The organism is Methylobacterium carpenticola, assembly GCF_042748905.1.
Classification (GTDB): Bacteria; Pseudomonadota; Alphaproteobacteria; order Rhizobiales; family Beijerinckiaceae; genus Methylobacterium; species Methylobacterium carpenticola.
The window spans coordinates 2,927,501-2,983,069 of sequence record NZ_JBHZEO010000001.1; the positions used below are offsets into that span (position 1 = coordinate 2,927,501).

At 71.6% G+C, this 55,569-nt stretch carries 52 protein-coding genes and 4 pseudogenes (2 of these 56 only partly in view); 39 read left to right on the forward strand and 17 right to left on the reverse strand.

The window, feature by feature from the left end; genetic code table 11:
* From ACE101_RS13835 to ACE101_RS13860, 6 genes are all read right to left on the reverse strand, one after another.
* On the reverse strand, positions 1–1,212 hold the 5' portion of the coding sequence (locus tag ACE101_RS13835; protein WP_379130284.1) for a rhodanese-like domain-containing protein. Its footprint begins 402 nt before the window's first position; the window shows 1,212 of its 1,614 coding nt (coding positions 1–1,212); the start codon lies at positions 1,210–1,212; its stop codon lies off the left edge, out of view.
* An 83-nt stretch (positions 1,213–1,295) separates the two neighbouring features.
* Entirely contained in the window at positions 1,296–2,546 is a 1,251-nt protein-coding gene (locus tag ACE101_RS13840) for an acyl-CoA dehydrogenase family protein (protein WP_379130287.1), read from the reverse strand.
* 14 nt (positions 2,547–2,560) lie between these two features.
* Positions 2,561–3,937, reverse strand: a complete 1,377-nt coding sequence (locus ACE101_RS13845) for an NtaA/DmoA family FMN-dependent monooxygenase (RefSeq protein WP_379130289.1) — start codon at positions 3,935–3,937, stop codon at positions 2,561–2,563.
* 42 nt (positions 3,938–3,979) lie between these two features.
* Positions 3,980–5,008 (reverse strand): NrtA/SsuA/CpmA family ABC transporter substrate-binding protein, encoded by a 1,029-nt coding sequence (locus ACE101_RS13850; protein WP_379130292.1) that lies wholly within the window; start codon positions 5,006–5,008, stop codon positions 3,980–3,982.
* 60 nt (positions 5,009–5,068) lie between these two features.
* Entirely contained in the window at positions 5,069–5,761 is a 693-nt protein-coding gene (locus ACE101_RS13855; RefSeq protein ID WP_379130294.1) for an ABC transporter ATP-binding protein, read from the reverse strand.
* Complete coding sequence (locus tag ACE101_RS13860) at positions 5,758–6,615, reverse strand: ABC transporter permease subunit (RefSeq protein WP_379130296.1); 858 nt, start codon at positions 6,613–6,615, stop codon at positions 5,758–5,760. Before ACE101_RS13860 ends, ACE101_RS13855 begins: the two co-directional genes overlap by 4 nt.
* A gap of 1,019 nt (positions 6,616–7,634) precedes the next feature.
* Between ACE101_RS13860 and ACE101_RS13865 the strand changes: the two genes are divergently transcribed.
* Positions 7,635–7,796, forward strand: a complete 162-nt coding sequence (locus ACE101_RS13865) for a hypothetical protein (RefSeq protein ID WP_379130298.1) — start codon at positions 7,635–7,637, stop codon at positions 7,794–7,796.
* A gap of 397 nt (positions 7,797–8,193) precedes the next feature.
* The gene (locus ACE101_RS13870) at positions 8,194–9,642 is read left to right on the forward strand and encodes a carbohydrate porin (protein ID WP_379130300.1); all 1,449 of its coding nucleotides are present in this window, start codon (positions 8,194–8,196) and stop codon (positions 9,640–9,642) included.
* Here the strand turns inward: ACE101_RS13870 and ACE101_RS13875 are convergent.
* Positions 9,596–11,190: pseudogene (locus ACE101_RS13875) on the reverse strand (chloride channel protein). The gene ACE101_RS13870 and the pseudogene ACE101_RS13875 sit on opposite strands and share 47 nt — an antisense overlap.
* Positions 11,191–11,193: 3 nt before the next feature.
* Positions 11,194–11,352 carry a hypothetical protein gene (locus tag ACE101_RS13880; protein WP_379130303.1) on the reverse strand — a complete coding sequence of 53 codons (159 nt, stop codon included), beginning with the start codon at positions 11,350–11,352 and terminating at the stop codon, positions 11,194–11,196.
* Positions 11,353–11,367: 15 nt separating this feature from the next.
* Between ACE101_RS13880 and ACE101_RS13885 the strand changes: the two genes are divergently transcribed.
* A complete protein-coding gene (locus ACE101_RS13885; protein WP_379130306.1) occupies positions 11,368–11,874 on the forward strand; it encodes a MarR family winged helix-turn-helix transcriptional regulator in 507 nt (168 codons plus the stop codon).
* Positions 11,875–12,019: 145 nt separating this feature from the next.
* Entirely contained in the window at positions 12,020–12,703 is a 684-nt protein-coding gene (gph, locus tag ACE101_RS13890) for a phosphoglycolate phosphatase (protein WP_379130308.1), read from the forward strand.
* A 28-nt stretch (positions 12,704–12,731) separates the two neighbouring features.
* Here gph and ycaC read toward each other — a convergent pair whose 3' ends face one another.
* Positions 12,732–13,379, reverse strand: coding sequence for an isochorismate family cysteine hydrolase YcaC (gene ycaC / locus ACE101_RS13895; protein ID WP_379130310.1), 648 nt, complete (start codon positions 13,377–13,379; stop codon positions 12,732–12,734).
* Between the two features lie 511 nt (positions 13,380–13,890).
* Here ycaC and ACE101_RS13900 point away from each other — a divergent pair.
* The 17 genes and pseudogenes from ACE101_RS13900 to ACE101_RS13980 all read left to right on the forward strand — a co-directional run.
* On the forward strand, positions 13,891–14,166 hold the full coding sequence (locus tag ACE101_RS13900; protein ID WP_379130313.1) for a hypothetical protein: 276 nt from the start codon (positions 13,891–13,893) through the stop codon (positions 14,164–14,166).
* A gap of 1,111 nt (positions 14,167–15,277) precedes the next feature.
* Positions 15,278–17,167 (forward strand): methanol/ethanol family PQQ-dependent dehydrogenase, encoded by a 1,890-nt coding sequence (locus tag ACE101_RS13905; RefSeq protein ID WP_379130315.1) that lies wholly within the window; start codon positions 15,278–15,280, stop codon positions 17,165–17,167.
* 64 nt (positions 17,168–17,231) lie between these two features.
* Positions 17,232–18,074 (forward strand): methanol oxidation system protein MoxJ, encoded by an 843-nt coding sequence (gene moxJ / locus ACE101_RS13910; protein ID WP_379130318.1) that lies wholly within the window; start codon positions 17,232–17,234, stop codon positions 18,072–18,074.
* A gap of 73 nt (positions 18,075–18,147) precedes the next feature.
* On the forward strand, positions 18,148–18,756 hold the full coding sequence (gene moxG / locus ACE101_RS13915) for a cytochrome c(L), periplasmic (protein WP_379130321.1): 609 nt from the start codon (positions 18,148–18,150) through the stop codon (positions 18,754–18,756).
* 132 nt (positions 18,757–18,888) lie between these two features.
* A complete protein-coding gene (locus tag ACE101_RS13920; protein WP_379130323.1) occupies positions 18,889–19,170 on the forward strand; it encodes a methanol dehydrogenase [cytochrome c] subunit in 282 nt (93 codons plus the stop codon).
* A 154-nt stretch (positions 19,171–19,324) separates the two neighbouring features.
* Positions 19,325–20,356 carry an AAA family ATPase gene (locus ACE101_RS13925; RefSeq protein ID WP_379130326.1) on the forward strand — a complete coding sequence of 344 codons (1,032 nt, stop codon included), beginning with the start codon at positions 19,325–19,327 and terminating at the stop codon, positions 20,354–20,356.
* The gene (locus tag ACE101_RS13930) at positions 20,353–21,207 is read left to right on the forward strand and encodes a DUF58 domain-containing protein (RefSeq protein WP_379130329.1); all 855 of its coding nucleotides are present in this window, start codon (positions 20,353–20,355) and stop codon (positions 21,205–21,207) included. Before ACE101_RS13925 ends, ACE101_RS13930 begins: the two co-directional genes overlap by 4 nt.
* On the forward strand, positions 21,204–22,136 hold the full coding sequence (locus ACE101_RS13935; protein WP_379130331.1) for a nonribosomal peptide synthetase MxaA: 933 nt from the start codon (positions 21,204–21,206) through the stop codon (positions 22,134–22,136). Before ACE101_RS13930 ends, ACE101_RS13935 begins: the two co-directional genes overlap by 4 nt.
* Positions 22,133–23,188: a vWA domain-containing protein gene (locus ACE101_RS13940; protein ID WP_379130333.1), complete on the forward strand. Its 1,056-nt coding sequence runs from the start codon at positions 22,133–22,135 to the stop codon at positions 23,186–23,188. The genes ACE101_RS13935 and ACE101_RS13940 overlap by 4 nt, the downstream gene beginning before the upstream one ends.
* Positions 23,185–23,790, forward strand: a complete 606-nt coding sequence (locus ACE101_RS13945; RefSeq protein WP_379130336.1) for an MxaK protein — start codon at positions 23,185–23,187, stop codon at positions 23,788–23,790. The genes ACE101_RS13940 and ACE101_RS13945 overlap by 4 nt, the downstream gene beginning before the upstream one ends.
* A gap of 98 nt (positions 23,791–23,888) precedes the next feature.
* Positions 23,889–24,893 (forward strand): vWA domain-containing protein, encoded by a 1,005-nt coding sequence (locus ACE101_RS13950; RefSeq protein ID WP_379138672.1) that lies wholly within the window; start codon positions 23,889–23,891, stop codon positions 24,891–24,893.
* Between the two features lie 2 nt (positions 24,894–24,895).
* Entirely contained in the window at positions 24,896–25,423 is a 528-nt protein-coding gene (locus ACE101_RS13955) for an SRPBCC family protein (protein WP_379138675.1), read from the forward strand.
* Positions 25,420–26,355, forward strand: coding sequence for a YncE family protein (locus ACE101_RS13960; RefSeq protein ID WP_379130337.1), 936 nt, complete (start codon positions 25,420–25,422; stop codon positions 26,353–26,355). Before ACE101_RS13955 ends, ACE101_RS13960 begins: the two co-directional genes overlap by 4 nt.
* On the forward strand, positions 26,352–26,858 hold the full coding sequence (locus ACE101_RS13965; RefSeq protein WP_379130340.1) for a hypothetical protein: 507 nt from the start codon (positions 26,352–26,354) through the stop codon (positions 26,856–26,858). The genes ACE101_RS13960 and ACE101_RS13965 overlap by 4 nt, the downstream gene beginning before the upstream one ends.
* Before the next feature lie 62 nt (positions 26,859–26,920).
* Positions 26,921–27,556, forward strand: a complete 636-nt coding sequence (locus ACE101_RS13970; RefSeq protein WP_379130342.1) for a response regulator transcription factor — start codon at positions 26,921–26,923, stop codon at positions 27,554–27,556.
* A 106-nt stretch (positions 27,557–27,662) separates the two neighbouring features.
* Positions 27,663–28,040, forward strand: a pseudogene (locus ACE101_RS13975) (transposase); the annotation flags it as partial.
* 203 nt (positions 28,041–28,243) lie between these two features.
* Positions 28,244–28,432 (forward strand): annotated as a pseudogene (locus tag ACE101_RS13980) (isoaspartyl peptidase/L-asparaginase); the annotation flags it as partial.
* 67 nt (positions 28,433–28,499) lie between these two features.
* Here ACE101_RS13980 and ACE101_RS13985 read toward each other — a convergent pair.
* From ACE101_RS13985 to ACE101_RS13995, 3 genes are read right to left on the reverse strand one after another with little or no spacing between them, the layout of a single operon-like run.
* Complete coding sequence (locus ACE101_RS13985; protein WP_379130344.1) at positions 28,500–29,918, reverse strand: FAD-dependent oxidoreductase; 1,419 nt, start codon at positions 29,916–29,918, stop codon at positions 28,500–28,502.
* Positions 29,915–30,211 carry a (2Fe-2S)-binding protein gene (locus tag ACE101_RS13990; RefSeq protein ID WP_379130346.1) on the reverse strand — a complete coding sequence of 99 codons (297 nt, stop codon included), beginning with the start codon at positions 30,209–30,211 and terminating at the stop codon, positions 29,915–29,917. Before ACE101_RS13990 ends, ACE101_RS13985 begins: the two co-directional genes overlap by 4 nt.
* 35 nt (positions 30,212–30,246) lie before the next feature.
* Positions 30,247–31,386: an NAD(P)/FAD-dependent oxidoreductase gene (locus ACE101_RS13995; protein ID WP_379130349.1), complete on the reverse strand. Its 1,140-nt coding sequence runs from the start codon at positions 31,384–31,386 to the stop codon at positions 30,247–30,249.
* A 193-nt stretch (positions 31,387–31,579) separates the two neighbouring features.
* Between ACE101_RS13995 and ACE101_RS14000 the strand changes: the two are divergent.
* The 4 genes and pseudogenes from ACE101_RS14000 (at position 31,580) to ACE101_RS14015 (ending at position 35,372) form a co-directional block, all read left to right on the forward strand.
* Positions 31,580–32,694: pseudogene (locus ACE101_RS14000) on the forward strand (IS3 family transposase).
* A gap of 95 nt (positions 32,695–32,789) precedes the next feature.
* Positions 32,790–33,851: a phage tail tape measure family protein gene (locus ACE101_RS14005; protein ID WP_379130352.1), complete on the forward strand. Its 1,062-nt coding sequence runs from the start codon at positions 32,790–32,792 to the stop codon at positions 33,849–33,851.
* 1 nt (position 33,852) lies between these two features.
* The gene (locus ACE101_RS14010) at positions 33,853–34,488 is read left to right on the forward strand and encodes a phage distal tail protein, Rcc01695 family (RefSeq protein ID WP_379130354.1); all 636 of its coding nucleotides are present in this window, start codon (positions 33,853–33,855) and stop codon (positions 34,486–34,488) included.
* Positions 34,485–35,372 carry a phage/gene transfer agent baseplate hub protein gene (locus ACE101_RS14015; protein WP_379130357.1) on the forward strand — a complete coding sequence of 296 codons (888 nt, stop codon included), beginning with the start codon at positions 34,485–34,487 and terminating at the stop codon, positions 35,370–35,372. The genes ACE101_RS14010 and ACE101_RS14015 overlap by 4 nt, the downstream gene beginning before the upstream one ends.
* Before the next feature lie 81 nt (positions 35,373–35,453).
* On the opposite strand, the gene ACE101_RS14020 is transcribed toward ACE101_RS14015, so the two are convergent.
* Together ACE101_RS14020 and ACE101_RS14025 are read right to left on the reverse strand one after the other, a co-directional pair.
* Positions 35,454–37,508: an ATP-binding protein gene (locus tag ACE101_RS14020; RefSeq protein ID WP_379138678.1), complete on the reverse strand. Its 2,055-nt coding sequence runs from the start codon at positions 37,506–37,508 to the stop codon at positions 35,454–35,456.
* Between the two features lie 4 nt (positions 37,509–37,512).
* Positions 37,513–37,722: a type II toxin-antitoxin system ParD family antitoxin gene (locus ACE101_RS14025; protein WP_379130360.1), complete on the reverse strand. Its 210-nt coding sequence runs from the start codon at positions 37,720–37,722 to the stop codon at positions 37,513–37,515.
* A gap of 144 nt (positions 37,723–37,866) precedes the next feature.
* On the opposite strand from ACE101_RS14025, the gene ACE101_RS14030 reads away from it, so the two are divergent.
* From ACE101_RS14030 to ACE101_RS14075, 10 genes are all read left to right on the forward strand, one after another.
* The gene (locus ACE101_RS14030; protein ID WP_379130362.1) at positions 37,867–38,355 is read left to right on the forward strand and encodes an NlpC/P60 family protein; all 489 of its coding nucleotides are present in this window, start codon (positions 37,867–37,869) and stop codon (positions 38,353–38,355) included.
* A complete protein-coding gene (locus ACE101_RS14035) occupies positions 38,352–42,266 on the forward strand; it encodes a baseplate multidomain protein megatron (protein WP_379130365.1) in 3,915 nt (1,304 codons plus the stop codon). The genes ACE101_RS14030 and ACE101_RS14035 overlap by 4 nt, the downstream gene beginning before the upstream one ends.
* A complete protein-coding gene (locus tag ACE101_RS14040; protein ID WP_379130368.1) occupies positions 42,259–43,767 on the forward strand; it encodes a DUF2793 domain-containing protein in 1,509 nt (502 codons plus the stop codon). The genes ACE101_RS14035 and ACE101_RS14040 overlap by 8 nt, the downstream gene beginning before the upstream one ends.
* 11 nt (positions 43,768–43,778) lie before the next feature.
* Complete coding sequence (locus ACE101_RS14045) at positions 43,779–44,129, forward strand: hypothetical protein (RefSeq protein ID WP_379130370.1); 351 nt, start codon at positions 43,779–43,781, stop codon at positions 44,127–44,129.
* A gap of 123 nt (positions 44,130–44,252) precedes the next feature.
* Entirely contained in the window at positions 44,253–44,819 is a 567-nt protein-coding gene (locus ACE101_RS14050; RefSeq protein WP_379130372.1) for a glycoside hydrolase family 108 protein, read from the forward strand.
* Between the two features lie 50 nt (positions 44,820–44,869).
* Positions 44,870–45,061, forward strand: coding sequence for a hypothetical protein (locus tag ACE101_RS14055; protein WP_379130373.1), 192 nt, complete (start codon positions 44,870–44,872; stop codon positions 45,059–45,061).
* Positions 45,062–45,138: 77 nt separating this feature from the next.
* Complete coding sequence (locus ACE101_RS14060) at positions 45,139–45,474, forward strand: hypothetical protein (RefSeq protein WP_379130375.1); 336 nt, start codon at positions 45,139–45,141, stop codon at positions 45,472–45,474.
* A gap of 682 nt (positions 45,475–46,156) precedes the next feature.
* A complete protein-coding gene (locus ACE101_RS14065) occupies positions 46,157–46,366 on the forward strand; it encodes a hypothetical protein (RefSeq protein WP_379130377.1) in 210 nt (69 codons plus the stop codon).
* Between the two features lie 164 nt (positions 46,367–46,530).
* On the forward strand, positions 46,531–47,907 hold the full coding sequence (locus ACE101_RS14070) for an adenylate/guanylate cyclase domain-containing protein (protein ID WP_379130380.1): 1,377 nt from the start codon (positions 46,531–46,533) through the stop codon (positions 47,905–47,907).
* Between the two features lie 193 nt (positions 47,908–48,100).
* Positions 48,101–48,583 carry a hypothetical protein gene (locus ACE101_RS14075; RefSeq protein ID WP_379130381.1) on the forward strand — a complete coding sequence of 161 codons (483 nt, stop codon included), beginning with the start codon at positions 48,101–48,103 and terminating at the stop codon, positions 48,581–48,583.
* Positions 48,584–48,613: 30 nt separating this feature from the next.
* On the opposite strand, the gene ACE101_RS14080 is transcribed toward ACE101_RS14075, so the two are convergent.
* Positions 48,614–49,177, reverse strand: a complete 564-nt coding sequence (locus ACE101_RS14080) for an urease accessory protein UreE (RefSeq protein ID WP_379130383.1) — start codon at positions 49,175–49,177, stop codon at positions 48,614–48,616.
* A gap of 250 nt (positions 49,178–49,427) precedes the next feature.
* Here ACE101_RS14080 and ACE101_RS14085 point away from each other — a divergent pair, with 250 nt between their 5' ends.
* From ACE101_RS14085 to ACE101_RS14095, 3 genes are all read left to right on the forward strand, one after another.
* Entirely contained in the window at positions 49,428–49,697 is a 270-nt protein-coding gene (locus tag ACE101_RS14085; RefSeq protein WP_379130386.1) for a YMGG-like glycine zipper-containing protein, read from the forward strand.
* 197 nt (positions 49,698–49,894) lie between these two features.
* Positions 49,895–50,620 carry a TerB family tellurite resistance protein gene (locus tag ACE101_RS14090; RefSeq protein WP_379130389.1) on the forward strand — a complete coding sequence of 242 codons (726 nt, stop codon included), beginning with the start codon at positions 49,895–49,897 and terminating at the stop codon, positions 50,618–50,620.
* 7 nt (positions 50,621–50,627) lie between these two features.
* Positions 50,628–51,377 carry an N-acetylmuramoyl-L-alanine amidase gene (locus ACE101_RS14095; RefSeq protein ID WP_379130392.1) on the forward strand — a complete coding sequence of 250 codons (750 nt, stop codon included), beginning with the start codon at positions 50,628–50,630 and terminating at the stop codon, positions 51,375–51,377.
* 3 nt (positions 51,378–51,380) lie between these two features.
* Here the strand turns inward: ACE101_RS14095 and ACE101_RS14100 are convergent, their stop codons facing one another.
* Positions 51,381–53,735: a TonB-dependent receptor family protein gene (locus tag ACE101_RS14100; RefSeq protein WP_379130394.1), complete on the reverse strand. Its 2,355-nt coding sequence runs from the start codon at positions 53,733–53,735 to the stop codon at positions 51,381–51,383.
* A gap of 65 nt (positions 53,736–53,800) precedes the next feature.
* Entirely contained in the window at positions 53,801–54,175 is a 375-nt protein-coding gene (locus ACE101_RS14105; RefSeq protein ID WP_379130397.1) for a hypothetical protein, read from the reverse strand.
* Between the two features lie 354 nt (positions 54,176–54,529).
* Between ACE101_RS14105 and ACE101_RS14110 the strand changes: the two genes are divergently transcribed.
* A protein-coding gene (locus ACE101_RS14110; RefSeq protein WP_379130400.1) for a pyridoxal-phosphate-dependent aminotransferase family protein crosses the window boundary here: on the forward strand, positions 54,530–55,569 show its 5' portion. 154 nt of this gene lie beyond the right edge of the window; only the first 1,040 of its 1,194 coding nucleotides appear in the window; it begins with the start codon at positions 54,530–54,532; the stop codon falls past the right edge of the window.

A 55,569-nucleotide genomic window follows, 5' to 3' on the forward strand; every position in this document is an offset into this window, starting at 1 on the left:
AGCTCCCGGGACATGCCCCCGGCGATAGGCGGGAGATCGGGCGAGATCGACCAGAGCGGCGCCCGCGAGCCTCTCCAGTTCCTCCGGCGCGATCGCCGGCCCCGCCGCGGGGCGGGACCGGACCGGCTCCGGCTGCGGGAAGGCGTCCGGAAGCGCCGCTCCCTCGGCGAGGACGAACACGTCCCACCCCATCTGGTACAGCCACGAGGCCGTCATGCGGGCCCGCACGCCGTCGTCGTCGTAGAGCACGACCCGGGCGCCGCGGACGCCGAGCCACTCGTCGGTCGCCTGGACCAGTTGCCCGCCCGGGGCGGAGACGAACCCCGCCGGATGGCCGAGGGCGTGCTCGGACGGGTCGCGCACGTCGAGGGTGTAGAGCGTGCGGGTCTCCGCCTCCGCGCGGAACCGGGCCAGCTCCTCCGCCCCGATCACCGGCACGCCCACATGCGCGGCCCAGCGGCCCGCGCGGTCGCGCGCCCAGGCGCGCGCCTCCGCGGACGGCGCGGCGACCCGCTCGGTGCGGCGCGTTGCCAGGGCGAGCCCCTCCAGCGTCCAGCCGATCGTGCCGTTGCGCAAAGCGACGACCCGGTTCGCCACGCCCGCGTTCACGAGGCTCTGCGTGCCGATGATGCTGCGCGTCCGGCCGGCGCAGTTGACCACGACGAGGGTCTCCGGCGAGGGAGCGATCTCCCGGATGCGATAGACGAGTTCGCCGCCCGGCAGGCTGCGGCCACCGGGGATGCTCATCGTGGTGAATTCCTCGAAGCGGCGGGCATCCACCACGACGACGTCCTCCTGCGCGTCGAGGATGCGCTTCACCTCGCGGGCCGGCAGGGACGGCGTGTGGCGGATGGCCTCGACCAGCTCGCCGAAGGCCTTGGAGGGCACGTTGACGTCGCGATAGACCTCGCCGACGCGGGCATAGGCCTGGAGCCCGCCCGCGAGGATCGCGACGTCGCGGTAGCCGAGCGCGGCGATGCGCGCAGCGGCCCGCTCCGCGTAGCCCTCGCCGGCATCGTAGACCGCGATCGGCGCCGCGAGGCGCGGCACGAGGCCCGGCAGCGCCGTCTCGATCTCGCTGACCGGCACGCTGAGGGCGAAGAGCGGATGCGCCTGCGCGAAGGAGCCCTCCTCGCGCACGTCGAGGAGCGCGATCTCCCGTCCCTCGGCCCAGAAGGCGCGCAGCTCCCGCGCCGTGATGATCTTGGTCATGCTCGCATCCCGGTGTGGCGACGGCAGGCTCGGCGGTCGCGGCGCGATGGGAATGGGGTCGGCCCGCCCGGCGGGCCCCCGGATCAGAAGAAGGCGCCCGTCGGCGGCAGGGCGCCGTTGAGGTAGTGATCGCCGACGACCCGCTCCTTGTAGATCCGCGGATTGTGCGAGGCGATGACCTTCAGGTTGCGCCAGTGGCGGTCGAGGGCGCTGGCGGTGGAGACCGCGCTGCCGCTGCCGACGTCGATGAGGAGGCTCGCGAGGCTGGCCGCGACCTCGTCCGTCACGACCTTGGCCTCGGCGGCCGCGATGCTGGCGGCGATCGACAGGGCCTCGGCGTCGGGGTGCCGCGCCTGCGCCCAGGCCAGGTCCAGGGCCGTGACGGCCCGATCCGTCACGGCGAGGATCGCGGCCCGGTAGGCGGCGATGCGGCCGATCACGGACTGGATCTCCGGCTCGTCGGCGGGGCGCTCGGCTAGCGCGTGGTAGAAGTTGCGCTTGCGCGCCCGCACCAGGCTCAATGCGTCCTGAAGGATGCGCGTGACGATCCCCGAGATCACGACGGTGAGATACACTTGGTGGAAGGTGTAGCCGTAGAGGTAGGGCTCGGTCCCGCCGCGTTCGGGGAGCGCGAAGAGATCCTCGGCCCGGACCGCCACCCCGTCGAAGATCGTGGTCCCCGACCCGGTGAGCTTCTGGCCGAAGCCGGTCCAGTCGTCGTCGAGGGTCACGCCCGGCGCGTCGGTCGCGACGAGGAACTGGGCGATCCGCCCCGTGCCTTCGTCGAGCGCCGAGGCGAAGAGGTGGTCGGCATACATGTTGCCGGTCGAGTAGATCTTCGCGCCGGAGACCCGGTAGGCCCCCTCCCCCGGCGAGCGCACCAGCCGCGCGCCGGGCACCTGACCGCGGCTGCCGGCGGGCCCTCCGCCGGCCTCCGAGACGGCGACGCCGAACATCCGCCCCTGCCCGGCGAGCGCGAGGATGCGGGCGGAGAACGGATCCTCCGGCGTCTCGAGGTGCTGCTCCACCGCGAAGAAGTGGTTGCGGAAGACGTGGGCGATGTTCGGATCGGCGCTCGCGAGGTCGCGGGCGAGGGCGAACAGCTCCGGCAGCGTCACGCCCTGGCCGCCGGCCTCGCGGGCCAGCCGCACGGCACAGAAGCCCCTGGCCTTGAGCGCCGCCGTCTCGTCGAAGATCGGCCGGCGCGCGACGTCGCGCGCCGCTGCTCCTTCGGCGAAGCCGGCGAACACGGCGTCGAGGCCGAGGCGGCGGGTGACGGGGCTCCAGTCCGGCCGGGTGGCGGCGGCCGGATCGACGCGTCGTCCCTGCAGCATGGACGGGCCTCCCTTCAGCGGCCGGTGCCGGTGCGGCGCAGCGGCTCGGCATCGCGCGGATCGACGTAGCGGGCCAAGCCCAGATGGTGGCGCAGCGTCTGGCCCGTGTACTCGCCCCGGAACCGCCCGGCCTTGCGCAGGAGCGGCAGCACCGCGTCGACGATGTCCGCGAGGCCGCTCGTCTGGACGTCGATGTTGAGGTTGAACCCGTCCGCCGCACCGGTGTCGAGCCAGTGCAGGATGTCGGCCGCGATCGCCTCGGGCGTGCCGACGATCATCCGGTGGCCGCCGACGATGTTGCTGAGCGCGGCTTGGCGCACCGTCCAGCCGTGCTCGACCGCCTCGGCGAGGATCTGCTTGCGCGGCCAGCGCGAGGCGATCGGCACCCGGGGCTCGGCCGCCGCGATCTTGTCGTAGGGCAGCGTCGCGTCGAGGGGCAGATCGTCCGGGTCGAGGGCGAAATGGCGGGCGAGTTCGCCGCGCAGGAAGTCGATGTCGAGACCGGCATCGAGGTCGGCCTTGCGCCGGAGCGCCTCCGCCTCCGTGCTGCCGACGATCGGGAACAGGCCGGGCATGACGAGAAGCTGGTCCGGATCGCGGCCGTTGGCGCGGGCGAGCGCCTTCACGTCGGCGTAGAACCGGCGCGCCGGCTCGATCAGGCGCTGTCCGGTGAAGAGCGCGTCGGCGTAGCGCGCCCCGAAGGCCTTGCTGTCCTCCGATTGCCCGGCCTGGAAGATGACCGGGCGCCCCTGCGGGCCGACCGGGGCCGACAAGGCCCCCCTGGCGCTGAAATGCCGCCCCGCGACCGCGACCGGCCGCACCAGGGCCTTGTCGACGAAGACGGTCCGGTCGCGGTCGGCGACGATGGCGGAGGCCGGGAGCGAGTCCCAGAGCCCGGTGACGATCTCCACGAATTCGGCGGCGCGCCGGTAGCGTTCCTCCTGGCCGAAGCCCTGCTCCAGCCCGAAGGCGGCGAGCGCCACCGGCGTCTGGCTGGTAATGATGTTCCAGGCCGCGCGGCCCTTGCTGATGTGGTCGAGCGAGGCGATCTGGCGGGCGACGATGGTGGGGTGGCCGAAGATCGTCGAGGTGGTGGCGACGAGACCGATATGGCTCGTCGCCTGCGAGAGGGCCGCGAGGAGCGTCACCGGATCGAGCGCACGCCACGGCCGGTGCAGCGCCTCATCGACCAAGCCGCCGGGGCCGTCGGCGAGGAAGAGCGCGTCGATCTTGCCGCGCTCCGCCACGGTCGCGATGCGGATGAAGGCATCGATGTCGGTCGGCAGGGTTTCCGGATCCGGCAGGGTCTTCCAGGCGGCATCGTGACGTCCCGAGGCGAGGACGTTGACACCCAGGCGAACGGGCTTGCGACCGGGATTGGCGGCGGGCATGGGCGCGCTCCGGATTGTGGCGAACGGCAGGGAGAGGCGCGGTCAGACCCGCACCGCGTAATCGGCCACCCGCACCCGCTGCGGCAGGATCGACCGGTCGGCGAGCCAGTCGGCCGCCTTCTGGAAATCGGCCAGGAAGGCCGCGTCGTCGGCCTCGTAGAACCGGTTCTGCCGCTTGTAGCCGGCGAGATGGTCGCGCACGGCGTCGCTGTACTTGCCTTCCTTCTGGGCGATGGTCTCGGCCGCGACGGGATTCTCGCTGATCCAGCGGCCTTCGCGCGCATAGGCGTCGATCACGGCGCGCACGAGCGCCGAATTCTTCGTCGCGAAATCGCGCAACGTCACCAGCGAGGAATAATCGATGAGGAAGTCGAGATCCGTCCCCTCGAAGAAGATGTCCTTGGCGCCGTACTGATCCCGCGCGATATCGACGGCCGGCGTCCACATCGACCACGCGTCGACCCGGCCCTGGCCGAAGGCCGGCGAGGCATCCGGCGGGTTGAGATACACGACCTCGACGGACGAGCGGTCGACGCCATGCTTCTCCAGGGCGGCGACGAGCAGGAATTCGCCGAGGCCCGAGCGGTTGACCGCAACCTTCTTGCCGACGAGGTCCTTGACCGAGTCGATGCCCGCGTTCTTCTTGACGATGATCGCCGTCGAGCGCGGCGAATAGACGTTGAAGTTCGTGAAGACGAGCGGCGAGCCGGCGATGATGGCGGCGAGCGCCGGCGTGGTGCTGCCCCAGAAGCCGAAATCCGCGCTGCCGCCCACCACGGCCTGCAGCGACGGCGCGTGGTTCGGGAAGGGGCCGACCCATTTGACCTTGATGCCCCGGTCGGCGAGGCTCTTCTCGAACTCGCCGCGCTCCCGGGCGATCAGCGGGAGGCCGCCCCGTCCCCAGCCGAGGCGGACGGTGTCGGTGTTGCGGGTGCCCTCCGTGTTACGGGCGGTCTGGGCGCGAGCCGGGCCCGCGCACAGGCCGAGCCCCGCCGCCGTGCTCCCGAGCGCGAGCCCCGCGCCCTGGAGGAGCCTGCGCCGGTCGATCCGGGGGATGTCTGAGCGTGTCATCGGAAGGTCCATTGAACGAAGGTCGTGGTCCGGCCGCGGGCCGGTGTCCCGGGGCGGCGGTCAGGCGGCGCGGTCGTGGACGGTGACGCCGAGTTCGCGGAGCAGCGTGCCGCGCAGGGCCTGCGGTCCCGCCGCATCCCGGCGCACGTCGTAGGTGGCCGCGATCCGTCCGCCCCGCATCACGAGGATGCGGTCGGCGATGGCGATCGCCTCGTCGACGTCGTGGGTGACGAGGAGGACGCCCGGCCGGTGGAGCGCGACGAGATCCTTGATCAAGTCGTGCATCTTGATGCGCGTCAGTGCGTCGAGGGCGGCGAAGGGCTCGTCGAGCAGGAGGAGCCTCGGCTCGCGCACCAGGGCGCGGGCGAGCGCCACGCGCTGGGCCTGGCCGCCCGAGAGGTTGCGCGGCCAGTCGTTCTCGCGTCCGCCGAGGCCGACCTCCCGGAGCGCGGCGATGGCCTGCTCCCGCGCGCCGGGCATCTCGATCCCCAGCGCGACGTTCTGCCAGAGCGGCGCCCAGGGCAGCAGGCGGTGCTCCTGAAAGACCACGGCCGGCTGGGAGGGGCCGTCGATTCGCCCGGCATCGATCGGATCGAGGCCCGCGAGGGCGCGCAGGAGCGTGGTCTTGCCGCAACCGCTCTCCCCCAGCATCGCGACGAACTCGCCGAGCCCGATCCGCAGATCCAGCCCCTCGATCACCACCCGCTCGCCGTACCGGCGGCGCAGGCCCCTGACGGTGACGGCGGCGCTCATCGGCGCTCTCCTCTGGCGTAGTTCGGATGCCAGGCCAGCAGGCGGCGTTCCAGGGCGCGGGCCAAGCTGTCGGCCGCGACCCCGATCGCGGCGTAGATGACGATGGTCAGCACGATGACGTTGGTCTGGAGGAACTCGCGGGCATCCATCGCCAGGAAGCCGATGCCCTTGGTGGTGGCGATCGTCTCGGCGATCACCAGCGCCAGCCAAGCCACGGCCAGGGCGTAGCGCACGCCCGTCAGGATCGACGGCATCGCGCCGGGCAGGATGATCTTGGTGATGCGCCCGCGCAGGTTCAGGCCGGTGACCTTGGCGACTTCGAGAAGCTTCGGATCCACCTGCCGGATGCCGAGCACCGTGTTGATGTAGATCGGGAACATGACGCCGAGCGAGACCAGAAAGATCTTGCCGGCCTCCTCGACGCCGAACCAGACGATCACGAGGGGCAGCAGGGCGAGGAACGGGATCGCCCGGATCATCTGGATCGTCCTGTCGAGCACGGCTTCGGCGAGGCGGGAGAAGCCGACGAGCAGCCCGAGGCCGAACCCGATACTGCCGCCGATGACGAAGCCGGCCGTGGCGCGCAGGAGGCTGTAGCCGAGATGCACGAAGAGCGAGCCGTCAGCCGCGAGCCTCCAGGCCGTCGCCAAGACCGCGCTCGGTGCCGGCATCACCTGCGAATTGACGTAGCCGATCCGGCAGAACAGCTCCCAGGCCAGCACGAAACCGAGCGGAGCGAGCCAAGATATCAAAAACAGATCCCGCGCCTTCCAAGAAATATTGCGTCGAACCGGTCTCGATCTATTTCGGAAAAATATATCGATCTCCTTGGATGATTTGGCTGATACGTCCATCGTCATCGCTCGAGGCTGTCGGTGTCCGGCGTGCCTGCCGGGCGTCGGCTGCGGGCCCGGCTGCATGCCGGGTGTCTATTTTAGTATATGGATTTTGTAAACTAATATCGCCTCGCGCTTCGGCACCGACAGCCTTCGCTCGCCCGCGGCAGCACGGATGCACGGCGACCGGGCCTTCGCGGAGGCGCGCGAGTTCGGGCAGCCCCCGATGGAGAGCGGGCTTGAGCCTCGCCATCCTGCCCGGCGTGACGGTGGCCGACATGAGCAAGGCCATCGCCCATCTCGGCTAGCCGCGGCCTCGCACGTCGCGGACCTTGGCGAGCGTCCACCGGGGTCAGCCGCAGGCATCCCCGGATCTGCCGGCGAGGACGTTCGCCGCTCGACGGAGCGTCTCGCAGATCGACAGGGGATAGGCCTCGTGGCGAGCGCGTTGCGCGAAACCGGTGAGAACCTGCACCGCCAAGCGCCCTGCTGGCATATGTCTCGGGCGGACGTGCTCGGTCAGAAGCGCGATCACCGGCTCCAACACCCGCCACCGGTCGAGGTCTGCCCCACGGGCGCATTGTCGTTCATGGCTGAACGATCGCCGATATGGTGGGTGATCCCTTGCCGTAGCCTGCGGCGAGCGAAGATCCAAGCCGAGTGGACGAGGCAGATCCCGGCTCTCCCATCGGCGATACTGGTCCAGCCGAGCTTCCCGTCGAGGAGAACGAGCGTGATCACGGTCGCTGTCGGCAGCGACCTCTCCGCGCGGTTGCAGTCGCAGGCACGCCGCGCCGGCGTCCATCAAATGTATGACGCCCTGCCGCTGCGAATAAATCATAACACCTGTCGCCCGACAGAAAGTTGTCGTGCGGAGTCAGTCTGTCCTTCGACGGGAACCGACGGCTTTTTCATGAACAAGGGAGGGGAACATGCGAGCAATGCTTCCGCTTGCGGCAGCATTCGCCGTTTCGCTCGGGGGTGTCAGCCTCGGTCAGGCTAAATGCGAGAGGGCCTTCCCGGTTCGGGTCGGGGCCGTGACCGGCAATCCCGAGAAGGACACGATCGGGCTCCATTGCGTGTCCCCCGACGTCCCGACGACCGGAGCGGTCGGCCGCAGGAAGCCCGGCACTCCGGCCGCGGTCGGCATCCACTCGGCCGATGCCGAGAAGGAGACCATCGGCTTCGTGGATCGTTAGAGCGCGTCCCACCCCAGGGGATGCCGGTTCGGCGCAAGGAACTGCACCACATCGGGACAGGCGAGCGACGCCCATCGTCCTCGGCGTGCGGATCATTCGCGCGGCTTGGCAAAGCGGCGTCATGACGTCGGGATCCGCCCCGACATGGATCCGCCCCGACAGGGGATCCGCCAGGGACGACCGCTTGATCCGGGTTCGGACGCGGATGCGGGAGGGCCCGGACGCCTTCGGCATCGACAATCATCAGCAAAATCAATAATTTGACGTCCGCACGCGCGCGGATGGCCGCTGCGCTGCCGGTTCCCGATGCGGCGGGTGGCGGCCGGTGCGCGATTGACACGATCGCCCACGCCATGAAATATAGCATGAGCTATATAGAATACGGCGTGCTCATCAAGTGTCTGCGATCTATATACCCCGCCGGGGCCGATCCGCCCGCTCGCCGCGATGGCTCCTCGCGGCCGGGCTGCTCATCGTCTCCGCGGCCGGCGTGCGGGCCCAGCCCGATGAACGCTCGCCGCTCGACGACCGGCCGCCGCAATCCGCGGTCGTCGAGCCGGATTCCGACACCGGCAAGCCACCCTCCATCCAATCCTCCCTCGGCCCCCTCGGAGATCCGGGCGGATTTCGCACCCGTCTGGAGAAATCCGGCATCACCTACAGAATGATCTACACGAATGAGGTTCTGGGCAATATTTCAGGCGGATTTCGCACGGGAGCGATCTATGCCGGAAAGCTCGAATCCTTGCTGGCCGTCGATTTCGAGAAACTGGCGGGGCTGAGCGGGCTGAGCCTGTTCGCCAACAGCTTCCAGATCCACGACACCGGCGGTCTGCGCGACCGGAGCTTCGGACGGCTCATCACCGTGAGCAACATCGAGGCTTACCCGACCACGCGCCTGTCGGAACTCTGGCTGGAGCAGAAGTGGGACGGCGACCGCTTCGGGCTCCGGATCGGCCAGATCACGGCGGACGGCGAGTTCTTCGCGGCCGATTACGGCAAGATCTTCCTCAGCAACGACTGGCCGACCATCACGGGTGCGAACCTGCCGAGCGGCGGCCCGGCCTATCCGCTCGCGACGCCCGGCCTGCGGCTGCGCTTCGATCCCGACGCCTCCACCTCGGCCCTCGTCGCCGTCTTCAACGGCAATCCCGGCGACCAGCGCTTCGTCAACCGGAACGGCACCAACTTCCGCCTGAACGATTCCCCGCTGGTCATGGCGGAGCTGCAATATCGCTTCAACCAGCAGAAGGATGCGCCCGGCCCGGCCGGAAGCGTCAAGCTCGGCGGCTACCATCATGCCGGCCGGTTCGAGGACCTGCGCTACGACACGGCCGGGCTCCCCCTCGCCGACCCGTTCGGCACCGGGATCGGCCGCCGCCTGTCCGGCACGGGCGGCCTCTACGGGGTGGCCGAGTTCCAGCTCTACCGTCCCCCGGGCGGCGGTCCCGAGGACGGCATCACGGCCTATACCCGGATCTCGGCCAGCCCGTCCGACCGGAGCCTGATCGATCGCTGGGCCGATGGCGGCATCGTGGTCTCGGGACTGGTGCCGGGCCGCCCCGACGACAAGTTCGGCATCAGCGTCATCTATGCCCGCATCGGTGCCGGTGCGCGCGGCTTCGATCGCGACCTGCGGCGGCTGACCGGAACCGTGCAGCCGATCCGCAGCTTCGAAGCCTCGCTCGAAGTCACTTATCAGGCGCAGGTCGCGCCGGGCTGGCTGGTCCAGCCGGATTTCCAATACGTGTTCAAGCCGGCCGGCGGCAGCGTCAGCCCCCTTGACCCGGCGGCACGGGTCAAGGGCGGCGCGTTGTTCGGTCTGCGCTCCACCCTCGTCTACTGAGCTTCATCCGCCGCAGTGGATCCCGGTTCGGCGAAAGGAAGCGCGGACACCGGGCACCGCGGCGCCCGAAATAGGCCCGTCGCTCCCGCTCCGCACGGACGACCGTCGCCCGCACTTGCAGAAGATCCTGGCGGGTGAGCAGGCCGACGAGGGCTCCCGTATCCGGATCCGTCACGGGGATGCGCCCCTGGTCGGTCGATGTCATCAGGTCGAGGGCGCGGGCCACCACGTCGTCCGGGTGCACGACCGCGAGCGAGGCGTCGGAGACCCGCTCCTCCAGGCGCTCGTCCTCGTGGCCGCCCTCCATCGTCCAGCCCAGGGCGTCGCCGCGGGAGACGAGCCCCACCGGCCGGCGCGCCCCGTCCACGACCGGATAGCTGTGGTGGCGCCCCTGCTCGATCGCCGCCACCGCCTCGGTCACGGGCAGGCTCGCGGCGAGGATATCGACCTCGCGGGTCATCACCTCCGACACCCGGGTCGGCTCGTAGGGATCCACGCCGTATTCGCGGGTGACGTGCTGCCCGCGCCGCGCGATCTTCTCGGTCAGGATCGAGCGCTTCAGCAACAGGACCGTGACGGCCTAGGCCGCCACGCTGGCGGCGAGCAGCGGCGCCAGGATATGCACGTGGCCCGTCAGTTACACCGCGAAGAGGGCGCCGGTCAGGGGCGCCCGCATGGTGCCGCCCAGCATGGCCGCCATGCCGAGGAGCGCCCAGAATCCCGGGGCGCCGGGCAGTGCCAGGCCGACCAGCCAGCCCATCGCACCGCGCAGGATCAGCAGCGGCGCCAGCACGCCGCCCGACGTGCCGGACGACAGCGCGGCGAGCCAGGTCACGGCCTTGACCAGCAGGATGATAAGGACCGCCCGCGGCAGCAGGTGGCCGGTCAGGAGATCGCCGATGGCGTCGTAGCCGACCCCGAGCGCGCGGGGCTCCGCCAGCCCGCCCAGACCCACGGCCACGCCCCCCAGGGCCGGCCACCACATCCAGTGGATCGGCAGGCGCTCGAACAGGTCCTCGAGCGTGCAGAGAAGCTTGGTCAGGAGCCCCGATTGCAGCCCTGCGGCCACCCCGAGGCCCGCGCAGGCGACCAGCCCCCACCCGGGCAGGGTCGGGTCGTCCGCGAAGGGAAACAGCGGGCCGGTCTCGAAGAGCACGGGACGCCAGCAGATCGCCGTCACGGCGGCACTGGCCACCGGGATGAAGCTGCGGGGCCGCCACGCGAACAGCAGCAGTTCCACCGCCAGCAGGACCGCCGCGATCGGGGTGCCGAAGATCGCCGTCATCCCCGCCGCCCCCGCCACCAGGAGGGTTTTCCGCTCCGCCGCACTCAGGTGGAAGAACTGGGCGAACAGCGAGCCGATGGCGCCGCCGGTCATGAGATCGGTCCCTCGGCCCCGAACGGGCCTCCCGTGCCGATCGCGAGGCCGCCCAGCACCGGGACCAGAACCATCCAGGGCGTGCGCGCCGCGTGGGCGAGCGAGACGGGCGTCGTGTCCAGCCGGCCGAACCACACGAGGTTCGTGACGAGAGCGATGAGCTTGACCAGGCCCTAGGCCGCGAGGGTGCCGGCGGTGCCGATCACCAGCGCCATGCCGATGAGCACCAGGACGCGCGGATCCGTCGTAAAGTCGGTGAGGGATCGCCGGTGCGGCCTGCCATGAGGCGTGCCGCGATGGGGCTTGAAGGCGTCGGGGCTGCGCTGATCCATGGAGCTCTCCGGCTGATGCGGGAGGTTGTATACTTCGTGATGCGAAATAATAGAGGCGCGTGGGACGGGACGCATGCGGTGACCGCGGAGCGCTCGGAGAAGCCCCTGAGCCGGGCTCAGTACGCCGCCATCGCGGCGTTCCGCTACCAGCTCCGGCGCTTCCTCGCCTTCAGCGAGGGCGCGGCGTTGCAGGCGGGCCTTCCGCCCCAGCAGCACCAAGCCCTTCTCGCCGTCGCGGGCCATCCGGATCACGAGCCGCCGACGGTGGGCTTCCTGGCCGAGCAGCTGCTGGTGGCGCCTCAGACGGCGACGGAGCTGGTGACGCGCATGGTCGAAGCCGGGCTGCTGACCAAGATGCGCGGCACGCAGGACCGGCGCCGCATGGAACTCGCGCTCACGCCCCGGGCCGAGACGCTGCTGGCGGCGCTGACGGCGGCCCATCTCGAGGAGCTCCGCACGATGGAGCCGGCTCTGGTTCGCGTGCTGGGGCGTCTCAAGCGCACGGGAGCGCCGGAGGAGTGACCCGGCCGCCACCGAGCGCCGTCATCGCGCTCTTGCCCGCCTCGCGCTCTTGCCTGGCCCGCGGCTTCCCGTGCATCCGCATATCCGGGCGCGCGATCGACTCCACGGGCGCCGCGGAGCCGGTGCGCCCGGTGAAGGAGCACGCATGACCACCGATCTCGCTCGATCCCGCTTCGATGCGGTTCTGCTCGACCTCGACGGCACCCTGGTCGACAGCGTGCGGGATCTCATGGATGCCCTCAACGCCGTGCTCCGCGACGAGGGGCTGCCTCCCGTCGATCCCGCCCAGACCCGCGCGATGGTCGGCGACGGCGCTCGCAAGCTGATCGAGCGCGCGTTGCAGGCCATGGGCGGAAACCCGGCCCGCGCGCCCGATCTCCTGCCGCGCTTCCTCGCCCATTACGAGCCGATCGCCTCCCGGCACACCCGCCCCTATCCGGGAGTCGTCGAGACGCTGCGCTCGCTCACCGGGGCGGGCTTCGCGCTGGCGGTGGTGACCAACAAGCCGGCCCAGGCCACCCGGCTCGTCCTCGACGGCCTGGACCTGTCGCCGCTGATCGCCGTGGTCGTCGGGGGCGATACCCTGGAGCAGCGCAAGCCCGACCCCGCTCCCGTGCGGGCGGCCCTGCGGCAGCTCGGCGCGACGGCCGACCGCGCCGTCATGGTGGGCGACAATCACCACGACGTGGAAGCGGCCCGCGCCGCCGGGGTGGCGGCGATCGCCGTGTCCTACGGCTATGCGCACCGCCCCGTCCACGATCTCGGAGCCGACGCCGTGATCGACGACTTCCGGGACCTGCCGGCGGCCCTCCGGGCGCTGCCGCGATGACGCGGCACCCGAGCGGCCTGGCGGAGGCTCAGGCCGCTTGCGTCCCCCGCGGGATCGCTCCGCGAAGCGCCGCGTAGCTCGTCATCAGGTTGCGGTAGTCGGGGATGTGATCCGAGAGCAGGGCCGCCAGCCCGTCGACGTCCCGGCGCCAGTCGCGCTGCAGCTCGCAGGCCACGGCGAACCAGTTCATCAGCTGCGCACCCGCCGCCGACATCCGGTTCCAGGCGGCGTCGCGCACCACCTCGTTGAAGGTGCCCGACGCGTCCGTGATCACGAAGACCTCGAAACCCTCGGCGATCGCCGACAGGGCCGGGAACGCGACGCAGACCTCGGTGACCACGCCCGCGATGATGAGCTGCCTGCGGCCGGTCGCCTTGATGGCCGCGACGAAATCGGGGTTGTCCCAGGCGTTGATCTGACCGGGCCGGGCGATGAAGGGGGCATCCGGGAACCTGGCCTTCAGCTCCGGCATGATCGGCCCGTTCGGCCCCTCCTCGAAGCTGGTGGTGAGGATGGTCGGGAGCCGGAAATAGGCGGCGAGATCGGCGACCGCCAGCACGTTGTTCTTGAAGCGGTCGGGATCGAAGTCGCGCACCAGGGACATCAATCCGGCCTGATGGTCGACCAGCAGGACGACGGCTTGGTCGAGGTCGAGGCGGCTGTAGGGCTTGCTCATCATCGTCTCCACGGGTGGACCTTGGCGGCGGCCTGTCGATGTCGAGACAATGCCAGCCGGCACTGCGCCTGAAAATGGAAACGATGGAAAGATATCGTTTCCAAGATTGCTGTGCAGCACCGCAGGATCGGCTGCGGCCCGGCGCGAACCGGGCCCGTGATCCAGGCGCCGGCTCGCGCCGTCGCGCGAAGGCAAAGCCCTGCCAGAACATCGCCGAACGAGCCTGGCACAGCTGCCCAAATCGGCAAAGGACGACAGGATTGCTCCGGCAGTTGAAGTGGTATCCTTCATACTATAGATTCATGAGCCGAGGTGGTGCCAAAAAAACCGCACATTGACGGGATTAAATGTCGGCGATGCTGCGCCGCAGAGCTTTGATATCGACAGATTTTGCTGGTCGAGCACACGCTTTGCAGAATTCGGCACATGTTGGGGCCCGCGGAATGCGTGCCTGCTCAGTCGATCGAGGAAATCCTTTCTCATCCGCGTGCGATGAAGGGCGGAGGTTGCGATGGACAGGTTCACGGTCACCGTAGAGACCCTTCTCGGACCGCTCTATCTCTGTCGAACGACGGCCGAGGCTGCGATCGAGACGGGCCGCCTTGTCCAGCAGGAAGGGGTCGGGCAGGTTTTCATCACCTCGCCCGGCGGAGTGCCGCTGCCGCTCGCGGATTTCACCACGCTGCTCCGGGCGGGTTCGGCCCGTCAGCCGCCGCGGGAGGGGCGCGTCCGCGCGCAGCATGATCGCGATCTGGTTCCCGGCCCCGTGCGCGGAGCCGCTTCATGATCCGAGGACCGGGGAGCGCCGACCGGCTTCGCCGTCGGTTCGCGGGGCGATCATCGCCGGCGAGGAGCGGCGCACGATCGGCGAGCGCCAGGCAGAGGCGGCGCAATCCCGAACGTCAGGGCGGCTGGGTGCCGTCCTTCACCGAACCGGTCGCGACAGGCGAAGCCTGACGGGCCGGGCCTGCGCGGCGTGCGGGCACTCGGCCCGGCAACGGGCCGACCCATGAAGCGCCGACACCGAGCCGTCGCCGATGGTCCGCGCCGCGTGCGCGGAGACGAGTGCGGCCGAGACCGTCGGCAGACCCGGCGCCCTCCGATGGCCGCGCACGCCGTCTCGCGCAGGCCGGCGAGAACCGCCTGCGTCCACCTCGTCAACGCCTGCCGCCTACCACCAAAGTTTGCAGGGCCTGGCGGGCGAAACGCCAAGCCGCCGCGGCACGTCGGCGATCAGCGCCGGGCTCTTCGTCGTGGCACGTCACGAAGTTGCAATGCCTGACGTTGGCAATCGTGCAACCAATAGGGCATCCGGGACGCGCCACACATCAATCGACGCATCGCGGACCTTTAATGTCATAACTTCTATTTACATAACTTTTGTTCTTCAATCTCGAAAATATGGCAACTGAAACCACCTCTCTCACGTCATCCGCGCCATGTCGGTTCACATATTACAAAGCGTTTTGATATGTTGAAGTAATTTCATATGAATGGCGCGCCGAACATTCCGAATCGTCCGATATCGATGCTGGCGTCTACAAAATTCCAGGGTTTTCTGAGAAATCAGATCTCGGGCTGGAGAACCATATCATCGACGAGCAGGCTTCTGACGACCTCAGAGGCGCGGACCCTCGCCGACCGGCGATCGGTGCGGTGCGCAGCATTGCCAGATCATCCCGGAGTGAAATTGAAATCATCCTACAGACTCGCCGTGCCGAGTGACGTACAAAAGCGAGCATCTTGAGCACAACTAAGCGACTCCTAAGACATATGAAGGGCAAATAATAAAAACATTTAAGAAGCTCACAGGATCTATGGAAGCCGAATGCTTCTCGATGCGCGACAATGAACTGCTCCTCGGCTGTGTGGCGGGGGCATGCAGATGGGAGACGCACATGCTGGGTAACATTGTGGCTCGCTGTCGAGCGGGAGTGTCGGCGGCTGCCCTGGCCGCCATGCTGCCGCTTGCCGGGACCGCGGCGCTCGCCAACGACAAGCTCGGGGAACTGTCGAAAAGCGACGACAACTGGGTGATGCCGGGCAAGAACTACGATTCCGACAATTACAGCAAGCTGAAGCAGATCACCGCCGAGAACGTCAAGAACCTGAAGGTGTCCTGGCAGTTCTCGACCGGGCTGCTCAACGGCCACGAGGGGGCCCCGCTCGTCGTCGACGGCAAGATGTACGTGCACACCTCGTTCCCGAACAACACCTTCGCGCTCGGCCTCGACGATCCGGGCAGGATCCTGTGGCAGGACAAGCCCAAGCAGAACCCGGCGGCGCGCTCGGTCGCCTGCTGCGACCTCGTCAACCGCGGCCTCGCCTACTGGCCGGGCGACGGCAAGACCCCGCCCCTGATCCTCAAGACGCTGCTCGACGGCCACGTCGCGGCCCTCAACGCGCAGACCGGCGAGACCGTCTGGAAGATCGAGAACTCGGATATCCGCGTCGGCTCGACGCTGACCATCGCCCCCTACGTCGTCAAGGACAAGGTGATCATCGGCTCCTCGGGCGCCGAACTCGGCGTGCGCGGCTATCTCACCGCCTACGACGTGCGCACCGGCGAGCAGAAATGGCGCGCCTACGCCACGGGGCCGGATTCCGACCTGCTGCTCGCCAAGGACTTCAACATCCACAACGCCCATTACGGCCAGAAGGGCCTCGGCACCTCGACCTGGGAGGGCGACGCCTGGAAGATCGGCGGCGGCACCAACTGGGGCTGGTACGCCTACGATCCGGGCACCAACATGATCTATTTCGGGACCGGCAACCCGGCGCCCTGGAACGAGACCATGCGTCCGGGCGACAACAAGTGGACGATGACCATCTTCGGCCGCGACGTCGACACGGGCGAGGCGAAGTTCGGCTATCAGAAGACGCCGCACGACGAGTGGGACTACGCGGGCGTCAACGTGATGATGCTCTCAACCCAGAAGGACCAGAGCGGCAAGGAGCGCAAGCTCCTTACGCATCCGGACCGCAACGGCATCGTCTACACGCTCGACCGCACCAACGGCGATCTCGTCTCCGCCCACAAGATCGACGACACCGTCAACGTCTTCAAGACCGTCGATCTCAAGTCCGGCCTGCCGGTGCGCGACCCGGAATACGGCACGCGGATGGACCATCTCGCCAAGGACATCTGTCCCTCGGCGATGGGCTACCACAACCAGGGCCACGATTCCTATGATCCGGAGCGCAAGCTCTTCTACATGGGCATCAACCACATCTGCATGGATTGGGAGCCCTTCATGCTGCCCTACCGGGCCGGGCAGTTCTTCGTCGGCGCGACGCTGAACATGTATCCCGGCCCGAAGGGCGACCGCCAGAACGCCGAAGGTCTCGGCCAGATCAAGGCCTACGACGCCATCTCGGGCAAGTTCAAGTGGGAGAAGATGGAGCGCTTCGCGGTGTGGGGCGGCACGCTCGCCACCGCCGGCAACCTCGTCTTCTACGGAACGCTCGACGGCTTCATCAAGGCGCGCAACTCCGACACCGGCGAATTGCTCTGGAAGGCGAAGCTGCCCTCGGGCGCGATCGGCTATCCGATCACCTACTCCCACAAGGGCACGCAATACGTGGCGATCTACTACGGCGTGGGCGGCTGGCCGGGCGTCGGCCTCGTCTTCGACCTGCAGGATCCCACCGCCGGTCTCGGCGCGGTCGGCGCCTTCAAGAAGCTCGCCAACTACACCCAGATGGGCGGCGGCGTGACGGTGTTCTCCCTCGACGGCAAGGGCCCGTACGACGACCCGAACACCGGCGAGTACGCGACGGCCAACTGATCAGCCGGGGCCGGGCCGCCATCGGCCCGGCCCCCTTCCCCGGCCCGATCCACGGATTGAGACCATGCTGAGATCCCTCGTCGGCGCGCTCGCCGGCCTGACGGCGCTGGCCGCGGCGCCGGCTCATGCCGCGCCCGCCCCGCCTGCCGGCCAGCCGGCCCTGCGCGTCTGCGCCGCCGCCAACCAGCCGCCCCTCTCGCTGCGCGACGGCAGCGGCCTCGAGAACAAGATCGCCTCCGCCGTGGCCGCCGCCATGGACCGCAAGGTCGAGTTCGTCTGGTCGGACAAGCCGGCGATCTACCTCGTGCGCGACTTCCTCGACAAGACGCTCTGCGACGTCATCGCGGGCCTCGACACCGGCGATCCGCGGGTGCTGACCACCAAGCCCTATTACCGCAGCGGCTACGTCTTCCTCAGCCGCCAGCAGGACGGGCTCGACGTCGCGTCCTGGAACGATCCGCGGCTCAAGGATGTGGGCCACGTGGCGGTGCCGTTCGGCTCCCCGAGCGAGACGATGCTCAAGCGCATCGGCCGCTACGAGGAGGACATGGCCTACCTCTACTCGCTGGTGAATTTCCGCTCCCCGCGCAACCAGTACACCCAGATCGATCCGGCCCGCCTCGTGGAGGAGGTCGCGAGCGGCAAGGCGGCCGTCGCCGCCCCCTTCGCGCCGGAGGTGGCGCGCTTCGTCAAGACCTCGCCCGTGCCGCTGCGCATGACGCTCGTGGCCGAGGAAGCGGTCGGCGACGGCGCCAAGGTCCCGATGCGGTTCGACCAGTCGATGGGCGTGCGCCGGGGCGACGCGGCGCTGCTGAAGGACCTGGAGGCCGGCCTCGCCAAGGCCAAGCCTGCCATCGAGGCGATCCTGAGGGAGGAAGGCGTGCCGACGCTGCCGACCGGCTCGTGACCGATCGAGCCCGCCTCCTCTCATCCGCCGCAAGCCCGCATCCGGCCATTCCACCATCCGGAAAGTCACCTGCATGATGAAGCGTTGGACCGCCCTGGGCGCAAGCCTCGGGCTCGTCGTCACCGTCACGGCGCTCGGCCCCCTCGCGGGCGGCCTCGCCCCGCGCGCCACCGCGCAGAGCAGCAGCGTCGACCTGCGCAGCGTCGTCACCGGCGAGAGGCTCGATCTCAACGAGGCCCTGCCCGAGGGCCGCGACACCGAGGGCGTCAAGCGCTTCCTCGCCACCGGCCGCAACCCCTACCTGTTCGACGCCTCCTGCCTGAAGAAGGGCGAGCAGACCTTCCTCGCCGCCTGCTCCGGCTGTCACGGCCATGTCGGCGAGGGCAAGATCGGCCCCGGGCTCAACGACAATTACTGGACCTACCCGCAGGGAACGACCGATGCGGGGCTGTTCTCGATCGTCTTCGGCGGCGCGCAGGCCCAGATGGGCCCGCAATCCCTCTCGCTCACCCTCGACGACATCCTCCAGGTCACGGCCTGGGTGCGCCACCTCTACACGGGACCGGCCCAGGATGCCGAGTGGCTGACCGACGAGCAGAAGGCATCCCTCAAGCCCTACAAGCTGGGCGAGACCTTCCCGGACGACGCCCCCGGGATGTGCCGCGGCACCGGCAAGTCGTGATGGCAAGCCGTGACAGCAAGTCGTGACAGCAAGTCGTGACGACCGGGTTCATGCCCGACCGTCGGAAGGTTCGCGCATCGGCGCGACGCGGGCGGCAGCGACCGCCGAACAAACCCCGAGGAGGAACACCTGATGCGCAAGACCCTCACAGCCGTGGCTCTCGTCGTCGGCGCCGCGCTCCCGGCGCTCGCCTATGACGGCACCAAGTGCAAGGCCGCGGGCGATTGCTGGGAGCCCAAGCCCGGCTTCCCCGACAAGATCGCCGGGACGAAGTACGATCCCAAGCACGACCCCAAGGAGCTGAACAAGCAATCGGAATCGATCAAGGCGATGGAGGAGCGCAACCGCAAGCGCGTCGAAGCCTTCAAGAAGACTGGGCGCTTCGAGTACGACGTCGCCAAGATCAGCCAGTAAAAGATCACCCCGTAGACCGCTCTCGCGGCGGCAGATCCTCCTGCCGTCCGCTCCTTGCCGTCGCCGGGTGCGGGCGCGCCGGTCCGGCCCGCCCCCGAGACGCGCGCAGGCCCGGCACCGACCCGCCTTCGGGGCGGCGCGGAGTTTCCGACCCATGAACGAGATCCGTCCCGCCGATCCGATGCTGACCGACTGGCGCGAGGCCGCCCTGCGCTTCGAGCGCGAGGTGGGGAAGGCCGTGATCGGCCAGGCGCGGGCGGTGCGCCTCGTCACCATCGCGATCTTCGCGCGCGGCCACGTCCTGCTCGAAGGCGATGTCGGCGTCGGCAAGACCACCCTGCTGCGGGCCGTCGCCCGGGCGCTCGGCGGCGCCTACGAGCGCATCGAGGGCACCGTCGACCTGATGCCGGCCGACCTGATCTACCACACCTTCCTGGCCGAGGACGGCCGCCCGCGGGTGGAGCCCGGCCCGGTGCTGCGCCGGGCCGGGGACCTCTCGGTGTTCTTCTTCAACGAGATCAACCGGGCGCGGCCCCAGGTCCACGCCCTGCTCCTGCGGCTGATGGCCGAGCGCAGCGTGCAGGCCTTCGACCGCGAGTACCGCTTCCCGCACCTGCTGGTCTTCGCCGACCGCAACCGGGTCGAGCGCGAGGAGACCTTCGAGCTGCCGGCCGCGGCCCGCGACCGCTTCCTCATGGAGATCGGCCTCGAAGCGCCCCGCGATCCGGACCTGCGCCGCCGCCTCGCCTTCGATCCGCGCTTCCACGACACCGACCGGCTCATCGGCGAGGTGGCCCCGGGAGTCCTCGACCACGCCCGGGTCGGGGGCCTCGCCGCCGCCATCCAGCACGGCATCCACGCGAGCCCGGATCTCGAAGCCTACGTGGTCGCCCTCTGGGCCGCCCTCCTCGATCCCGCGGGCGCGGGGATCCGCCTGCCCGGCATCGCCATGGAGGCCCTCGTCCAGGGTGGGGCGAGCCCGCGCGGCATCGCCTTCCTGATCCGGGCCGCCCGGGTGCGGGCGTGGCTCGAAGGCCGCGACGTGCTGGTGCCGGAGGACGTGCGCGCGGTCTTCCTCGAGACCATGGCGCACCGCGTCTTCCTGGAGCCGGTCTACGAGATGCGCCGGGAGCGCCTCGTCCCGGATCTCTGCCGGGCCGTCCTCGCCGCGGTGCCGGCCCCGTGAGCGAGTTCCCCGACATCCTCTACCGTCTGCGGGACCCGGCGGCCGGCCCCGGTCCCGGGGCGCACGGCGCCCGCGACACCGGCGGGCCCGGGATCTTCCGCGATCAGGTTCCGTTCTGGCGCCATCCCGACGCCCGGCGCATCGACCTGCGCGCCACCCTGCGCGACCCGGTCGGCACCACGATCGTGCGGCGCTTCGAGCAGCCCCGCGCGGTCGAGGTCTGGGTGCTGCTCGACCTCTCGGCCTCGATGCGCTTCCGCGGCCGGGCCGAACCCTGGCGGCTCGCGCGCGACCTCTGCGTGGCCCTCGCCCGGTCCGCGACGCGGATCGGCGACGCCTTCGGGCTCGTGGGCTGCGATGCCGATGCGCGCGAGGACGTGACCTTGCCGGCGACCCGGCGGCGCAGCGCCCCCGACCGCGTCGCCGCGATGCTCGACGCCGCGGCCCCGCGGGGCCGCGGGGCCGCCGGCCTGATCGCGGGTGCCGAGCGCCTCGCGGGACGCCGCCGGCTGGTGCTGGTGGTCTCGGACTTCCGGATGCCGAACGCGCAGGTGGCGGCCCTGTTCGACCGGCTCGCGCCGCACGATCTCGTCCCGGTCTTGGTGGACGACGACGCCCTCGGGGCGGATCTGCCGGATTTCGGCCTCCTCGCCCTCGACGATCTCGAAAGCGGCGGGCGGCGGCTGGTCTTGATGCGTCCGGCGCTGAAGGCCCGCTGGCTCGCCCGCGAGGCGGCGTTCCGCGCCGCGCTGCACCGGCTCGCCCTGGCGCGCGGACGTCCCCCCTACCGGCTCGCCGGCCGGCTCGATGCGGACGACCTGTCCCGCCATCTCCTCGGGGTGGCCGCATGACGTCCCGCGCCGCTCCCCTGCTCGCGCTCGTCGCAATCCTCGCGGCAGCGCCGGCCGCCGCGCAGGTCGGCGCCGTGGTGGTGCGCAGCCCGCGGCCGTTCGGCCTCTTCGTCGGCGACCTGTTCACCGCCGAGGTCGAGATCACCGCCGCGGACGGCTTCGCGATCGAGGCGGCCTCGCTGCCGAAGCCCGGGCCCCTGTCCGGCTGGCTCGACCTGCGGGCCATCTCGGCCGCGCCCGGCCCCCTGCGGGACGGCGAGCGCCGCTGGCGCCTGACGCTCACCTACCAGACCTTCTACGTCGCCCTCGACGCGCGCCAGCTCGACGTGCCGGGCTTCCCCGTCACCTTCGCGGCGCGGGCCCCTGCGGCGGTCACCACGGCGAGCGCCGCGGTGCCGGGCTGGTCCGTCGGCGTCTCGCCCCTGCGCGAGGTGCAGCCGGCGCCCGTGGACGATCCCGCCGACTTCATGCGCCCCCCCTCGCCCGCCCCGCGCCGCGATCCGGGGCCCGCGACCCAGGCGGCGCTCGGCCTGTCCGTCCTGGCCCTCGCCGCCCTCGGGCTCCTCGCCCATGACCGGGCCTGGTGGCCCTTCCGGCGCCGTCCGGCCCGGGCCTTCGCGGGGGCCCTGCGGCAGCTGCGCCGCCTCGCCCGCTCGCCGGATGCGGACGCGGCCTACAGGGGAGCGCTCCTCGCCCTGCACCGGGGCCTCGACCGGACCGACGGCCGCCGGGTGCTCGCCGAGGATCTCGGCGCCTTCCTCGACCGCCACCCCGCCTACCGGCCGCTGGGGCAGCCGCTGGCGCGGTTCTTCCAGGCCTCGCGCGAGACCTTCTTCGGGCGCGACCCGGCCGAGGCGCGGGCGGCCTGGCCCCTCGCCGAGGCCGTGGCCGTGGCGCGCCGGCTCGCCGCCGCGGAGCGGCGCGCATGAGCCTGCTCGCCCGCCTCGCCGCCACGGCGCCCGGCCTGCTCTGGCTCCTGCCGCTCGCCCTGCTGCCGCTCGCCGGTCCGGTGCTGCGCCGCCACCCGCTGCCCGCCGTCGCGATGGTTCCCGCCGACGGCCTGTCGCGCGCGCTCGGGCCCGGCCTCACGCTGGCCGGCATGGGGGCGATCGGCTTCACGGTCATCGCCCTGTCGGGGCCGTTCCTGCGCGGCGAGCGGCTCCACCGCACCGGTACGGGGGCGCAGGTCTCGCTCCTCATCGACCGCAGCGGCAGCATGAACGAGAGCTTCGCCGGCCGTCAGCCCTCCGGCGCGGAGGAAGCGAAGGCGGCCGCCGCGCGCCGGCTGCTCGGCGATTTCGTCGGCCGGCGCCCGCACGATCAGGTCGCCGTCTCGGTGTTCTCGACGGCGCCGATCGCCGTGCTGCCGATGACCGACCATTCCGAGGCGGTGCGGGCCGCCATCCGGGCCATCGACCGGCCGGGCCTCGATGCCACCAACGTCGCCCGGGGCCTCGGCCTCGCCCTGTCGCAGTTCGCTGCGGGCGGCAGCAGCGCCGCGCGGGTCCTGCTCCTCGTCTCCGACGGGGCGGCGGTGATCGACCGCCGGGCCCAGGACACGCTGCGGGCCGCCTTCGCGCGGCTGCACCCGACCCTCTACTGGCTGTTCCTGCGCACGGCGGGCTCGCCCGGGCTCGCCGACCGGCCGTCCGGGGAGGACACCCCGCAGGCCGCGCCCGAGCGCCACCTCGACCTGTTCTTCCGCGGCCTCGGCGTGCCCTACCGCGCCTTCGAGGCGGAGAGCCCGCAGGCGGTGGAGGAGGCGATCCGCGAGATCGACCGCCTCGAACGCCACCCGATCGCCCTCGTCGAGGAGCGGCCGCGGCGCGACCTGACCGGGCTCGCCTCCGGGCTCGCCGCCCTCTGCATCGGGATCCTGCTGCTCGCCAAGCTGATCGAGGCGGATCTCGCCGGTCCGCGCCGGGCGCCGCACGCCGCGGAACCCCGGCCGAATCCCGCCGTCGCGAGGCGCGCCGCGTGACCGCCCTCGGCCTCGCCGCCGTCCGGCGGCCGGATCCGCGGCGGGCATGGCGCCGTCTGCGCTCGCCCCTGTTCGTGCTCCTGCCGGGCCTCCTGGCCGCTGCGGCCCTCGGGGCGGCGGCCCTCTCCGTGCGGGACAGGGCGGCGAACCGCACCATCGCCGCCCTGGAGGCCGGCGAGGATGCGGCCGTCTCCCCCGGGGCGCTGCCCGAATTGCTGGCCGCCCGCATCCGCTTCCTCGCCCGGCGCGAGCGGTTCGAGGAGGCGGAGCCCCTCGCCGACGCCCTCGACCGGCGCGGCTCCGACCGGCTGCGGGGCGACGCCCAGCGCGTGCTCGGCGACGCCCGCCTGCGGCAGGCCTTCGGCCGCCTGGAGGCCGGGGACCTCGAGAAGGCCGGTCCGCTCGTCGTCCTCGCCCGCGAGGCCTATCGCCGGGCCCTCACCCTGAGGCCCGGCGACTGGGACGCCAAGTACAACCTCGACGTCGCGTCGCGCCTCGTCCGGGACTTCCCCGAGCGCGGGCGCAGCGAGGGCGAGGAGATGCCGGCGGATCCCAAGACGATCTGGACCGATATTCCCGGCCAACTGCGGGGGCTGCCGTGATCAAGCAGGTTTCGCAGCAATGGTCGCCGGTTTTGCGACAAGACCCTGCGGCCCATCAGGACCCTGAGCGGACGGCGCGGGGGCAGGCCGGCGCGGGTCTGCGGGGGCGCCGCGCCGCGCTCCTGCGGGCGGGGCTGCGCCGCCTGCGCGGCGACCCGCGCGGCCGGCTGCTCGCCGGGGCGGCCCTGCTCACCGGCCTCGCCCTCGCGATGCCCCCCCTGGCGCTGACCCGCAGCCGGGTGGAGGCGCTGCTGGTGGTGGACATCACCGGGAGCATGAACACCCGCGACTACGTGCAGGACGGCCGGCCGGCGAGCCGCCTGGAGGTCGCCAAGGCGGCCCTGCGCCGCATGGCGGCGGACCTGCCCTGCGGCTCCCGCCTCGGGCTCGGCCTGTTCAGCGAGCGGCGGGTCTTCCTGCTGTTCGAGCCCTTGGAGGTCTGCGCCGATTTCGCGCCGCTCGACGGTGCCCTGGCGGGCCTCGACTGGCGCATGGCCTGGGACGGGGACAGCCGGATCGCGGCCGGGCTCCATCGGGCGGTCGCGCTCGCGGGCGAACTCGGCAGCGACCTCGTCTTCGTCACCGACGGGCACGAGGCGCCGCCCCTGCCGGCGAGCGGTGCGCCGCCCTTCGAGGACCGCCCGGGGGCGGTGCGCGGCCTCATCGTCGGGACGGGCGGCTACGGCCTGTCGCCGATCCCCCGCTACGACGACCGCGGGCGCGAGACCGGCTTCTACGGCCCGGGCGACGTCCCGCACGAGAACCGCTTCGGCCCGCCTCCGCCCGACGCCGAGACGCGGGAGGGCTACAATCCCCGCAACGCGCCCTACGGCGCCCTGCCGGCGCAGGGCAACGAGCATCTCTCCTCGGTGCGCGAAGCCCATCTGCGGCGCCTCGCCGGGGAGACCGGTCTCGCCTACGCGCATCTCGCCGGTCCGGACGGGCTCGCCGGGCTCGTCACCGCCGCCGCGACCGCCCGGCCGGTCCGGGCCGTCATCGACCTGCGCCCGATCCCGGGCGCCCTCGCCCTCGCCTGCCTCGTCGCCCTCTACGGCCTGCTGCCGTGGCGCGACCGGCACCGTCTCCGGAAGGGAACAGCATGAGCATGCGTGTGTCCGCGGTGGCCCTGATCCTGGCCTGCCTCGTGACGGCGGCACCGGCGCACGGGCCGACGCCGCAGAAGATCGAGGCCACCGCCACCATCGCGGCGCCGCCCGGGAGGGTGTGGGGACTCGTGAGCGACTTCGCGGGGATCGAACGCTGGCACCCGGCGGTGGCGACGAGCGAGGGCAGCGGCGGAACCGCCAACGGCGCCACCCGCGCGGTGACGCTGAAGCGGGGCGGCGTGCTCCGGGAGAGCCTCGACGAGTACGACGCGGGACGGATGACCTACTCCTATCGCCTGTCCGAGCCCGATCTCGCGGCGCTGCCGGTCTCGTCCTACTCCGCCACCATCACGGTCACGCCGGACGGGGCCGGGGCGAAGGTGGCGTGGTTCGGCCGCTTCTACCGGGGCGACACCGGCAACGAGCCGCCCGAGGAGCTGAGCGACGCGGCCGGGCGCGCCGCCATGAAGGCCTATGTCGAGACCGGCCTCGCGGGCCTGAAGGCCAAGGCGGAGGGCGGCTCATGACGGGCCGGCGCGTCGCCATCCTCCTCGTCTCGATCCTCGCCGGCAGGCCGGCCGGGGCCGGGGACGCCTACGTGGTGAGCCAGGATGCCGGGATGGTCACGCGCATCGACGTGGTGGCCGGGCGGATCGGAGCGACGATCCCGGTCGGGCCCGGCCCTGCCGGGATCGCCGCGGGACCGGACGGGCGGCTCTATGTCACGCATCCGGACCATCGCCGGATCAGCGTGATCGATGCCGCGGCCGGGCGCGTGGTGGCGCGGCTCCCCCATGCGGGAACGCCGTTCGGCATCGCGGCGGCCCCGGCGGGCGACGTCCTGTTCGTGGGGGACTGGGTCCGGCACGAGGTGGCGCGGCTCGATGCGCGCAGCGGCGCCCCGCTCGGAGCCCCGGTCCCGGTGCGCGATCCCGCGGGTCTCGTCCTCGACCGGGCGGGCCGCCGCCTCTACGTGGCCGCGCGCGAGCAGCATGAGGTCGTGGTCATCGACGCCCTTGCCCTGCGGGTGATCGACACCGTCGCCACGGGCGAGGGCCCCTTCGCTCTCGCGCTCAGCCCGGACGAGACGCGCCTCTACGTCGCCAACGTGCGCAGCCGCGACCTCACCGTCATCGACACGGGCAGGCTCCGCCCGCTCGCCACCGTGGCGGTCGGCCCGATGCCCTACGGCGTCGCGCCGACGCCGGACGGACGCTTCGTCGTGGTCAGCAACCAGCATGCCGGGACGGTCTCGATCGTGGACGCGGCGACGCTCGCCGTCACCGGGGAGGTGGCGGTGGGCCGCTATCCCGAGGGCGTGCTCGCGGCAGGGGCGGACCGGGTCGCCGTGGCCAACTGGTTCTCGGGGGATCTCTCGATCATCGATCCATCGGCCCGCCGCGAGGTCGCGCGCCTCGGGCTGGCGGACGGACCGCGCAATCTGGCGGTCGCCCCGTGAGGTGCGGGGCGCCCCTCGCCGCGGCCTGCCTGCTCCTGTCCGCCTGCGGCGAGGCGGAGGACGGGGGCTCGCCACCGGCCGTCGTGATCGCCCGGCACGCGGCGGGTTCGGTTCCGGCGTGGCTCCCGCCCAACGACCGCAGCGATCCGGCGCTCTGGCTCGCGGCCCGCGCGGCCGGCCGGCCGGTCGCGGCGGGCGACCCGGCCGTGGCCCCGCTGCGCGCGGCCCTGGCGCGGGCGGCGCCGCGCTTCATCGAGGATCCCCGCATGATCGCCAACCGCACCGCGCAGGTGCTCGACATGCTGCACGCCGCCGGCCTCGGCGAGGAGCCCGCCCCGCTCCTGATCGACCTCGCGACCGTCGCCGCAGGCTCCGGCCGGCGGCAACTCTTCGGCGCGCTGTGCCAGCACTACCTCAACACGCGAACGGCCGGAGCGACGCACCGGGACGCTCTCGATCGCCTCGGCAGCAAATACGCGCCCCAGAACCCGAAGCAGCCATGAACAGAGCCGCCGTTCCAGCTCGGATGCGCCACGACCGATCGGCGCGGCCGCGGGAGATGACCATGTCCGGGAGCGTCCTGATCATCGACGATCATCCGGTCGTGCTGCAGGGATGCCGGATCGTCCTGGAGGATGCCGGCCTGTCCATCCACGTCGCCACCAGCGTGGAGGAGGGCTACCAGACCTTCTACCGCCACCGGCCGGGGCTGGTCGTGGCCGACCTGACCTTCCAGGCCTGCGGCCTCACCGGCCTCTCGCTGATCCGGCGCATCCGCGATCTCGAACCGGCGACCCGGATCCTCGTGTTCAGCATGCACGACGACCCCGTGATCGTCGCCCGCGCGCTGGAATGCGGCGCCATCGGCTATCTCCTCAAGGACACGCCCTCGATCGACTTCGCCACGGCCGTCAACCGGGTCCAGGCCGGCGAACCCTATATCGACCACCACCTCGCGACGAAGGTCGCCGTTCTCCAGAACAGCCAGCATCTCAACCCCTTGTCGTCGCTCTCAGGCCGCGAGCTGCAAATTCTCGCCCTGCTGTCTCTCGGCAAATCATACGAGACCATCGCCGAGGATCTCGACTTGAGCTACAAGACGGTCGCGAATGCCTGCTCGACCATGCGGCGCAGGCTAGGCTTTACGAGTCTGGCCGAACTCATACGCTTCGCGGTCACGCATAGCGACCATATGCATTAGAGCATTTTCCGACGAAGTGGATCCCGGTTCGTCGCAGAAAATGCGGTAAAATCAAAGACCTAGAGCGGCGCCTGATTGCAACGTGATCGAGCGCCGCTCTAGCGCGGTGTCGCGCATCTGGCGCGCCTTCGGTCCGCGGCCGCATCGCACCGACACCGTCACGCTCTCCGCGGATCCGGCGTTCGTCGAGAAGGTGCGTGACGTGGTCCGCCTGTATCTCGCACCGCCCGACCGCGCCCTGGTGCTGTGCGTCGATGAGAAGCCACGGATCCAGGCGATACAGGGCACGGCGCCGGCCTGCCCGCTGCGGCCGGGCCACGCCGAGCGGACCACTCACGACGATCGCCGGCATGGCACGCTCGACCTGTTTGCCGCCCTCGACGTCAAGGCCAGCACGGTCATCGGCCGGTGTGAGGGCCACCATCGCAATGCCGAGTTTCGCGCTTTCTTGGATCAGGTCGGGCAATCCGTTCGACGGCCGCTGCTTCGCGGCCTCGGATGCGAGCCTGGTGGCGCCGGTCGAGGCGCTGTCGAGCGCCGTCGCGCATGCCTCGGGCGGGGTCGTGGCCGCAGCGACCCGGCTGACGGAAGCGGTCCTGCCCTGGCTCGACGGGCCACTCCGCCGCCTGGCCCCCTCGGCCCCCCCCCCGCCGCGCCCGAACCGCCCTGCGACCCGGACCACGAGACATGACCGACATCCGCCCCGTCCTCGTCATCCATGGCGGGGCCGGAACGATCGCGCGGCCGGCCCCGGCGAGGCGCCCGACCAGCGGCCCTCGCCGCGATCCTCGCGGCGGGCGAGCGCTGCCTGTCCGAGGCGGGAGCGCCCTCGACGCGGTGAGCCTCGCGGTCGACCTCCTGGAGGAATGCCCCCTGTTCAATGCCCCCTGTTCAATGCGGGGCACGGCGCCGTCGCCGGCCGGGACGGCATCCATCGGCCCTCTCATCCGCGCACGACCGCCGCCGTGCTCGCCTCGCTCTTCGGCAGGGCCGCGAGTTCGCCGAGCGCGATCGGCTTCACCGGCGCGCGCAGGCGGTAGTAGCCGATCTCCTGCGGCGTCCGGCCCCGCGCCTCGGCCATCAGCTCCGTGACGGTCAGGCCGCAGAGCCGGCCCTGGCAGGGCCCCATGCCGGTGCGCCGATAGGCCTTCAGCTGGTTCGGGCCGGTCGCGCCCATGGCGACGGCATCGCGGATGTCCCGGGCGGTGACCTCCTCGCAGCGGCAGACGATCGTCTCGTCCGACGGGATGCGGAACCGCCGCGCCGGGCGGAAGAGCAGGTCCAGGAAGCGGCGGCCGCGTTCCGCACGGGCCAGCGCCGCCCGCACCGCGCCCATCGGCTCGAGCCGCGCGAGCGCGGCCGGGGCGAGCGCCTCGACCGCGGCCAGCGCGGCGATGCGGCCGCGCAGGACCGCCGCCTCGGCTCCGCCGATGCCGGCGCCGTCCCCGGCGACCGCGATCCCCGCGACGGAACTGGCGCCGTTCGGATCCAGCACCGGCGCCCAGCAGAGCTGGCCGTCGTCCCACCGGTGCTCGATGCCCGCCGCCATGGCGAGGTTGACGTGGGGCACGACACCCTGGTGCAGGAGCAGCAGCTCGGCCGGGAGCGTCTCGCGCCGGGATCCGGCCGCGTAGGCCACGCTCTCCAGGCGCCCCTCGCCGAGGGCGGCGAGTTCGGTGACGCCCTGCACCACCCGCACCCGGGCGCGCACCTCGCGCATCAGGGCGAGCCCCTTGCGGAAATAGGGCGAGGTCGCGAAGGCCGGCGCCTGCGGCAGGGCCGCGAGGATGTTCCTCCGCTCGGTCGTCTCGAGGATGCGGTCGATCCGCCCGCCGAGGCGCAGGATCTGTGCGGCCAGCAGCCAGAGGAGCGGCCCCTGCCCGGCGATGATCGTCGGCCCGTCCGGCACGAGGCCGGAGGATTTCAGCATCGTCTGGGCGGCGCCGGCGGTCATGACGCCCGGCAGCGTCCAACCGGGGATCGGGACGGGCCGCTCCAGCGCCCCCGTCGCCAGGATCACGCGGCGGGCCCCGACGAAGGCCGAGCCGCCGCCGACCGAGACGCCGATCGCGAGGCTCCCGTCGAGGCTCCAGACGGTGGCGCGCTGGATCACCTCGGCGCCGCTCGCGCGGACCGCCCGGACGAGTTCCTCGCCGGCCCAGAAATCCGCGCCGAGCGCCTCGCGCGCCGCGAGCGGGGTCGTGGTGACGGCGCGCCAGACCTGGCCGCCCGGGCCGGCATTCTCGTCGAGGAGCAGCACCGCGAGCCCGGCCCGGGCGGCCGTGGCGGTGGCGGCGAGCCCGGCGGGGCCGGCGCCGATCACGACGACGTCGTAGACGTCGCGCTGCGGAGCCCCGCTCATCGCCCGATCTCCCGCTTGCCCTTCTGGATCTCGATGCGCATGCCGTCGGCGACCGGCACGAGGCAGCCCTGGCGGTTGCCGATGCCGTCGATGGTGACGAGGCAGTCGAAGCACACGCCCATCATGCAGTAGGGCAGCCGCGGCGCCCCGCTGACGGCGGTCCTGCGGCGCGCGTCGAGGCCCGCGGCGAGGAGCGCGGCCGCCACGCTGTCGCCCTCGCGCGCCTCGATCGGCGTCCCCTCGACGACGAGGCGGACGGCTGGTCTCGTATCCTGTTCGGATCGCTTGAACATCGGCGTCTCCGGGCCGACCGGGCCCTGTTGCGTTGTCAGTAGTACCCGCTGCCGGTGCGGGCGTCGGCGCCCTCGAAGCGGCGGACCGAGAAGGCGCCGACGAGGGCCGGCTCCAGCGCGCCGGCCGCGACCATGCGGGCGATCTCGAAGGCGTGGTTGGAGGCGAGCGTCACGCCGGAATGGCAGCAGGCCACGAAGGCGCCCGGATGCGTCGCCGATTGGTCGTAGATCGGGAAGCCGTCCCGCGGCATGACGCGGATGCCGGACCACGTCCGGACGACGTTGAGCCGCGCGAGATGCGGGAAGGTGCGCTGGGCGCGGTCCGCCATCACGGCGGTGATGCCTGGATTCACCGCCCGGTCGTCGAGGGCGTCCTCCTTGCTGTCGCCGATCATCACCGTGCCCTCGTCGGTCTGGCGCAGGGTCGAGAGCGGATGCGGCAGGAAGGGCTCGGTGCGCTCGGTGACGATGATCTGGCCGCGCGTCGGTCCCATCGGCGCCGCGAGGCCGACCATCGGCGCGAGGGTCTGGTTGGCGTTGCCGGCGGCGAGCACGATCCTCTGGGCGCGAACCTCCCCCGCCGGGGTCGCCAGCCGGAACTCGCCGCCCTCCCGCGCGAGGGCCGAGACCGGCCGCTCGGGCAGGTAGTCGACGCCGAGGGCCCTCATGCCGGCATGGAAGGCGCGATAGGTCCTGAGCGAGTTCACGTGGCCATCGAGGGGGCAGAAGCTGCCGCCGGAGACCTCCGGGCCGACCCCCGGCAGCATCCGGCCGATCTCTGCGGCCGGGAGCATCTCCATCCGATGATCCGTGGCTCCGACCTGATTGTGCATGCGGGCGACGAGATCCGCACGCCGGCCGTACTCGGCCTCGCCGAGGGTGATGTGGAAGCCGCCATTCTGCTGGAGCCCGACATCGAGGCCGGTCTGGTCGCGCAGCTCGGCGGCGAGCCTGCCCCAGGCGGCGGCGGCGCGCACGGTCCAGGCGGTATAGGCCGGCAGGCCGAGCCCCTTGCTCTGCACCCAGACGAGAGCGAAGTTCGCCCGCGACGCACGCTTGACGATGTCGCCCTCGTCGAGGACGGCGACCGCCTTGCCGAGCCGGCCGAGGCCCCAGGCGATCGCCGAGCCGAGCAGGCCGCCGCCGACGACGGCGACGTCGTAATCCCTGGACATGCTGTCTCCTATCGCCCCGATGAGCGGCCGGGAACGCCCTTATCGACAGGATCGGCCTTGCCCGCGAGTCCGCCGCGGCGGGGCGCAGTCCTCGCCGGCGTGCACGCACAAGCCTTGACCCTGACCCCGCAAACTGGTCCGCACCCAGCGCAAGTTTTTCGGGCATCCTGATCCCTGAAGGAGGGTGGATGCCATGCCTTGCAAACGCTTCACGAACGAACAGATCGCCTTCGCCCTCCGTCAGGCGGAGAACGGCAGCACGGTGGACGAAGTCTGCCGGAAGATGGGCGTGTCCGAGCCGACCTTCTACCGCTGGAAGAAGCAGTTCGGCGCCATGGGCGTGCCGGAGATCCGGCGGTTGAAGCAGCTGGAGGAGGAGAACGGCAAGCTCAAGCGGCTGGTCGCCGATCTGACGCTGGATCGCTCGATGCTGCAGGACGTGCTCAAGCGAAAGTGGTGAGGCCCGCCGTTCGCCGCGAGGTCGCCGGTCACCTGCAGGCGGCCTACGGCATCAGCGAACGGCGGGCCTGCCAGGCGACCGGCTTCGGTCGCTCGTCCCAGCGCTACCGCCGGCGGTCGGATCCGCAGGTGGCGCTACGCATGCGGCTGAAGGAACTCGCCGCCGCTCGGGTGCGCTACGGCTACCGGCGGCTGCACATCCTGTTGCGACGGGAGGGCTGGGCCGTGAACCACAAGCGCACGTACCAGCTCTACCGGGACGAGGGCCTGTCGATCCGGCCCAAGCTGCCCAGGCGCAAACGGGCTTGGCGCTACCGGCAAGGACGTCCCGCCATCGGTGCTCCCAACGAGATCTGGGCGATGGACTTCATGGCCGACCGTCTCTTCGACGGACGTCCGTTCCGGATCCTGACGGTCGTGGACTGCCACACGCGAGAGGCGCTCTCGCTGGCGCCGAGAGCCAACTTCCGGGCCTACCAAGTGGTCGAGGCCCTCAACGCTCTGGTGAGGCTCCGCGGCCGGCCCAAGAGCCTGCCCCAAGAGCCTGCGGGTGGACAATGGGCCGGAATTTGCCGGTCGTATGCTGGATCAATGGGCCGACCTGAACGGGGTAGAGCTCGACTTCTCTCGGCCCGGAAAACCGACCGACAATGCCTACATCGAGGCCTTCAACGGCCGCCTGCGGGCGGAATGCCTGAATGCCTCATGGTTCCTGTCGCTGGCCGATGCCCGCGAGCGCATCGAAGAATGGAGGTCCACTACAACGAAGACCGGCCTCATACGGCCCTCGGCGGCTTGACGCCGCGAGCCTTCGCCAACCAAGCTGTCACAGCCCGAGAACTTGCATAGGCCTTGGACCACAAACCGGGGCAGGACCACATCGGCTCAAAGCCATACTTCAGGCCGGACCACTCCGATGGGGGCTGACCACTGCGGCCCGGATCATGCGCGACGCCAAGAACGACTACTGGAAGTCGCAGGAGGGGCTGCCGGCCGCCGGCGACATCGGGTTGGTGGTGCGCAACGGCAAGATCGTCTCGGAGAATTCCCCCGCCGGGGCGCCGATCCCGACCTCCGGGCGGGGCAAGGAATTCGACGATGCGTTGAACCGCCTGCGCGGCAACATGGGGAACCAGACGCTGATCGATCAGGCGAAGGCGGCCTCGAACGCGATGGTGCGGGTGGTGCGGCCCGACACGAGCAACCCGGACAAGACGAAAAAGCCCGCCACGAGCAGCAGCGGCGACTACGACCCGCTCGAGGCGATGATCGGGCAGATCGAGAAGTCCGCTGCCGCGATCAAGGCGGAGGTGGACGCCTACGCCAAGTCGAATGCCGAGAAGCTCACCGCCATCACCCTCGCCAAGGCCGAGGAGCAGGCCAAGCAGAAGGGCGTCACGCTCACCGACGCGCAGGTGCAGCGCATCCGGCAAGCCTCCGCCGCCACCGCGCAGTACAAGGACAAGCTCGCCGACCTGGAACAGGCCGAGCGCCAGGCCGCCGAGACGGCGCGGTCCTTCGGCGACGCGCTCGCCAACGGCCTCGCCGACGCGGTGCTGGAGGGGCGCAGCCTCGGCGATGTGCTGATGGGGCTGGAGAAGCAGCTCGCCCGCTCGGCACTGCAGGCGCTGTTCACCGGGCAGGGTCCGCTCGCCGGCATCCTCGGCACGGCGCCCGCCGCCAGCGCGGGCTCGAACGCTGTCGGCGGTCTGTTCGGTGAGGTGAGCAATCTGTTCCGGGCCAATGGCGGCGCCGTGCAGGCGGGCCGCGCCTACACGGTGGGCGAGCTGGGGAGCGAGCTGTTCGTGCCGGGCCAGGACGGCCGGGTGATCCCGATCGGCCGCTCCGCCAAAGCAGCGCAGGAGACCAACCAAAGCAGCCGCGCGCGGCCGATCCAGATCTCGGTCTCGATCGCCACGCCCGACGCGCCGAGCTTCGCGCGCTCGGAGGCGCAGATCACCGCCGCCCTCGCCCGGGCGGTGCAGCGCGGCCTGCGAGGAGCCTGAGATGCCCGCTTCCTTCCACGAGGTGCGCTTCCCGCTCGCGCTCTCCTACGGCTCGCGCGGCGGGCCCGAGCGGCGCACCGAGATCGTCACGCTGGGCTCCGGCGACGAGGAGCGCAACGCCCTCTGGCGCCACTCGCGGCGCGCCTACAATGCCGGGCCGGCCCTGCGCCGGGCCGAGGACATCGCCCTGCTGCTCGCCTTCTTCGAGGAGCGCCGCGGGCCGCTCTACGGCTTCCGCTGGCGCGACACCTTCGATCACGCCTCCTGCGCCCTGGGCCGGCAGCCCGCCGCCACCGACCAGCCGATCGGCACCGGCGACGGCAGCACCACCGTGTTCCAACTCGCCAAGACCTACGGGGCCGCCTTCGCTCCCTACGTCCGGCCGATCGTCAAGCCGGTGGCCGGCTCGGTGCGCGTGGCCGTCAACGGCGCCGAGCTGCCGGCCTCCGCCGTCACGGTCGATCCGACCACCGGCCGCGTCACCCTGGCCACGGCCCCCGCCGCGGGCGCGGCCGTCACCGCTGGCTTCCTGTTCGACGTGCCGGTGCGCTTCGCCACCGACCGCATCGAGATCGACCACCAGGCCGTGCTCGCCGGCGTGCTCGCCGACATCCCGATCCTGGAACTGCGCCGATGAGGACCCTGCCGCCCGCCCTCGCGCAGAGCCTCGCCAGCGGGGTCACCACCCTGTGCCGCTGCTGGATCCTCACCCGCACGGACGGGCTGCGGCTGGGCTTCACCGACCATGACGAGGACGTGCCCTGCGACGGCGTCACCTGCGCGGCCGAGACCGGCGCCACCGGCACGGCCATCGAGCAGGGGGCCGGCCTCGCGGTCGACAGCCTGGAGATCATGGGCGCGCTCACCAGCGGGCGGCTTGCGGAAGGCGAGCTGGCCCGCGGGCTCTACGACGGGGCGGCGGTGGCGGTGTGGTGGGTCGACTGGTCGGCGCCCGCCAATGCGGTTCTCATGCTCTCCGGTCACCTCGGCGAGGTCTCGCGCGGCAGCACCGGCTTCACCGCGGAGGTGCGGGGCCTGGCCGACCGCCTCGGCCAGCCGACCGGCCGGCTCTACCAGCGCTCCTGCGACGCCCTGTTCGGGGATGCCCGCTGCGGCATCGACGCGACCGGGCCGGCCTATCGCGGCACCGGCACTGTGACGGCCGTACGCTCGGCCCGTGCGCTCCTCGCCAGCGGCCTCGACGCCTACGTCCCCGGCTGGTTCACGGCCGGGCGCTTAGTCTGGACGACGGGGGCGAATGCGGGCGCGGTGATCGAGGTGCGGGCACACCTGCGCGCGGGAGGCGCGACGCTCCTCGACCTGTGGGAACCGGCTCCCGCCGCCCTGGCGATCGGCGATGCGTTCACGGTGACGGCCGGCTGCGACAAGGCGCTGCCGAGCTGCCGGGACAAGTTCGACAACGGGCTCAACTTCCGGGGCTTCCCGGACCTGCCGGGCAACGATTATGCGGTGTCCTCCGGCCGCGAGGAGGCCGGCAATGACGGCGGACGTCTCCGGTGAGCCGGCGAGGTCATGGTGCGCCGATTGTATGGGCCGCATTGGGTGGAAAGCCGTAATTGGGTTGCAGCTTGTTACCGGACGCTACTCATCGCCGATGCGCTTGGGGCGGTCAGACATGGCAACCGCCTGCAAGGTGCGCGAGAGCTGTTCGACCGAGTAGGGCTTCTGCAGAAGTTCGAATCCTTTGGTGCCAGTCTGCGCCAGAACGTGGCTGTAGCCGGAGGTCAGAATGACAGGCAGGCCGGGATGAAGCCGCTGGATCTCACGGGCGAGATCAACGCCGTTCATGCCGGGCATCATCACGTCTGTGAACACCACGTCGAACCGACCCGCGTCCTCGGCCAACTCCGCCAGAGCTTCCCCGGCATCGGCCGCCCAGACCGTAGCGAAGCCAAGTTCGGCAAGGGCCTGCGTAGCGAACGTGCCCACCTCGACGTTGTCCTCGACCACCAGCACGCAGGTGCCATGGCCATCCATCACGGGCGTCGGCTCGCCTCGTTCCGGCGCCTGGACCGCGCCGCCCACGCGGGGAAGATAGAGCGTGAAGGTCGTGCCTTGCCCGACCTCGCTCTCCACCACGACCTCGCCATGTGACTGCTTGGCGAAGCCGAACACCTGGCTCAGCCCAAGGCCGGTGCCTTGCCCGACCGCCTTGGTGGTGAAGAACGGCTCGAAGATCCGTCCCAGCGTCTCCTTCGTCATGCCGCTGCCGGTGTCGCTGATCGACACCGCCACGAACGGCCCATGCACCGCGGGGTGGGCGCGCACGGGCGGCATCCGCTCGACTGCCTCCACGCGAATGGTGAGTTGTCCCTCGCCCTCCATCGCGTCGCGAGCGTTCACGGCCATGTTCACCAGCGCCGTGTCAAACTGGTTCGGATCAGCGTTCACGAAGCAGGCGTTCTCCGGCAACTCGGTCACGACCGTGATGCGCGAGCCGGTGAGCGTGCCAAGCATTTCGGAGAGTGCCCGCACGCTGTCGCTGGCCGCGAACACCTTGGGTTGGAGTGTCTGCCGCCGTGCGAAGGCGAGGAGCTGGCCGGTCAGCTTCGCGGCGCGATCCACAGTGTCGGAGATCGCCTCGATGTAGCGGCCGCGCCGCCCCTCTGCGAGATCCGGCCGCTTCAGGAGGTCGGTGGACGACTTGATGACGGTGAGGAGGTTGTTGAAGTCGTGCGCCACGCCGCCGGTGAGCTGGCCGATAACCTCCAGCTTCTGCGACTGCCGCAGCACGTCCTGTGCGTCCTGAAGCTCAGCCTCCGCCCTGAGCCGTGCGCTGATGTCGTGGGCTTGGTGGAAGGCGCCAAATACCTTTCCCGCCGCGTCGCGCAGGGGGGTATAGCTGATCTCCCAGCACGGCTGGCCGAACTCGGCCCGGCCGAAGACGGCTTCGACCTTGTACGCCTCGCCGGCCAGCGCCCGGGCCATGTTGGCGCGCATCACGGCGGCTTGCTCGGGGATGAACAGGTCGGGGAAGACGTCCCCGACCTTCGTGTAGAAGCCGTTGACCCGGAAAAACTCGTCGTTGTGGGCCTTGTTGAAGGCGATCAGCCGGTACTCCGTGTCGAAGACGCAGATCGGCGCGGTGTCGGATTGGACGATGTTCTCGTACAGGTCGCGCTCGGCGGTGCGTGAGGCGAGGCGCTGGTTGGCATCGAGGTGGAAGCCGATCAGGTCGGCGAACATCTTGAACATGCCCACGACCGCAGGCGTGTTCAGCTTGGCGGGCTTGGGGTCGATGGCGCAGAGCGTGCCGAAGAACGTGCCGTCGGGCAGCACGATAGGCATCGAGATGTAGCTCTGGAAGCCGTAGTGGGCGGGCGTATGGTGCTCGCAGAAGGCGGGGTCCTCGGCGACGTGGTCGATGACGACCGCGGTGCCGCTCTGCCGGATCTCGTGGCAGATGGTCGTCTCAAGGCTCAACTCACCGCCAGGCTTGAGGCCGAAGGCGATGTCGTCCTTGACGGCGCAGGCCACCCAGCGGTCCTCGGTGACGCGCGCCACGGCGGCGAAGCCCATGCTGGTAGTTCGACACACCACGTCGAGGATTGTGGGCACGGCCGCGATGCTCTCGATCGCGACGACGTCGTTGAGGAAGTCCTGCGGGAGCGTCGGAGCAGCTCTGGGGTCGGTCATCGGATCAGCGGCCTGGACGATGGTCCGCACGGGCCCCTTCGTGGGCTGCCGGGCGCGCATTGGCAGTCAGCGCATGGTCACGCTCGATCAGAAGGCGCAGACCGGCTCGCACCACCCCGCTCGCGTTCGAGCTGTAACCCGATGCGACCTGAGCATTGATGTAGGCGGTCAATTCGGTCGTTAGGGAGACGTTGCGGGTCGGCGTGTTCGACATGCCAACGGTCTGTCACGCTCGGGCGGGACCGTCAAAGGTTGCCAACCACACCCCCGGATCTGGCAGGAGCACCGCGGCGGCATGGCCGCGAAGCGGACACCTCGAAGATCCGAGAAGCGTCGGCTCCCGACATAGGCGAGAGAATTGAATTCCGACCCCGGCGCGACCCGCGCCCGCGTCGTCGCGCTCGCGCGCGGCTGGCTCGGCACGCCCTACCACCACCAAGCCGCCCTCAAGGGGGTCGGCTGCGACTGCCTCGGCCTGGTGCGCGGCGTCTATGCCGAACTCACCGGCCACGCGCCCGAGGAGCCGCCACCCTACACGCCGAGCTGGGCGGAGGATCACGGCACCGAAACCCTGCGCGATGCCGCCCGCCGCCACCTCGTCGAGATCCCGATCCCGCACGCCCAGGCCGGCGACGTCCTGCTGTTCCGCTGGCGTGAGCGGCTGCCCGCCAAGCACTGCGCCATCCTCACCGCCCCCCTCGCGGGCGAGCGGCCCCGCATGATCCACGCCTATGACGGCCACGCCGTCCTGGAGAGCTTCGTCCCGCCGTCCTGGGCCCGCCGCGTCGCCCACGCCTTCCGGTTTCCCGACCCTTCGCCCGATCCTCCGCCGGACCCGCCCGCATGAGCTCCCTCGTCCTGTCCTATGCCGGCAAGGCCGCCGGCACCGCGCTGGGCGGGCCGATCGGCGGTTTTCTCGGCGGGGTCGTCGGCGTCGGCCTCGGCAGCGTCCTCGATCGCGCTCTGTTCGGCACCCGGCCCAAGCCGCAGATCAACACAGGGCCGCGCCTCGCCGACCTCTATGTCACCGCCTCCACCGAGGGCGCAGCCATCGCCCGCCTCTACGGCCGCGCCCGCCTCGCCGGTCAGATCATCTGGGCCACCAAGCTCAAGGAGGAGCAGCACGTCGAGAAGGTGAAGAGCCGCGGCGGCAAGGGAACGCCGACCCAGAAGACCTACACCGTCACCTACAGCTACAGCGTCAGCCTCGCGGTGGCTTTGTGCGAGGGGCCGATCACGGCGGTGGGCGCGGTCTATGCCGACGGCAAGCCGCTGCGGCTGTCGGACCACCAAGTCCGGATCTATCTCGGCAGCGAGACCCAGACGCCCGATCCCAAGATCGAGGCGGTGGAAGGCGCCGGCAACGCCCCGGCCTACCGGGGGCTCGCCTACCTGATGTTCGAGGACCTGCCGCTCGCCGCCTTCGGCAACCGCGTCCCGGTGATCACCGCCGAGGTCACCCGCCGCCCGCCGCGCGCCGACGCCCGGCCCGTGCTGGAGGAACTGGTCACCGCCGTGACCCTGATCCCAGGCATGGGCGAGTTCGTCTATGCCACCGCCCCGGTCACCGCCAACGACCGCGGCAGCCTGTCGGGCCAGAACACGGTCTCGGGCGGGGTCGACCTGATCAAGGCGCTCGATCAGCTCCAGGCCGAAGCGCCCACCTGCCGGCACGTCTCGCTGGTGGTGGCCTGGCACGGCACCGACCTGCGCCTGTCGGCTTGCCGCATCCTGCCCAAGGTGGAGACCGCCACCAAGACCACCGACCTGGCCTGGGCGGCGGGCGGGTTGACCCGGACGAGCGCCCAGGTGGTCAGCCACGATGCCGAGGGCCACCCGCTGCTCGGCGGGGCGCCCGCGGACCTGTCGGTGGTGCAGGCGATCGGCGAGCTGAAGCGGCGCGGGTTGTCGGTGACGCTCTACCCGTTCGTGATGATGGACATCGCTCCCGGCAACGGCCTGCCCGACCCGTATGGCGGGGCGGAGCAGCCGGCCTTCCCCTGGCGCGGGCGCATCGGCTGCGATCCGGCGATCGGCCGCCCGGGCAGCCCGGACAAGAGCGCGGCCGCCGCCGAGCAGGTCGCGGCCTTCTTCGGACAGACCCGACCGGAGGACCTCGCCTGGACGGGTCAGACGGTCACCAGCCAGCGGCCGGACGAGTGGAGCTTCCGGCGCTTCATCCTGCATTGCGCACGTCTCGCCGAGGCCGCCGGCGGGGTGGAGGCCTTCCTGATCGGATCGGAGATGGTCGGGCTCACCTCCCTGCGCTCCGGCCCCGCCACCTTCCCGGCCGTGGCGCAGCTGCGCGCGCTCGCTACCGACGTGCGGACCATCCTCGGGCCCGGCACGGCCCTCGGCTACGGGGCGGACTGGAGCGAGTACGCCAACTACCGCCCCGCCGACGGCTCGGGCGACGTGTTCTTCCACCTCGATCCGCTCTGGGCGGATCCCGCCATCAGCTTCATCGGCATCGACAACTACATGCCGCTCGCCGACTGGCGCGACGGCTTCGAGCACGCCGACGCCGCCACCTACGCCTCGCCCTACGATCCGGCCTACCTCGCCGGCAACGTCGCCGGGGGCGAGCTGTTCGACTGGTACTATCCGAGCGAGGCCGACCGCGACGCCCAGAACCGGGTGCCGATCACCGACACCGCCCACGACGAGCCCTGGGTGTTCCGTCTCAAGGATCTGCGCTCCTGGTGGTCGAACCCCCACCACGACCGGCCCGGTGGTGTCCGGCAGGCTGCCGCCACCGCCTGGGTGCCGCAATCGAAGCCGATCCGCTTCACCGAACTCGGCTGCCCGGCCGTCGACAAGGGCGCCAACCAGCCCAACGTCTTCCTCGACCCCAAATCCTCCGAGAGCTTCCTGCCCCACTACTCCAGCGGCCGGCAGGACCTGATGATGCAGCGCGCCTTCCTGGAGGCCGCCCTCACCACCTGGCGCAGTCCGCAGGCCAACCCGGTCTCGGCAGTCTATGGCGGGCGGATGGTGGATCCGGACCGGATCCATCTCTGGACCTGGGACGCCAGGCCCTACCCGGACTTCCCGCGTCAGGCCGGCGTGTGGAGCGACGCGCCCAACTACAGCCTCGGCCATTGGCTCAACGGCCGCCTCGGCCTCGCCGAGTTGCCCGACGTGGTGGCGGAGATCTGCCGCGAGGCCGGCGTGGCGGCCGACGTCGCAGCGCTGCACGGCGTGGTCTCCGGCTACGCGCTCACCGAGGTCCAGGCCCCGCGCGACAGCCTCGGGCCCCTGCGCACCGCCTCCTTCTTCGACGGCATCGAGAGCGGCGGGCTGATCCGCTTCCGCCCGCTCGCCCGGGCGCCGGTGGCCCGCTTCTCGGAAGCCGATCTCGTCGCCGCCGCCTCGGGCGCAGACTTCCGGCGCACCCGCACCGAGGAGACGGCGCTGCCGGCCTGCGTGGCGCTGACCTACCTCGACCCGGCCCGTGCCTACCAGAGCGCCGCCGTGGAGGCGCGCCGGCTCGCCGGCCGGGCCACGGCGGTGTCGCGGCTGAGCCTGCCGCTCTGCCTGGAGGAGGGCGCGGCGCGCGGGCTGGCGCAGGCGCTGCTCTACCAGGCGGTGGTCGAGCGCGAGGGCGTCAGCGCCACCCTGCCGCCCTCCGCGCTCGCCCTCGAGGTCGGCGACGTGGTCGCGCTGTCGCTCGCCGGCAGCACGGTCGAGGTGCGGCTGACCCGGCTCGGCCTGGAGGCGAGCCGGCCCTTCAGCGCGGTGCGGGCCGATGCCGGCGTGTTCGCCTACCGGGACGGCTCGGCCACCGGCCGCACCCCGGCCCCGCCGGCGACGGTCGGGGTCGGGCTGTTCCGCATCCTCGACCTGCCGCTGCTGCGGGCCGACGCGGTGGCGCACGCGCCCTCCTTCGCCGCCTACACCGCGCCCTGGTCGCCGGTGAGCGTGCTGCGCGCGCTCGCCGGCGGGTCGCCCGAGGCGGACGCGCTGGTGCAGGCCCGCTCGATCATCGGCGAGCTGGCGGCGCCGCTCCATCCCGGCCCGACCGGGCGCTGGGACCGGGTGAACGAGGCCGATGTCCAGGTTCCGCCCGGAGCGGAGCTGGTCTCGGCCTCCGCCCTCGCCGTGCTGAACGGTGCCAACGCGGCGGCCCTGCTCACGCCCTCGGGTGCATGGGAGGTGCTGCAATGGGCCAACGCGACCCTGCTCGGGGCCGGCCGCTACCGGCTGACCAGCCTGCTGCGCGGCCAGCTCGGGACCGAGTTCGCCATGGGCGCGCCGACCCCGGCCGGAGCGGCCTTCGTGGTGCTCTCGGACGCGCTGGTGCAATCGGGCATGCCGGCCTCGGCGCGGGCGCTGCCGCAGGTCTTCCGCTGGGGGCCGGCAGCGCGCCCGCCGGAGGACCCGACCTACGCCGCGGCCGATCTGACGATCGCGGGCGCCGGCCTGCGGCCCTATGCGCCGGTTCAGGCCCGGCTGCGGCGCCTGGCGGTCGGCGACCTGCAGCTGAGCTGGATCCGCCGCACCCGGATCGAGGGTGATGCCTGGGAGCAGGTCGAGGTGCCGCTGGCCGAGGAGAGCGAGGCCTACGCGGTCGACATCCTCGATGCGACCGGCGCGGTTCTGCGCTCCGTGCAGGTCGCCCGCCCGAGCCTGACCTACGCGGCGGCGGACCAGGTGGCGGATTTCGGCGGGCCGGTGACGCGCCTGGCGGTGGCGATCTGCCAGCTCTCGGCCGTCTTCGGCCGCGGCACTCCCCTGAGGACCACCCTGTATGTCTGAGGCGACCCCCATCCTGGCGCTGCCGCTGCTCGCTGCCGCGCAGGCGCAGAAGCACGTCACCCACAACGAGGCGCTGGTGCTGCTGGACACCCTCGTCCAGCTCGCCGTGCTCGACAAGGATCTCACCAGCCCACCCGCCAGCCCCGCCGAGGGCGACCGCTACCTGATCGCCGGGGCGAACCCGAGCGGCGCCTGGGCCGGCTGGGCGGGCCGCGTGGTGCGCTACCAGGACGGCGCCTGGACCTCCGCCGTGCCGCGGCCGGGCTGGCTGGCCTTCGTGCTGGATGAGGGCGAGCTCTACCTCTACGCGGCCGGCGCCTGGGTCAGCTACCGCACGACCCTCACCGTGCTGCAGAACCTCCAGCGCCTCGGCATCGGCACCACGGCCGACGCCGCCAATCCCTTCGCCGCCAAGCTCAACGCGGCGCTCTGGACCGCGCTCACCACCGCCGAAGGCGGCAGCGGCGACCTGCGCTATACCCTCAACAAGGAGGCGGCCGGCAACACGCTCTCGCTGCTGTTCCAGTCGGGCTGGTCGGGCCGGGCGGAGATCGGGCTCACCGGCGACGACGACCTGCACCTCAAGGTCTCGGCCGACGGCAGCAGCTGGACCGAGGCGCTGCGCCTCGACCGCACCACCGGCGGGGCGGATTTCCGGGTGGCGGAGGTGGCGGTCGCCTCCGCCGCGACGGTGGATCTCGGCGCCATCCCCGCGCTCGCCGTGACGATCACCGGCACCAGCGCGATCACCTCCTTCGGCAGCGCGCCGCGCTGCCTGCGGCTGCTGCGCTTTGCCGGCGCGCTGAGCCTGACCCACAACGCCGGAGCGCTGATCCTGCCGGGCGGGGCCAGCCTCACCACCGCGGCCGGCGACACCGGCCTCGCCCTCTCGGATGGGGCCGGCACCTGGCGGGTCATCGCCTACCAGCGGGCGAGCGGGAAGCCGGTGACCGGCCCGGCCGCGGCCGACATCACCAACGGCACGGCGACGGGCCGGTCCGTGCTGACGGCGGCCAGCGCGGCGGCGGGCGCGAGCGCGCTGGGGCTGGGCACGGGCAACACCCCGGTTTTCAACGGGCTGGTGCTCGGCGCGGCCGCAGGCAATTTCCGCACGATCTACTTCCAGTCGGGCAGCTCCAACCGCTGGACCGTGTTCGTGGATAACGGTGCCGAGAGCGGTGCGAATGCCGGCTCGAACCTCCGCATCAGCCGCTGGAGCGATGGCGGCACCTCCGCCGGCGATCCGCTGGTGATCAACCGGGCCTCCGGCCTGACCACCTTGAGCGCGCTGTCGGTCACGGGAGCGGCGAGCGTCGGCGGCCCGGTGAAGCTCGCCACCTACACGGTGGCGACGGTGCCCGCCGGAACGGCGGGCCAGCAGATCTACGTGAGCGACGCGCGCAAGGCGGGCGAGGCGAGCGGGTCGGGCACGGGGGTGCTGGCCTGCTACTCGAACGGGGCGTGGCGGCGGCTCTCGGACGACACGGCGATCGCGGCGTGAGGAGGTGAGGGATGAGCGAGGCGTTCCTGTACGAGTTCCTGTTCCGGGGGCGGGCCGCGGGTGATCCCGAGCCGCCGGCCTGGCACGTCATCCTCGGGCAGTTCGTGCGGCTGCCCGGGGCGCGGGAGGCGCAGTTCGTGGACAGCGGGGCGCTGACGCCGGCGCAGGCGGCGGCGGCGGGGTTCCCGCTGGAGCGGGTGCTGGCGGGGATCGAGGCGGCGGCCTTGGCGGACCGGGACGCGACGGCGGCGGCGCTCTCCGCGATGACGCGGGAGCGGGATGCGCTGCGGGAGGCGCTCACCGCCGTGACGGCCGAGCGGGACGCGCTCCGCTCCGCCGCGGCGCCTGACGCCCAACCCTGACGATCCCGCCCGGCGGACGATCTGCCGGACCACCGAGGCGTACAGCCTCGTCTGCTTGACTGACCGTCCTGAGCCGCCCGGCCGGACCTCGGCTCCCGCACTCCTCACAATCCGGAGATCCCCATGGCCGCGTCGTCCTTCGACCGGGTACTGTTGCTCGTCCTCGCCCACGAGGGCGGCTACGTCGATGACCCGCACGATCCCGGCGGCGCCACCAACCTCGGTGTCACCATCGGCAGCTTGAGCCTGTGGCTCGGCCGGCCGGCGACGAAGGCGGAGGTGAGGGCGCTGACGCGCGCCAGCGTCGCCCCGCTCTACCGCCGCCGCTACTGGGACGCGATCCAGGGCGACGCCCTGCCGGCGGGCCTCGACTACGGCCTGTTCGACTTCGCCGTGAACAGCGGCCCGAAGCGCGCCGTCATCGGCCTGCAGCGCCTGGTCGGCGTGGCGGATGACGGCCGCCTCGGGCCCGTCACCCTGCGGGCGATCGCCGCGCAGGACGCCGGGAGGCTGATCGGCGGCCTGTGCGACGCAAGGCTGGCGTTCCTGCGCCAGCTCTCGACCTGGGACCGCTACGGCAAGGGCTGGGCCCGGCGCGTCGCCGAGGTGCGGGCTGCCGCGCTCGCCCTGGCGAGCGCGCCCGTCACGCCGGCGGTCTGCCCGACCTGCGCCAAGCCGCTGGCGGCCTGACCTCCCGCGCGCCGCCGGGATTCGCGGCGCTCCCGATCCGGAGAGAGACGATGACGAAGTACCTGACGCCCGGCGTGGTGGCCGGCCTGCTCTCGGCCGCGGCGGTCGGCGCCGGGCTGGCCGGCAAGCCCGCGCTCGCCGCCTTCCTCAACGATCCGTCGACGGCCGCGAACCTGCTCTCGGCCGCCGGTGCCGTCGGCGCGCTGGTCGCCGGCGTCCTGAAGGGCGTGCGCTCCGCGTGAGCGCCCACCCGCTCCCCGGAGTCGAGGAGCGGGGTCCCTGCCGCGACTGGCGGCTACGGTGAGAGGGTGAGGATCCGATGAGCCAACCGACGAGCGAGCCGGCCGAGGGCGCGGTGATCCTGCCGCGGCGCGCCCCTCTGTGGGCGGCCGGGACCGTTCTGGTGAGCATCGCCGCGCAGCTCCTGTCCGCGGGTGCCTACTCGGCGAAGGTGGAGGCGCGCCTCGAGGAGCTGGCGGCGAGCGATGCGCGGATCCTCACCCGGCTGGACGAGCGCTACGCCGTGATCTCGGGGCGGGTGGAAAGCCTGGAGCGCGACCGCGACCGGCTGGTGCGGCTGGAGGAGCAGGTGCGGATCGCGACCGACCTGCTGCGGGAGATCCGCCAGGAGATGCGCCCGCCGTCGAGGCGCTGACGCGATTTACCCCCTCGGATAATGCGCCCCGGGCTCCGGCCCGGGGCGCTTTCGTCATTATCGCCATGCGTGCCGCCGCAAGCAGAAGCGCTGCGCCCATGAACATCAATGGCCATGGCCGCCGGATAGGTGAGTCGCAGCTCGGCGTCCCGCGTGACACGGATCCAAGTGGCCCCTTTCAGCACTCCAGACGATACAGCATTTGGTACAGCATGAAGCTTCCCGAGCTGCAAATTCAGAGAGAGAAACGGCCCCGATCCGTCCAATCCATCATGGGCGCCACGGAGAACCGCCACCCGCTGAGAGCGTCGAATGTTTCAGCCTGTGCGGTCACCGGGTCCTCGTCTCATCTGTGCGATCTGCCGCTATCCGCGCCGCGTCGAATGGGGCCGTGCCATCCCGCGCGCCGGAGACGGCGCGGGGATCTTGGCCGGGCACATGCGGAAAGATGGCCCTCGGATACCACGCGCGAACCGTCGTCAAAAGGGCGGCGCGCCGTCGCGAGACCGGCCCGACCTGCGACCGGATCCGAGCTGGAGCAGGCGCGCTGGCCTGGCAGCCGGCGCGGGAGAATGGGGTGCCGTCCGGGTGCCGCGGGTTCCGGACCCTGCCTCTCGCCATCGCCATGGCACGCGCGGCACGAACGGATGCGCAGGCGCAAGGACGCGCATCCAGCGTCGACATGACCTCCCGGGAGGCGACGCGGCTCGTCTGCACCGGCGGGGCGCTGCGGGGGACGGGCGGCGCGACCGTCGAGCGCTTCGTGCGCGACCGCGGCTATTGCGAGATCGCGGAAGTGGCGGCCCATGCCTTCGCGCCAACGCGGGACACCCCCCGATACCTTCTGGGATACCGCTGCATCGGGCCCGGCCGCGGCTCGTTCGGCGAGTAGATCGGCGAGGAACACGCGCAGCGTCCGGCCTCATACCCCGCACCGGCATCGAGTCTCGAAGACGAGACAAGATATAGTCAGGGGCTGTAGCCGGATGAGCGCGGACATGATCTTATCCCGCCGGTGGCCCGCCCTGCCGCGGGCCGAGAATTCGGGAGACTGTCATGCGGCGGGATCTGCGCCCAACTGGCAGGCCCCGAGCGGCGGAAGCGCTCGCCGGCCTGTCCGCACGCCCTCTCGAAGGCGACCTCGCCGCTTCGCTGATGCGCCGCCACGAGGTGGCGGCGGAGCGCCTGATCGGCTGGCTGCGCGTGGCGATCGGCCTCTGCATCTTGGTGACCGTGATCGCCGCCGACCACGTGCTGCACGTGTGGGTGAGCGTGTCCCTCGACCTGTTCACGCACAACGCCTGGATCGCCGCGTCCGGATTCCTGGCCACCGGCGCGGTGAGCATCGTGCTCGCCGTGCCGCAGCGCTGGCACCACGTCTTCGCCTACCTGTTCATGGCTCTGGATGTCGGGCTCGTCCTCGTCATCGCCTACTTCGCCGTCAGCGAGCGCGACCTGCCCGGGAACGCCCTGCCCTCCGCGCCGATCGTCTGGGCCGTGCCGTTGGTCCTCGCCGTCGGTGCCCTGCGCTACGACGTCAAGGTGCAGCTCTGCGCCATCGCCCTCCTGGCGGTCGGGCTCGTCGGGATCGCCGCCGCGCTCGACCACCGTCTCATCCTCGATCCGGCTGCCGAGAACGCACCGGCCTGGCACCTGCTGTTCACGATGCCGGTCAACGCGATGCGGTTCCTGCTGATCCTCCTCGCCGGGGCGGCGACGGCCTTCGGCATCATCCGCTCGCGCCGGCTCCTGTCATCCGCGGTCCGGGACGCGGTCGGACGCGCCAGCCTCGCACGCTTCCTGCCGGCCGAGATCGTGCCACGGGTCGCGGCGGGCGAGTTCGACCTGCGCCGCGGGCGTCGCCAGAGGGCCGTCATCGTCTTCGTCGACATTCGCGATTCGACCGGCATGGCCGAGGGCATGGATCCCGAGCGCCTGTCGCAGTTCTTCACCGCCTTTCGGACCCGGATCCTCGGCAGCGTGCGCAAGCACCACGGCTTCGTCGACAAGTTCATCGGTGACGGAGCGCTGATCCTGTTCGGCGTGCCGGACGAGGGCGACGACGATGCCGCGCGCGCCCTCGCCTTCGCGCGCGACCTCGTCCGGATCGTGGATGCCTGGAACGCCACCCACGAATTGCCGCATCCGGTGCGGATCGGCATCGGGATCCATGTCGGCGAGGTCTTCTGCGGCATCGTCGGCGACGAGGAGCGGATGGAGTTCACGGTGCTGGGAGACGCGGTGAACGTCGCCTCGCGCCTCGAACAGGCGACGAAGCGGTATGGCGAGATCATCCTCGCCTCGGGAGCCGCCATCGAAGGCTCGCTGGAGCACACCGCGTGGCGGGAGATCGGCCGGGAGCCCTTCGCCGGACGAAAGGAACCGGTCGCGATCTTCGCGCCGGTCGCCGCCGTGGCTGTCGGCGGCGGCTGACCGGCGAGCGTGACGCGCCCCGCCGACCGTTGCGGCCGGCGCGCAGGCTCCCAGATGACCGGGGACGAGGACGAAGCGCCGGGGTTCCGAGCGGATTGGCACGGGACGATTCCGCTCGGCTGCCTGCTGCATCGTTCTCGCCGCCGGATCGGCGACCACGTCGGCGAATGATGCCGAGCTGAGGAGCGCGCCCATGGTCAGATGGTCAACCCTGCTCGCCGCGGCGCTCCTGCTCTCGGGCGGCCACGGCGCGGATGCGCAGACCCGCTGGACCGATCCGCCGACCCGCACCGCCGATCCGGTCGGAGTGGAGGCGCCGCCGCGACCGGCCGCGGAGCAACGGACGGGTGTCGCGCCGAAGCCCGCCCGGCGGCAGGCGCGACGCGCGCCGGTCCGCAGCCGCGTCGCCGTGAGCCGGCCGCCGCGGGTGGCACGGCGCCCCGCGGCGACCGTCCGCCCGGCCCGGCTGGAACGGGCACGCCTGCCGCCGCCGCCGCGACCGGTCCTCTCGGCCCAGCGAAGCGGCCCCGTCATCCGCAGCCGCGCCGTCGCCCCATGGGCGGTCCGGGTGGGACCCTGGGCCGGCGACATCGACTGCTCGAGCCCCTACGCTCCCGCCGTCAGGCGCGGACTGTGCCCCTGGGCGCCGGATTGGCTTCCCGAGGGTGAAGAGTAGCGCGGAGCGGGTTCTCCCGGGCGCCGATGGTCAGTGGTCGTGGCCGTGATGGTGGTGGCCGTGGCCATGATCGTGGTGGTGATGATCGTGCCCGTGATCCTGGTGGTCGTGACCGTGATCATGGTGGTGGGCGTGATGGTCGTGCCCGCAGGCGCTGTGGTCGTGGGCCACCACCTCGCGCTCGGGCCGGAACGGCCGCTCGACCGGGGTCGCGGCGCAACCCTGGCCGCGGACCAGTTCCGCCACCACCGGATCCGCCTTCACGTAGAGCGCCTCGGCCGTCACCTCGACGAGGACGTGGTTGCTGCCGCATTGCCACGCGAGGCGGGTGAGGCGGGCCGGGTTCTCGGAGCGCACCTCGAGCAGCGCCTCGCTCGCGGCGGCGATGCGCACGAGCCGCCCGTCCTCCAGGCGCAATGCGTCGCCGTCCTCCAGGGTGGCGGCGCGGTCGAGGTCGAGCCGGAAGGCGAGGCCGCCCGCCGCCACGAGTTCTCCCTCGCGCCGAGCGCGGCCGGCATGGTCGAGGGTGACGGTGTCGGCGACCGCGTCCGGCCGGACGGCGGGCTTACGGACGATCGTGGTGGCGCGCAGCATGCGGGCTCCTCGGGCGGGTGTGAGCGTCGCTCTCCTCTACGCATCGGCGGGCCGGGTGTCACACGCTTTGGCGGCGCGTCCTGCGCCGCAACCGTGGCCGCGATGCCGCGCCCGGCCGATTTCGCCCCGCGCGCAGAGCCGATCCGGCCGGTGCTCATTTGGTGTTCAGCGACCGGACAGCTAGGCTGTTGGCAGCGGCGACCGGCGCTCGATCCGTCGCAAGACCGCGAAACGCACAAGGGAATTCGTCATGAAGAAGCTCATCGCAGCCACCCTCGCGAGCGCCATGGCGCTCTCGGTCGCGGCCTGCAACACGCCCGGCGACAGGGCCGCGGGCGGCGCGGCGCTCGGCGGCCTCACCGGCGCGGCGGTCGGTGCGGCGGCGACCGGCCGCGCGAGCGGCGCGGTCGCGGGCGGCCTGATCGGCGCGGCGGGCGGCGCCCTGGTGGGTGCGGCCACCGCCCCGCAATGCCCCTACGGCACCTACCGCGATCCCTACGGCAACATCTACTGCCGCTGAGACGTCTCCCGGACGTCGAGGCTCCGGCCTGCCGGGCGCGAGCGGCGTCGGGCAGGCCGACCCGCGCCCGGGCCGGGCGCGGCATCGGCATGGTTCCGCCCGGCGCGGTTCCGCCGTAAACACCGGGCGATGACGATCTCCCTGCCCTCACCACACCCGGCCGCCCCGGCAGCCTCCGGCTCCAGAGCGTCCGCCCCATGAGCAACGGCCTGTGGGGAAAGATCGGCGGCGCCGGACTCGGCCTCGCCGTGGGTGGGCCGCTGGGCGCCCTGATCGGCGCCGTGGCCGGGCATTTCCTCGTCGATCGCGAGGGATCCCTGTTCGGCCGCACGCCGCGGGAGGTGGTGTTCACCACGGGGCTCGTGGCGCTGGCCGCCAAGATGGCGAAATCCGACGGCGTGGTGACGCCCTCCGAGGTCGCGGCCTTCGAGGAGGTGGTGCGCGTGCCGGAGGACGAGCGTCCCGGCGTCACCCGGCTGTTCGACCTCGCCAAGTCGACGACGAGCGGCTTCGAGGCCTACGCGCAGCAGATCGCCGACACCTTCCACGACGAGCCCGGCCTCTTGGAGGACGTCCTCGACGGGCTCTTCCACATCGCCAAGGCGGATGGCGCCCTCCACGACAAGGAGGCGCAGTACCTGCGCGCCGTCGCCGGGATCTTCGGCTTCGACGCCGCCCGGTTCACCTGCATCGCGGCCCGCCACATCCGCCTCGCGGACGACCCCTACGAGGTGCTGGGCGCCGCCCGCACGCTCTCGGACGCGCAGCTGAAGGCGCGCTACCGCAGCCTCGTGGCCGAGAACCATCCGGACAAGGCGGTGGCTCGCGGCCTGCCCCCGGCGGCGGTCGCCATCGCCACCCGCCGTCTCGCGGCCATCAACGCCGCCTACGACCGCATCGCCGCCGAGCGCGGACTGACCTGAGCGAGCCATGAAGCCGACGCCCGAAAGTCCCGTCGCCACGACGGTCGTCCCCTCGCCCAATCACGGCGAGCGGCAGCGGCCCGTGGACATGCTGATCCTGCACTATACCGGGATGGACCAGGCGAGCGAGGCGCTGCTGCGCCTCGCCAATCCCCTCGCCGAGGTCTCCTGCCACTACTTCGTGTTCGAGGACGGGCGGGTGGTGCAGATGGTGCCGGAGGGCCGCCGCGCCTGGCACGCGGGCGTATCCGCCTGGGAGGGCGAGCGCGACACCAATTCCCGCTCGATCGGCATCGAGATCGCCCATCCGGGTCATGCGGGCGGCCTGCCGCCCTACCCCGAGGCGCAGATCGCGGCCGTGACCGCCCTCGCCCAGGACATTCTCGCCCGCTGGCCGATCCGGGCCGACCGGGTGCTCGCCCATTCCGACGTGGCGCCCGGGCGCAAGGAGGATCCGGGCGAGGGCTTCCCGTGGGAGCGCCTGCACCGGGCGGGGGTGGGCCATTGGGTGGCGCCCGCCCCGATCCGCGACGGGCGCTTCTTCGCCGAGGGCGATGCCGGCCAGCCGATCGAGGCGCTCCAGGCGATGTTCGCCCTCTACGGCTACGACCAGCCGGTGACCGGCGCGTTCGACGCGAACATGCGCGCGGTGGTTGAGGCGTTCCAGCGCCACTTCCGCCCCGCACGAATCGATGGCGTGGCGGATTCCTCCACCATCACCACGCTCCGGGATCTCATCGCCAGCCGGCCGGGCTGACGCTCAGAAGGTCAGCCTCATCCCCGCCACGACGGCGCGCGGCGTGCCGGCGAAGACCGAGCCCGTCGTGCCGGCGAGGATGGAGGCGCCGTTCTGCAACCCGGTGGCCGCGCCGATCGTGTCGGCGAGGGTCTGGGCCGAGGCGATGAAGCGCCGGTCGAAGACGTTGCGCATCTCGACGTAGAGGCTGAACCGCCGGGCGAAGCCCCCCGCGAGATCGCCCGCGTAGTGAACGTTGGCGTTGACGATGGCGTAGCCCGGCGCCCTGAGGAGGTTGGCGTTGTCGAGGACGAAGCCGTCCTGGCCCACCACCTCGACGAAGGCGCCGAGCCCCTTCCAGGGGCCGGTGGGCTGGTCGTAGCCGATGCGGGCGAGGAGCTGGTGGGCGGGGACGCCGGGAATGCGATTCCCCGCCCGGTCGAAGCGGGCGGTGCGGCTGCCCGCGCTCAATTGCTCGACGTAATCCGTGTAAACCTGATCGTCGAAGCTGTAGACAGCCGTGGCCCGCCAACCCGGCGCGAAGGCCCATTCCGCCGCCGCCTCGACCCCGCGATGCTCCGAGGCCGGCGCGTTGAAGGTGTAGCTGAGCAGGCCTGCGCCCGGAGATTGCGACACCAACTCGTTGCGGAAGAACTCCATGAAGCCCGTGAGGCTGAGGCGCAGCTCCGGGAGCGCCTGCCAGTCGGCCCCGAGATCGAGACCGATGTTCCGCTGGGTGCGCAGCTCCGTGTTGTTGCCCGGCAGACCGTCCGGCGTCACGAACAGGTTGCTGCCGGCCGGCGTGGTGTAGCCGGCAGCGATCCGGCCGCGGAGGGTCCAATCGGGCTGCGGCCGGTAGACCAGCGCGAGTTCCGGCGCGAGGTTCAGGAAGCTGCGATCCGCATCCGCCACGGTCCGGGCCGTGCCGGCGGCGGAATAGCTGGAGGCGACGTTGCGGCCGGTGATGCGGGTCGTCTCCGCGCTCACGCCGAGAATGCCCGCCCACTGCTCCGAGAGCGCCAGTTCGAGGCGGGCCCGCCCGCCGAGATTCGACTGCGCGGTGGTCTGGTCGCCGATCAGGGCGCCGAGCCGGGGCCCGCCATAGGGGGCACGGTTGAAGGTCGTGAGGTGCGTGTCGATGGCGTTGTAGGCGAGCGCGACGTAGCCGGTGGCCGGCAGCCCGAACAGGTCGCCCCGGTGGGTCAGATCCGTGAGGAGGTTCACCGACGGATAGCTGCCCCGCGACGCGGTGGTGTAGAAGGGCTGATCGAAGTTGCGCTCGTCGAAACCGGCCTGCACGCGCCACGTCGTCTGCGCGTCGATGTCGTGCTCCCAGCGCCCGGCGACGATGGTCCGCCGGTCCTTGCGCTCGAAGGCGCCCTCGTCCGCTGTCACCGGCAGCGTCGCCCCGAAGGCCCCGTTGCGGAACAGGTTGAACAGCGTGCAGCCCGGAGCCGCGGAAGCCGCCGCCGCGCAGCCGCGCTGATAGGGGTTGATGCGGAACTCGTTCAGCGAGGACCGCGCGGGCAAGCCGGCGTGGAGGTCGTTGTTGATGACCTTCAGCGTGAAGCGGTTGTCGGGCGTCGGCGTGAAGCTCGCCAGCAGGTTGACCGTCTGCGTGTCGTAGGACGCGTGGTCCTGGAAGCCGTTGGCGCGCACGTCGCTCGCGAACAGGCTGATCTCGACCGGCCCGCTCGCCTTCCCCACCGCGACGCTGTTGGCGAGGAAGCCGAAGCTGCCGGCATCGATGCCGTATTCGACGCCGTCGATCTCGCGGCCGGTCCGCATGCGGAAGGCGAGCGCCCCGCCGGTGGCGTAGTTGCCGAACAGCGCCGATTGCGGGCCGCGGAAGACGTCGATGCGGCCGTAGGCGCGCGGATCGACGTAGTCGAACCGCGAGGCGCCGTCGGGCTGCGTGACCACGAAGCCGTCCTCGAGGACGACCATGTTCTTGTTGATGCCGGTCGCGCGGGCGTTGTTGCCGCGGATCGAGATCACGACGTCGCGGGCGCCGTTGCCCTGCCGGACGGTGACGCCGGGGCTGTTGACGAGGACCGCGCCGAGGCTGGCGGCGGGCCGGCCCGCGAGGACGTCCGCACGTCCGATCGCGGTGACGCTCTGGCCGATCGGATGCTCGATGACGCTCGGGGCGGCTCCCTGCGGGGCCGCGACGCCGAATCCGGCCCCCTGCCCGGCCACCGCGATCTCGTCGAGGGCGATGGTCTCCGGCGGGGGTTCGGGCTGCGCCCGCGCGGGCGCCGCGCAGGACCCGGCGATGAGGAGAGGAAGGACGGCGGGCGCCAGCAGGCGGGCGCGAAGGACGGATGGCACCGGAGAAGGCTCGTGTGATCGGAGGGCAGGCAGCGCGCACGGGCTCATCACCTCGCGGCGCAGCCCGCGGGGCCGAGGATCCCGGCCGGCGCTCTGAAGAGAGACCGAACCGATCAGCGGAGGGGCGGGCCGCGCGGGCCGAGCGCCGGGTCGGGCGGTGCGCGCGGCATGCGGGCCTCGGCGAGGGTCCAGCCCGCCGGAGCGGCGTCCGGCATCGGCCAGACCAGGGCGACGAAGAGTGCGGCGCATGCGGGCAGCAACCTGTCCGCCTGGGCCGCGAGGCAGCAGGCGTGCCGGCAGGCCTTGGCGGGATCCGGGGTGGTATCCGACCCGGCCGGCGCGCCGCCATGCGCGCAGATGACGTCACCGGCGCTTGCCTGCGGGAGCGGCGCCATCGCGCCGAGGACCGCCTGCAGGCAGAGCGCGTAGAGTGCGACCCATGCGACGGCCGCGCACCCGCGAACCGATCGGATGAGGCTCCAGCGCATGACGGCCGTCTACGGAGCAGCGAACGCTGCGTCAACGGGCGTCGTCGCGGCGCCCGGCACTTGCCGACGGCGGGTCGAGGGGTGCCACACCGATGATGGGATCACGGCTTGTTCATTGCCGCGCCATTTCAGCGCGGCCGACCGGAATGCCCGCTCCTTGCCCAAGCTGCACTTGTTTGCTGCCTAAGCCTGCGGCAGACAGGCTGCGGTGATCGGGGCGCGGTGACGCATGCCCGCTCGGGGCCGCCGGTCATCCTCGTGGCACCGTCAGACCTCCGTCCCTCCGGCCGCCGCAGAGAGGCCGCCGGACTCGTCCCGCCGAGCGCGGCGGAACCGCGCATCCTGAGGAACGCCATGTCCCACCAGCCCGGCCGCCATTTCCTGCAGATCCCGGGGCCGACCAACGTGCCCCTGCCGATCCTGGCCGCCACCGCCAAGCCCACCATGGACCACCGCAGCGCCGAGTTCGGCCGGCTCGGTCGCGAGGTGCTGGCGGGCATCAAGACCATCTTCAAGACCGAGAACCCGGTATTGATCTACGCCGCCTCGGGCACCGGCGGCTGGGAATCCGCCCTGGTCAACACCCTCCAGGCCGGCGACCGGGTGCTGATGTACGAGACCGGCCAGTTCGCGACCCTGTGGGCGCGGATGGCGACGAAGCTCTCGCTGAAGCCCGAATTCATCCGGGGCGACTGGCGCTCGGGCGTCGACGCAGCGGCGATCGAGGCCCATCTCGCCGAGGACCGCGCCCACACGATCAAGGCCGTCTGCATCGTCCACAACGAGACCGCCACCGGCACCATCTCGGACGTGAAGGCCGTGCGCGCCGCCCTCGACCGCACCGGCCATCCGGCGCTCCTGATGGTCGACACCATCTCCTCCCTCGGCTCGACGGATTACCGCCACGACGAGTGGGGCGTGGACGTCACGGTGGGCGGCTCGCAGAAGGGCCTGATGCTGCCCCCGGGCCTCGCCTTCAACGCCGTCTCCGACAAGGCCCTGGCGGCGGCCAAGTCGGCCACCCTGCCCCGGGCCTACTGGGACTGGGAGGACATGCTGGCGGCCAACCGCACCGGCTACTTCCCGTGCACGCCCGCCATCAACCTGCTGTACGGGCTCAAGGTCGCCATCGACACCCTGCACGCGGAGGGCCTGGACGCAGTCTTCGCCCGCCATGCCCGCGCCGCCGCCGCGACGCGGCGCGCCGTGCGCCACTGGGGCTTCGAGACGCAATGCGCCGTCGAGGCCCAGGCTTCGCCGACCGTGACGGCGGTGCGCATGCCCGAGGGCCACTCGGCGGATGCCTTCCGGGCGGCGGTGCTGGAGCGCTTCAACATGGCGCTCGGCGGCGGTCTCGGGCCGCTCGCCGACCGGGTGTTCCGCATCGGTCATAT

Bases quoted from the DNA above. Each gene is read 5' to 3' on its own strand.
- ACE101_RS14060 (WP_379130375.1), top strand. From the start codon at position 45,139: ATGAGCCAACCGACGAGCGAGCCGGCCGAGGGCGCGGTGATCCTGCCG.
- moxG (WP_379130321.1), top strand. From the start codon at position 18,148: ATGATGAAGCGTTGGACCGCCCTGGGCGCAAGCCTCGGGCTCGTCGTC.
- ACE101_RS13845 (WP_379130289.1), bottom strand. From the start codon at position 3,937: ATGCCCGCCGCCAATCCCGGTCGCAAGCCCGTTCGCCTGGGTGTCAAC.
- ACE101_RS13970 (WP_379130342.1), top strand. From the start codon at position 26,921: ATGTCCGGGAGCGTCCTGATCATCGACGATCATCCGGTCGTGCTGCAG.
- ACE101_RS13985 (WP_379130344.1), bottom strand. From the start codon at position 29,918: ATGAGCGGGGCTCCGCAGCGCGACGTCTACGACGTCGTCGTGATCGGC.
- moxJ (WP_379130318.1), top strand. From the start codon at position 17,232: ATGCTGAGATCCCTCGTCGGCGCGCTCGCCGGCCTGACGGCGCTGGCC.
- ACE101_RS13955 (WP_379138675.1), top strand. From the start codon at position 24,896: ATGCGTGTGTCCGCGGTGGCCCTGATCCTGGCCTGCCTCGTGACGGCG.
- ACE101_RS13860 (WP_379130296.1), bottom strand. From the start codon at position 6,615: ATGGACGTATCAGCCAAATCATCCAAGGAGATCGATATATTTTTCCGA.
- ACE101_RS13995 (WP_379130349.1), bottom strand. From the start codon at position 31,386: ATGTCCAGGGATTACGACGTCGCCGTCGTCGGCGGCGGCCTGCTCGGC.
- ACE101_RS13855 (WP_379130294.1), bottom strand. From the start codon at position 5,761: ATGAGCGCCGCCGTCACCGTCAGGGGCCTGCGCCGCCGGTACGGCGAG.
- ACE101_RS14070 (WP_379130380.1), top strand. From the start codon at position 46,531: ATGCGGCGGGATCTGCGCCCAACTGGCAGGCCCCGAGCGGCGGAAGCG.
- ACE101_RS14015 (WP_379130357.1), top strand. From the start codon at position 34,485: ATGAGGACCCTGCCGCCCGCCCTCGCGCAGAGCCTCGCCAGCGGGGTC.
- ACE101_RS13850 (WP_379130292.1), bottom strand. From the start codon at position 5,008: ATGACACGCTCAGACATCCCCCGGATCGACCGGCGCAGGCTCCTCCAG.
- ACE101_RS13940 (WP_379130333.1), top strand. From the start codon at position 22,133: ATGAGCCTGCTCGCCCGCCTCGCCGCCACGGCGCCCGGCCTGCTCTGG.
- ACE101_RS13880 (WP_379130303.1), bottom strand. From the start codon at position 11,352: ATGGATCAGCGCAGCCCCGACGCCTTCAAGCCCCATCGCGGCACGCCT.
- ACE101_RS14105 (WP_379130397.1), bottom strand. From the start codon at position 54,175: ATGCGCTGGAGCCTCATCCGATCGGTTCGCGGGTGCGCGGCCGTCGCA.
- ACE101_RS14045 (WP_379130370.1), top strand. From the start codon at position 43,779: ATGAGCGAGGCGTTCCTGTACGAGTTCCTGTTCCGGGGGCGGGCCGCG.
- ACE101_RS13885 (WP_379130306.1), top strand. From the start codon at position 11,368: ATGCGGGAGGTTGTATACTTCGTGATGCGAAATAATAGAGGCGCGTGG.
- ACE101_RS14040 (WP_379130368.1), top strand. From the start codon at position 42,259: ATGTCTGAGGCGACCCCCATCCTGGCGCTGCCGCTGCTCGCTGCCGCG.
- ACE101_RS13990 (WP_379130346.1), bottom strand. From the start codon at position 30,211: ATGTTCAAGCGATCCGAACAGGATACGAGACCAGCCGTCCGCCTCGTC.
- ACE101_RS13925 (WP_379130326.1), top strand. From the start codon at position 19,325: ATGAACGAGATCCGTCCCGCCGATCCGATGCTGACCGACTGGCGCGAG.
- ACE101_RS14005 (WP_379130352.1), top strand. From the start codon at position 32,790: ATGCGCGACGCCAAGAACGACTACTGGAAGTCGCAGGAGGGGCTGCCG.
- ACE101_RS14100 (WP_379130394.1), bottom strand. From the start codon at position 53,735: ATGAGCCCGTGCGCGCTGCCTGCCCTCCGATCACACGAGCCTTCTCCG.
- ACE101_RS14055 (WP_379130373.1), top strand. From the start codon at position 44,870: ATGACGAAGTACCTGACGCCCGGCGTGGTGGCCGGCCTGCTCTCGGCC.
- ACE101_RS14035 (WP_379130365.1), top strand. From the start codon at position 38,352: ATGAGCTCCCTCGTCCTGTCCTATGCCGGCAAGGCCGCCGGCACCGCG.
- ACE101_RS14095 (WP_379130392.1), top strand. From the start codon at position 50,628: ATGAAGCCGACGCCCGAAAGTCCCGTCGCCACGACGGTCGTCCCCTCG.
- ACE101_RS13900 (WP_379130313.1), top strand. From the start codon at position 13,891: ATGGACAGGTTCACGGTCACCGTAGAGACCCTTCTCGGACCGCTCTAT.
- ACE101_RS14025 (WP_379130360.1), bottom strand. From the start codon at position 37,722: ATGTCGAACACGCCGACCCGCAACGTCTCCCTAACGACCGAATTGACC.
- ycaC (WP_379130310.1), bottom strand. From the start codon at position 13,379: ATGAGCAAGCCCTACAGCCGCCTCGACCTCGACCAAGCCGTCGTCCTG.
- ACE101_RS14090 (WP_379130389.1), top strand. From the start codon at position 49,895: ATGAGCAACGGCCTGTGGGGAAAGATCGGCGGCGCCGGACTCGGCCTC.
- ACE101_RS14010 (WP_379130354.1), top strand. From the start codon at position 33,853: ATGCCCGCTTCCTTCCACGAGGTGCGCTTCCCGCTCGCGCTCTCCTAC.
- ACE101_RS14050 (WP_379130372.1), top strand. From the start codon at position 44,253: ATGGCCGCGTCGTCCTTCGACCGGGTACTGTTGCTCGTCCTCGCCCAC.
- ACE101_RS13905 (WP_379130315.1), top strand. From the start codon at position 15,278: ATGCTGGGTAACATTGTGGCTCGCTGTCGAGCGGGAGTGTCGGCGGCT.
- ACE101_RS13920 (WP_379130323.1), top strand. From the start codon at position 18,889: ATGCGCAAGACCCTCACAGCCGTGGCTCTCGTCGTCGGCGCCGCGCTC.
- ACE101_RS13840 (WP_379130287.1), bottom strand. From the start codon at position 2,546: ATGCTGCAGGGACGACGCGTCGATCCGGCCGCCGCCACCCGGCCGGAC.
- ACE101_RS14020 (WP_379138678.1), bottom strand. From the start codon at position 37,508: ATGACCGACCCCAGAGCTGCTCCGACGCTCCCGCAGGACTTCCTCAAC.
- ACE101_RS14065 (WP_379130377.1), top strand. From the start codon at position 46,157: ATGACCTCCCGGGAGGCGACGCGGCTCGTCTGCACCGGCGGGGCGCTG.
- ACE101_RS14075 (WP_379130381.1), top strand. From the start codon at position 48,101: ATGGTCAGATGGTCAACCCTGCTCGCCGCGGCGCTCCTGCTCTCGGGC.
- ACE101_RS13935 (WP_379130331.1), top strand. From the start codon at position 21,204: ATGACGTCCCGCGCCGCTCCCCTGCTCGCGCTCGTCGCAATCCTCGCG.
- ACE101_RS13960 (WP_379130337.1), top strand. From the start codon at position 25,420: ATGACGGGCCGGCGCGTCGCCATCCTCCTCGTCTCGATCCTCGCCGGC.
- ACE101_RS14085 (WP_379130386.1), top strand. From the start codon at position 49,428: ATGAAGAAGCTCATCGCAGCCACCCTCGCGAGCGCCATGGCGCTCTCG.
- ACE101_RS14080 (WP_379130383.1), bottom strand. From the start codon at position 49,177: ATGCTGCGCGCCACCACGATCGTCCGTAAGCCCGCCGTCCGGCCGGAC.
- gph (WP_379130308.1), top strand. From the start codon at position 12,020: ATGACCACCGATCTCGCTCGATCCCGCTTCGATGCGGTTCTGCTCGAC.